This window comes from Mesorhizobium sp. WSM4823 (assembly GCF_055811195.1).
Window position 1 is genome coordinate 676,165 of sequence record NZ_JBVVQL010000001.1, and the last position, 55,761, is coordinate 731,925.

56 protein-coding genes and 1 pseudogene (2 of these 57 cut by a window edge) are annotated in these 55,761 nt (G+C 61.8%); 29 read left to right on the forward strand and 28 right to left on the reverse strand.

From position 1 onward, the window contains the following. On the reverse strand, positions 1-277 hold the 5' portion of the coding sequence (locus AC0L26_RS03220) for an ABC transporter substrate-binding protein (protein ID WP_473631226.1). It extends 1,379 nt beyond the left edge of the window; only the first 277 of its 1,656 coding nucleotides appear in the window; the start codon lies at positions 275-277; its stop codon lies beyond the left edge, outside the window. Between the two features lie 113 nt (positions 278-390). On the opposite strand from AC0L26_RS03220, the gene AC0L26_RS03225 reads away from it, so the two are divergent. Continuing rightward, a complete protein-coding gene (locus AC0L26_RS03225) occupies positions 391-1,287 on the forward strand; it encodes a LysR family transcriptional regulator (protein WP_473631228.1) in 897 nt (298 codons plus the stop codon). A gap of 18 nt (positions 1,288-1,305) precedes the next feature. Here the strand turns inward: AC0L26_RS03225 and AC0L26_RS03230 are convergent, their stop codons facing one another. From AC0L26_RS03230 to AC0L26_RS03265, 8 genes are all read right to left on the reverse strand, one after another. Continuing rightward, on the reverse strand, positions 1,306-3,336 hold the full coding sequence (locus AC0L26_RS03230; RefSeq protein ID WP_473631229.1) for a dipeptide ABC transporter ATP-binding protein: 2,031 nt from the start codon (positions 3,334-3,336) through the stop codon (positions 1,306-1,308). Then, on the reverse strand, positions 3,329-4,213 hold the full coding sequence (locus tag AC0L26_RS03235) for an ABC transporter permease (protein ID WP_473631230.1): 885 nt from the start codon (positions 4,211-4,213) through the stop codon (positions 3,329-3,331). The genes AC0L26_RS03230 and AC0L26_RS03235 overlap by 8 nt, the downstream gene beginning before the upstream one ends. Further along, positions 4,210-5,163, reverse strand: a complete 954-nt coding sequence (locus AC0L26_RS03240) for an ABC transporter permease (RefSeq protein ID WP_473631528.1) — start codon at positions 5,161-5,163, stop codon at positions 4,210-4,212. Before AC0L26_RS03240 ends, AC0L26_RS03235 begins: the two co-directional genes overlap by 4 nt. A gap of 70 nt (positions 5,164-5,233) precedes the next feature. After that, a complete protein-coding gene (locus tag AC0L26_RS03245; RefSeq protein ID WP_473631231.1) occupies positions 5,234-6,898 on the reverse strand; it encodes an ABC transporter substrate-binding protein in 1,665 nt (554 codons plus the stop codon). A gap of 225 nt (positions 6,899-7,123) precedes the next feature. After that, the gene (locus AC0L26_RS03250) at positions 7,124-8,308 is read right to left on the reverse strand and encodes a mandelate racemase/muconate lactonizing enzyme family protein (RefSeq protein WP_473631232.1); all 1,185 of its coding nucleotides are present in this window, start codon (positions 8,306-8,308) and stop codon (positions 7,124-7,126) included. 1 nt (position 8,309) lies between these two features. Continuing rightward, positions 8,310-9,416: a mandelate racemase/muconate lactonizing enzyme family protein gene (locus AC0L26_RS03255; RefSeq protein WP_473631233.1), complete on the reverse strand. Its 1,107-nt coding sequence runs from the start codon at positions 9,414-9,416 to the stop codon at positions 8,310-8,312. Positions 9,417-9,464: 48 nt separating this feature from the next. Then, positions 9,465-10,193 (reverse strand): GntR family transcriptional regulator, encoded by a 729-nt coding sequence (locus tag AC0L26_RS03260; RefSeq protein ID WP_473631234.1) that lies wholly within the window; start codon positions 10,191-10,193, stop codon positions 9,465-9,467. A gap of 104 nt (positions 10,194-10,297) precedes the next feature. Continuing rightward, positions 10,298-11,086 (reverse strand): HalD/BesD family halogenase, encoded by a 789-nt coding sequence (locus AC0L26_RS03265; RefSeq protein ID WP_473631235.1) that lies wholly within the window; start codon positions 11,084-11,086, stop codon positions 10,298-10,300. A gap of 103 nt (positions 11,087-11,189) precedes the next feature. On the opposite strand from AC0L26_RS03265, the gene AC0L26_RS03270 reads away from it, so the two are divergent. Beyond that, positions 11,190-12,128, forward strand: a complete 939-nt coding sequence (locus AC0L26_RS03270) for a LysR substrate-binding domain-containing protein (RefSeq protein ID WP_473631237.1) — start codon at positions 11,190-11,192, stop codon at positions 12,126-12,128. Between the two features lie 10 nt (positions 12,129-12,138). Here AC0L26_RS03270 and AC0L26_RS03275 read toward each other — a convergent pair whose 3' ends face one another. From AC0L26_RS03275 to AC0L26_RS03285, 3 genes are read right to left on the reverse strand one after another with little or no spacing between them, the layout of a single operon-like run. Beyond that, positions 12,139-13,308 carry an efflux RND transporter periplasmic adaptor subunit gene (locus tag AC0L26_RS03275; protein WP_473631238.1) on the reverse strand — a complete coding sequence of 390 codons (1,170 nt, stop codon included), beginning with the start codon at positions 13,306-13,308 and terminating at the stop codon, positions 12,139-12,141. Positions 13,309-13,324: 16 nt separating this feature from the next. Then, positions 13,325-16,501: an efflux RND transporter permease subunit gene (locus tag AC0L26_RS03280; protein ID WP_354488353.1), complete on the reverse strand. Its 3,177-nt coding sequence runs from the start codon at positions 16,499-16,501 to the stop codon at positions 13,325-13,327. Next, positions 16,495-16,848, reverse strand: a complete 354-nt coding sequence (locus AC0L26_RS03285) for a hypothetical protein (protein ID WP_473631239.1) — start codon at positions 16,846-16,848, stop codon at positions 16,495-16,497. Before AC0L26_RS03285 ends, AC0L26_RS03280 begins: the two co-directional genes overlap by 7 nt. Before the next feature lie 165 nt (positions 16,849-17,013). On the opposite strand from AC0L26_RS03285, the gene AC0L26_RS03290 reads away from it, so the two are divergent. The 7 genes and pseudogenes from AC0L26_RS03290 to AC0L26_RS03320 all read left to right on the forward strand — a co-directional run bounded on the left by AC0L26_RS03290 (position 17,014) and on the right by AC0L26_RS03320 (position 20,632). Further along, entirely contained in the window at positions 17,014-17,595 is a 582-nt protein-coding gene (locus AC0L26_RS03290) for a TetR/AcrR family transcriptional regulator (protein WP_352937777.1), read from the forward strand. Between the two features lie 265 nt (positions 17,596-17,860). Further along, positions 17,861-18,184 (forward strand): annotated as a pseudogene (locus AC0L26_RS03295) (DNA adenine methylase); the annotation flags it as partial. Positions 18,185-18,665: 481 nt separating this feature from the next. After that, positions 18,666-18,965, forward strand: coding sequence for a DUF1236 domain-containing protein (locus AC0L26_RS03300; RefSeq protein WP_473631240.1), 300 nt, complete (start codon positions 18,666-18,668; stop codon positions 18,963-18,965). A gap of 107 nt (positions 18,966-19,072) precedes the next feature. After that, complete coding sequence (locus AC0L26_RS03305; RefSeq protein ID WP_352937779.1) at positions 19,073-19,282, forward strand: hypothetical protein; 210 nt, start codon at positions 19,073-19,075, stop codon at positions 19,280-19,282. Positions 19,283-19,352: 70 nt separating this feature from the next. Beyond that, on the forward strand, positions 19,353-19,574 hold the full coding sequence (locus AC0L26_RS03310; RefSeq protein ID WP_473631241.1) for a hypothetical protein: 222 nt from the start codon (positions 19,353-19,355) through the stop codon (positions 19,572-19,574). A gap of 501 nt (positions 19,575-20,075) precedes the next feature. Continuing rightward, positions 20,076-20,294, forward strand: coding sequence for a hypothetical protein (locus tag AC0L26_RS03315; RefSeq protein WP_473631242.1), 219 nt, complete (start codon positions 20,076-20,078; stop codon positions 20,292-20,294). Between the two features lie 95 nt (positions 20,295-20,389). Continuing rightward, positions 20,390-20,632 (forward strand): DUF982 domain-containing protein, encoded by a 243-nt coding sequence (locus tag AC0L26_RS03320; protein ID WP_473631243.1) that lies wholly within the window; start codon positions 20,390-20,392, stop codon positions 20,630-20,632. A 686-nt stretch (positions 20,633-21,318) separates the two neighbouring features. Here the strand turns inward: AC0L26_RS03320 and AC0L26_RS03325 are convergent. From AC0L26_RS03325 to AC0L26_RS03340, 4 genes are all read right to left on the reverse strand, one after another. Further along, a complete protein-coding gene (locus tag AC0L26_RS03325) occupies positions 21,319-22,341 on the reverse strand; it encodes a LacI family DNA-binding transcriptional regulator (RefSeq protein ID WP_473631244.1) in 1,023 nt (340 codons plus the stop codon). Positions 22,342-22,411: 70 nt separating this feature from the next. Then, positions 22,412-23,206 carry an ATP-binding cassette domain-containing protein gene (locus AC0L26_RS03330; RefSeq protein WP_473631245.1) on the reverse strand — a complete coding sequence of 265 codons (795 nt, stop codon included), beginning with the start codon at positions 23,204-23,206 and terminating at the stop codon, positions 22,412-22,414. A 3-nt stretch (positions 23,207-23,209) separates the two neighbouring features. Further along, complete coding sequence (locus AC0L26_RS03335) at positions 23,210-24,196, reverse strand: ABC transporter permease (RefSeq protein ID WP_473631246.1); 987 nt, start codon at positions 24,194-24,196, stop codon at positions 23,210-23,212. 122 nt (positions 24,197-24,318) lie between these two features. Continuing rightward, positions 24,319-25,251, reverse strand: a complete 933-nt coding sequence (locus AC0L26_RS03340; protein WP_354488343.1) for a substrate-binding domain-containing protein — start codon at positions 25,249-25,251, stop codon at positions 24,319-24,321. A 518-nt stretch (positions 25,252-25,769) separates the two neighbouring features. Here AC0L26_RS03340 and AC0L26_RS03345 point away from each other — a divergent pair. Next, positions 25,770-27,572, forward strand: a complete 1,803-nt coding sequence (locus AC0L26_RS03345; RefSeq protein WP_473631247.1) for a vWA domain-containing protein — start codon at positions 25,770-25,772, stop codon at positions 27,570-27,572. A gap of 158 nt (positions 27,573-27,730) precedes the next feature. Here AC0L26_RS03345 and AC0L26_RS03350 read toward each other — a convergent pair whose 3' ends face one another. Both AC0L26_RS03350 and AC0L26_RS03355 read right to left on the reverse strand, forming a co-directional pair. Continuing rightward, a complete protein-coding gene (locus AC0L26_RS03350; RefSeq protein WP_473631248.1) occupies positions 27,731-28,888 on the reverse strand; it encodes a fumarylacetoacetate hydrolase family protein in 1,158 nt (385 codons plus the stop codon). 241 nt (positions 28,889-29,129) lie between these two features. Next, positions 29,130-29,822: a FadR/GntR family transcriptional regulator gene (locus tag AC0L26_RS03355; RefSeq protein ID WP_473631249.1), complete on the reverse strand. Its 693-nt coding sequence runs from the start codon at positions 29,820-29,822 to the stop codon at positions 29,130-29,132. 178 nt (positions 29,823-30,000) lie between these two features. On the opposite strand from AC0L26_RS03355, the gene AC0L26_RS03360 reads away from it, so the two are divergent. The 7 genes from AC0L26_RS03360 to AC0L26_RS03390 are packed head-to-tail and all read left to right on the forward strand — an operon-like array spanning position 30,001 to position 36,615. Further along, positions 30,001-30,996, forward strand: coding sequence for an ABC transporter substrate-binding protein (locus AC0L26_RS03360; RefSeq protein WP_473631250.1), 996 nt, complete (start codon positions 30,001-30,003; stop codon positions 30,994-30,996). Between the two features lie 12 nt (positions 30,997-31,008). After that, positions 31,009-31,836 carry an ABC transporter permease gene (locus AC0L26_RS03365; RefSeq protein ID WP_473631251.1) on the forward strand — a complete coding sequence of 276 codons (828 nt, stop codon included), beginning with the start codon at positions 31,009-31,011 and terminating at the stop codon, positions 31,834-31,836. 1 nt (position 31,837) lies between these two features. Then, entirely contained in the window at positions 31,838-32,641 is an 804-nt protein-coding gene (locus AC0L26_RS03370; RefSeq protein ID WP_352937797.1) for an ABC transporter ATP-binding protein, read from the forward strand. 6 nt (positions 32,642-32,647) lie between these two features. Then, a complete protein-coding gene (locus tag AC0L26_RS03375) occupies positions 32,648-33,403 on the forward strand; it encodes an ABC transporter permease (RefSeq protein WP_473631252.1) in 756 nt (251 codons plus the stop codon). A gap of 2 nt (positions 33,404-33,405) precedes the next feature. Beyond that, complete coding sequence (locus AC0L26_RS03380) at positions 33,406-34,104, forward strand: fumarylacetoacetate hydrolase family protein (protein WP_473631529.1); 699 nt, start codon at positions 33,406-33,408, stop codon at positions 34,102-34,104. Continuing rightward, positions 34,097-35,629, forward strand: coding sequence for an acyl--CoA ligase (locus AC0L26_RS03385; RefSeq protein ID WP_473631253.1), 1,533 nt, complete (start codon positions 34,097-34,099; stop codon positions 35,627-35,629). Before AC0L26_RS03380 ends, AC0L26_RS03385 begins: the two co-directional genes overlap by 8 nt. Positions 35,630-35,631: 2 nt before the next feature. Then, positions 35,632-36,615: a 2-dehydropantoate 2-reductase gene (locus AC0L26_RS03390; protein ID WP_473631254.1), complete on the forward strand. Its 984-nt coding sequence runs from the start codon at positions 35,632-35,634 to the stop codon at positions 36,613-36,615. Positions 36,616-36,626: 11 nt separating this feature from the next. On the opposite strand, the gene AC0L26_RS03395 is transcribed toward AC0L26_RS03390, so the two are convergent. Together AC0L26_RS03395 and AC0L26_RS03400 are read right to left on the reverse strand one after the other, a co-directional pair. Continuing rightward, positions 36,627-37,034 (reverse strand): type II toxin-antitoxin system VapC family toxin, encoded by a 408-nt coding sequence (locus AC0L26_RS03395; RefSeq protein ID WP_473631255.1) that lies wholly within the window; start codon positions 37,032-37,034, stop codon positions 36,627-36,629. Then, on the reverse strand, positions 37,031-37,297 hold the full coding sequence (locus AC0L26_RS03400; RefSeq protein WP_473631256.1) for an AbrB/MazE/SpoVT family DNA-binding domain-containing protein: 267 nt from the start codon (positions 37,295-37,297) through the stop codon (positions 37,031-37,033). Before AC0L26_RS03400 ends, AC0L26_RS03395 begins: the two co-directional genes overlap by 4 nt. A 197-nt stretch (positions 37,298-37,494) precedes the next feature. Between AC0L26_RS03400 and AC0L26_RS03405 the strand changes: the two genes are divergently transcribed. Then, a complete protein-coding gene (locus AC0L26_RS03405; protein ID WP_473631257.1) occupies positions 37,495-38,130 on the forward strand; it encodes a 2'-5' RNA ligase family protein in 636 nt (211 codons plus the stop codon). 12 nt (positions 38,131-38,142) lie between these two features. On the opposite strand, the gene AC0L26_RS03410 is transcribed toward AC0L26_RS03405, so the two are convergent. After that, complete coding sequence (locus AC0L26_RS03410) at positions 38,143-38,622, reverse strand: SRPBCC family protein (protein WP_473631258.1); 480 nt, start codon at positions 38,620-38,622, stop codon at positions 38,143-38,145. Further along, the gene (locus AC0L26_RS03415; RefSeq protein WP_473631259.1) at positions 38,619-38,978 is read right to left on the reverse strand and encodes an ArsR/SmtB family transcription factor; all 360 of its coding nucleotides are present in this window, start codon (positions 38,976-38,978) and stop codon (positions 38,619-38,621) included. Before AC0L26_RS03415 ends, AC0L26_RS03410 begins: the two co-directional genes overlap by 4 nt. 173 nt (positions 38,979-39,151) lie before the next feature. Here AC0L26_RS03415 and AC0L26_RS03420 point away from each other — a divergent pair, with 173 nt between their 5' ends. Next, positions 39,152-39,514 (forward strand): ArsC family reductase, encoded by a 363-nt coding sequence (locus tag AC0L26_RS03420; RefSeq protein WP_473631260.1) that lies wholly within the window; start codon positions 39,152-39,154, stop codon positions 39,512-39,514. Between the two features lie 66 nt (positions 39,515-39,580). Here the strand turns inward: AC0L26_RS03420 and AC0L26_RS03425 are convergent, their stop codons facing one another. Further along, complete coding sequence (locus AC0L26_RS03425; RefSeq protein ID WP_473631261.1) at positions 39,581-41,077, reverse strand: xylulokinase; 1,497 nt, start codon at positions 41,075-41,077, stop codon at positions 39,581-39,583. Positions 41,078-41,132: 55 nt separating this feature from the next. Beyond that, entirely contained in the window at positions 41,133-42,116 is a 984-nt protein-coding gene (locus AC0L26_RS03430; RefSeq protein WP_354494313.1) for a sugar-binding transcriptional regulator, read from the reverse strand. 130 nt (positions 42,117-42,246) lie between these two features. On the opposite strand from AC0L26_RS03430, the gene AC0L26_RS03435 reads away from it, so the two are divergent. Then, on the forward strand, positions 42,247-43,575 hold the full coding sequence (locus tag AC0L26_RS03435; protein ID WP_473631263.1) for a sn-glycerol-1-phosphate dehydrogenase: 1,329 nt from the start codon (positions 42,247-42,249) through the stop codon (positions 43,573-43,575). 4 nt (positions 43,576-43,579) lie between these two features. Continuing rightward, entirely contained in the window at positions 43,580-44,389 is an 810-nt protein-coding gene (locus AC0L26_RS03440; protein ID WP_473631264.1) for an HAD family hydrolase, read from the forward strand. Between the two features lie 174 nt (positions 44,390-44,563). Here the strand turns inward: AC0L26_RS03440 and AC0L26_RS03445 are convergent, their stop codons facing one another. After that, positions 44,564-45,484, reverse strand: a complete 921-nt coding sequence (locus tag AC0L26_RS03445) for a sugar-binding transcriptional regulator (protein ID WP_352937821.1) — start codon at positions 45,482-45,484, stop codon at positions 44,564-44,566. Between the two features lie 155 nt (positions 45,485-45,639). Between AC0L26_RS03445 and AC0L26_RS03450 the strand changes: the two genes are divergently transcribed. From AC0L26_RS03450 to AC0L26_RS03470, 5 genes are all read left to right on the forward strand, one after another. Further along, positions 45,640-46,527: a carbohydrate ABC transporter permease gene (locus AC0L26_RS03450; RefSeq protein ID WP_473631265.1), complete on the forward strand. Its 888-nt coding sequence runs from the start codon at positions 45,640-45,642 to the stop codon at positions 46,525-46,527. A 1-nt stretch (position 46,528) separates the two neighbouring features. Beyond that, positions 46,529-47,401 carry a carbohydrate ABC transporter permease gene (locus tag AC0L26_RS03455; protein ID WP_023799420.1) on the forward strand — a complete coding sequence of 291 codons (873 nt, stop codon included), beginning with the start codon at positions 46,529-46,531 and terminating at the stop codon, positions 47,399-47,401. 59 nt (positions 47,402-47,460) lie between these two features. Continuing rightward, a complete protein-coding gene (locus AC0L26_RS03460) occupies positions 47,461-48,966 on the forward strand; it encodes an ABC transporter substrate-binding protein (protein ID WP_354494318.1) in 1,506 nt (501 codons plus the stop codon). A gap of 68 nt (positions 48,967-49,034) precedes the next feature. After that, positions 49,035-49,760, forward strand: a complete 726-nt coding sequence (locus AC0L26_RS03465; RefSeq protein ID WP_127314342.1) for an SDR family oxidoreductase — start codon at positions 49,035-49,037, stop codon at positions 49,758-49,760. A 35-nt stretch (positions 49,761-49,795) separates the two neighbouring features. Next, positions 49,796-50,863: an ABC transporter ATP-binding protein gene (locus AC0L26_RS03470; protein ID WP_473631266.1), complete on the forward strand. Its 1,068-nt coding sequence runs from the start codon at positions 49,796-49,798 to the stop codon at positions 50,861-50,863. A 48-nt stretch (positions 50,864-50,911) separates the two neighbouring features. Here the strand turns inward: AC0L26_RS03470 and AC0L26_RS03475 are convergent, their stop codons facing one another. The 3 genes from AC0L26_RS03475 to AC0L26_RS03485 form a co-directional block, all read right to left on the reverse strand. Next, positions 50,912-51,268, reverse strand: a complete 357-nt coding sequence (locus AC0L26_RS03475) for a DUF488 domain-containing protein (RefSeq protein WP_473631267.1) — start codon at positions 51,266-51,268, stop codon at positions 50,912-50,914. A gap of 45 nt (positions 51,269-51,313) precedes the next feature. After that, a complete protein-coding gene (locus AC0L26_RS03480) occupies positions 51,314-52,570 on the reverse strand; it encodes an aminopeptidase (RefSeq protein WP_473631268.1) in 1,257 nt (418 codons plus the stop codon). Between the two features lie 85 nt (positions 52,571-52,655). Further along, positions 52,656-53,570: a LysR substrate-binding domain-containing protein gene (locus AC0L26_RS03485; RefSeq protein ID WP_473631269.1), complete on the reverse strand. Its 915-nt coding sequence runs from the start codon at positions 53,568-53,570 to the stop codon at positions 52,656-52,658. Between the two features lie 97 nt (positions 53,571-53,667). On the opposite strand from AC0L26_RS03485, the gene AC0L26_RS03490 reads away from it, so the two are divergent. The 3 genes from AC0L26_RS03490 to sbmA all read left to right on the forward strand — a co-directional run. After that, entirely contained in the window at positions 53,668-53,880 is a 213-nt protein-coding gene (locus AC0L26_RS03490) for a hypothetical protein (protein WP_473631270.1), read from the forward strand. Between the two features lie 485 nt (positions 53,881-54,365). After that, a complete protein-coding gene (locus AC0L26_RS03495; protein ID WP_473631530.1) occupies positions 54,366-55,481 on the forward strand; it encodes a YbfB/YjiJ family MFS transporter in 1,116 nt (371 codons plus the stop codon). A 121-nt stretch (positions 55,482-55,602) separates the two neighbouring features. After that, positions 55,603-55,761 carry the beginning of a peptide antibiotic transporter SbmA gene (gene sbmA, locus AC0L26_RS03500; protein WP_352939508.1) on the forward strand. Its footprint extends 1,101 nt past the window's final position, so only the first 159 of its 1,260 coding nucleotides appear in the window; its start codon is at positions 55,603-55,605; its stop codon lies off the right edge, out of view.

Genomic DNA, 55,761 nt, shown 5'->3' on the forward strand with positions numbered 1-55,761 from the left:
TGTCGTAATAGGTGACCGGATCGATTGCCCCGCCCGGTGTAGCAATGCCGGCGCGGACGGTTCCGCCCGGCGTGCCGGCAGCGCGTGCCTTTTGGGTGCCGAGACCGGCGGCGGCAACGATGCCGCCCAGGAACGGCAGTGACAAGCCGAGCATGCTGCCATGGCGAAGGAAATCACGGCGGTCGATCCTGCCGGCCAGGAGTTCGTCGACAGCGGAATTTTCGATTGAGCTCAGGTTTCTGCGGGCGATATCGATCGTCTTGAAATGCTTCGGCATGGCTGCATTCCTCGCGTCTCGTGGGGCTTTGCCATCTAGTTCATTGTTGACCGCGACCGAAAAGCGATATTTTTTGATAGGGGTCATCGAAATTTTCGATGCAGGAGCCGGCCATGGATACTGAAAACCTGCGCAGTTTTCTCGAGGTTGCCACCCATGGCAGTTTCACCGTCGCGGCCAACCGGCTCAACCTCGCACAATCGACCGTCAGCGCGCGGATTCGGGGTCTCGAGGAGCAATTGGGGCGCCGGCTTTTCGTTCGCGATCGCGACGGCGTCACGCTGACACCGGCCGGCCGGCAGTTCCTGCCACATGCCTCCTCGATTACGCGCACCTGGGAACAGTCGAGGCAAGATATCGCGGTTCCCGATGGCTACGAGACGCTGCTGCGGCTTACCGCTCCCGCCTATCTGTGGGATCTGATCACCTCGCCATGGGTCGAATGGATGCGCGCCAGGCGACCGAACGTTGCGTTGCGGCTCGAAGGCAGCTTTCCTGACCTGGCGATCGATCAATTGGCGGAGGGCCTGCTCGACATCTGCATCCTTTATCTGCCGCGGCCGCATCCCGGCATCGCCTATGAAACGCTGGCGGTCGATCAGGTCGTCCTTGTCCAGCATACGGCGCAGACCAGGCCTTGGACCGAGAACTACATTCTCATGGACTGGGGGCTGGAATTTCGCATCGAGCATGATCGCGCCCTTGCCTCGATGGTGAAGCCGGCAATATCGGCTGGGCTGGTGTTCATCGGGCTGCAGCATGTTCTGTCGCAGCAGGCTGCCGCCTATCTGCCGCTGAGCGCGGTCAGCGGCCACATCGAACGTGGCGAACTCCGGCGCATCGAGGGTGCGCCGGTGTTCCAAAGACCGATTTATCTCGCCTATCCGAGCAATCCAGCCTCGTCCGATGTTCTTGAGGTCGCGCTGTCCGGACTGCGGACGCTGGCAAAGAACTGGTCGGGCGATCAGGGTTTCTCGGAAAATGACCGCGCTTTCAGCATGGCCGATTGAGCAGCGTCCTGGCGGCGATCAGGCTGGTTCCGTTTCGGCGTTCTTCGGCATTTGCAGCATTGCCAGCTCAACGTAGGGAATATGGCAGCGGATCGTGTGGCCGGGCTTAGCCTCAGCCAGCGGCGGCTCCTGCTCCTCGCAGATCGCTCCGATCTTGCGTGGGCAGCGCGTGTGGAACACGCAGCCCGACGGCGGATTGGTGGCGCTGGGGATTTCGCCGTCGAGACGAATGCGCGACGTCTCGCTCTGGTCCAGCTTGGGAACCGCCGACAGCAGCGCTTCCGTGTAGGGGTGATGCGTGCCGGCAAAGACATCTTCGGAGGGACCCAGTTCCATGATCCTTCCAAGATAGAGCACAGCGATCTGGTCGGAGAGATAGCGAACGACCCCCAGATCGTGTGAGATGAAGATATAGCTGACATGCTCCTTCGACTGCAGGTCGGCGAGCAGGTTGAGAATGGCCGCCTGCACCGATACGTCGAGCGCCGAGGTTGGTTCGTCGCAGACGACGATGCGCGGGTCGCCGGCGAAGGCGCGGGCGATGGCGACGCGCTGTTTCAGTCCGCCCGAAAGCTGGCGCGGCTTGACGGCAAGATGCCGGTCGGTAAGTCGAACCGAACGGACGAGTTCGTCCAGGCGTGCCTCCAACGCCTTGCCGCTGAGGCCGGCCAGTCTCTTCAGCGCCCGGCTGATGAGATGACGGATCGAGTGCGAGCGGTTCAGCGCCGAATCCGGATTCTGGAAGACGATCTGCAAGGCTTTGATCTGGTCCGCGCTGCGGCTGTCCAGTCGAGGCGCCAGCTTCTTGCCCTCAAGCTCGATCGTGCCGCCTTGGTCCGGCTGCACGAGGCCGAGCAGCAGCCTGGCGAAGGTCGTCTTGCCGCTGCCGGATTCGCCCACTAGGCCAAGCGTTTCGCCGGGCCTGAGGCTGACCGAGACGTCCTTCACCGCCCGCAGCGCATGGCCGTGGCTGGCATAGGTCTTACTCAATCCCTCGACATTGAGGACGGGCTCGGATGTGGCTTTCGGCCTGTCAGTGGCGACATCGCTTGGGGTGGCGCGCGGCAGCGATTGCGCCTGTTCGTGATAGTGACAGCGCGACAGCCGGCCGCCCAGATCGTAGAGCGGCGGCAATTCGTTGCGGCAGCGGTCGGTGGCGAGCGCGCAGCGATCGGCGAAGGCACAGCCTTTGATCGCCGCGCCGATACCGGGCAGGAATCCCGGAATGGTGTCGAGGCGACCATGATCCTTGCGCTGGCCGCCGCGCGGCAGGCAGCGCAGCAGCGCGACCGTATACGGGTGGCGCGGATCGTTGAACACGACGTCGGTCGGCCCTTCTTCCACCAGCATGCCGGCGTAGAGGACGCCGACCCGGTCGCACATGTTGGAGACGACTGCGAGATTATGACTGATGAACAGGATCGAAGCCGACAGCTCCTGCCGTAGCTGTGCGATCAGGTCGAGCACTTCGGCTTCCACCGTCGCATCGAGACCGGTCGTTGGTTCGTCGAGGATCAGCATGGTCGGGTCGTTGGCAAGCGCCATGGCGATGGCCACACGCTGCTGCATGCCGCCGGAAAGCTGGTGGGGATAACGCTGCATGACGCTGGCCGGATCGGAAATGCGCACCCGGTTCAGCATGGCGATCGCCCGGTCGGTGCCGGCCTGTCCCGAAATGCCGCCGAGCTCGAATATCTCCGTCAACTGGCGGCCGACGCGGATCGATGGGTTCAGCGCCTTGCCGGGATCCTGATAGACCATCGACACGCTTTCCGCGCGAGCGCGGCGCAAGGCCTCGGCGTCGAGCTTCATGATGTCCTGGCCGTCGAGCGAGATCGCCCCACCTGATATCGAGCCGTTTCTCGGCAGATAGCGCACCACAGAAAGCGCCACGGTGGATTTGCCGCAACCGGATTCGCCGACCAGCCCGTAGGCTTCGCCCTGCCTGATGGTGAGGCTGAGGTTGCGCAGCACCGCCCGGTTGCGGCCGCCGACGCGGTAGGCGACGGAGAGGTCGTGCAGTTCAAGCGCGTTGGCGGGCTCAGTCATTGAGAGCCCCCTGCACGCCGTCGGTAACAAGATTGACGCCGATCACCAACGAAGCGATGGCGAGTGCGTCGAACAGCACCGTCCACCAGAAGCCGCCGCCGATCATGCCGTAATTGCTGGAGATCGAGAGCCCCCAGTCGGGCGACGGCGGCTGGATGCCAAAGCCCATAAAGCTCAGCGTCGCAACCGCGAAGATCGCATAACCGAGGCGGACCGTCGTTTCGACCAGGATCGGCGGGATGACGTTCGGCAGGATCTCGACGAACATCGTATGCAGCGCGCTTTCGTGCCGGAGCTGAGCGGCCGCGACATAGTCGAGCTCGCGTTCGGCAAGCACCGCCGAGCGCACCGTACGTGCGATGATCGGCGCAAAGCTGAGGCCGATGACGACGATGACCGTGGCCTTGGAGGTGCCGAGCGCGACGATGGCCAGCAGCGCGACGATGACCACCGGGATCGCCATGAACGCTTCGAGGATGCGGCTGATGACGTCGTCGACGATGCCGCGAAAATAACCGGTGAACAGGCCAAGCGCCGTACCTGCCACGGTCGCCAGCAATGTAGCCAGCGGCGCCACGGTCAGGATGTCGCGTGAGCCGACGATGACGCGCGAGAAGACGTCGCGGCCGATCTGGTCGGTGCCGAACCAGTGCTCGGCCGAAGGCGGCGCCAGCGCGTTGATGATGTCGTCCGCAAGTGGATCGTAGGGTGCGAAATATTCACCGAACAGCGCGCAGATGACCCAGAACAGCACGATGGCGAGACCGGTGAGAAAGGTGCCGGAGCGCAGCAGCGAATAGAACACCTCCGCCATAGGCCCGCGCCGGCCCGTATTGTCAGGCGGCAAGGTGCTGGCGGGACTGTCGGTGGCGCTCATTGGTCTGTCCCTAGCCGGATGCGCGGATTGAGCACGGAATAGAGGAAGTCGGCGGCCAATGTCGCAACCGCATAGACGATGCCGATGGTCAGGATGCCGGCTTCCAGGACCGGGAAATCCTTGCCGCGCGCAGCAGTGAAGATCAGTGATCCGATCCCTTGATAGCGAAACAGGGTTTCGATCACGACGAGGCCGCCGATAAGATAGCCGGTCTGCGTTGCGATGACCGTGATCGTCGGCAGCAGCGCGTTGCGCAGCACGTGCCTCCAGATCACCGTCCGCCACGGCAGGCCCTTGAGGACCGCGGTCCGTGTGTAGTCGGAATCGAGCGCCTCGATCATGCCTGAGCGTGCCATTCTGGCGATATAGCCGAACAGCACCAGGAACAGCGGCAGGGCAGGCAGGATCAGGTAATAAAGCTGCGTGAAGAAGCCGGCGTCGCGCGGCCATGCGGCAGAGATTGGCAACCAGCGAAGCCAGACCCCGAAAATCAGAATGAGGATGATGCCGGTGACGAATTCGGGCAGCACCGTTACCGACAGTCCGCCGAGGCTGATGATGCGGTCGAGCGGCCGGTTGAGATTGAGCGCAGCAATGACACCGCCTAGAATACCGATCGGCACGACCAAAATGAAGGCGACCAGCGCCAGCTTCATCGAATTGCCGAGCGCATCGATGACGAAAGGCGCCACCGGCGAGCGGAAAATATAGGACGTCCCCATGTCGCCCTGCACGAAATTCGAGATCCAGCTCCAATATTGGGTGAGCAGCGGACGATCGACGCCGAGCGTGTGATTGAGCGCATCGACGGCGCGCTGGTCGGCAAACGGACCCAATATGGCGCGCCCGACATTTCCGGGCAGCACCTGGCCGCCCAGAAACACCATGATGCTAAGCAGGAACAGCGTGACGAGCGACAGGAAGACACGCCGGACAAGGAAGGAGAGAATGGCTAATACTCCTTGCGGAGCCAGCTTCAGGCAGGAGCTGGCCGTTAGAGGATCTGGCTTTCCCTCCCGTTCAGGCTTTCGACGCCTTATCGAGGAACAGCTGCGACATGGCGGTCGGCTGCACGCCGGTCACGCCCTTCGCCGTCGCCGTCAGGTAGTCGTAGAAATAGCCGAAGATGACGGGTGTTTCCTCAAGCAGCAGCTTCTGGATCTTGCCAGCGTCCGCCTTTTGCGCTTCGAGATCAAGGGCGGCGATGTAGCTGGTCGCCAGCGTATCGTAGTCCTTGTTCTTGAAGTGCGCCGCGTTCCAGGTGCCTTCGCTCTTCAGCGGCGCAGCGAGATAGACATTAGGCACGCCGCGGTGGCCGTAGTCGGTGATCCCCATCATCGAATCCAGCCAGTTCGATTTGCCGAACACCGCCTCGCCGTAATAGGCGCTCTGGTCGAGGATGTTGAGCTCGAGCTCGATGCCGATCTCCTTGACCGCGTTCTGGATGAGCTGGGCGTATTCGGGGATTTCCAGATAGCGCTCGGTGGTCAGCGTCACCTTGAAGCCCTTGCCGGCGCCGGCCGCCTCCATGAGCTGCTTGGCCTGCGCAATATCCTGCTGGCGTTGCGGCACGGTCGGGTCGGTCGAGGGATAGGCGGCGGCGAACGGACTGTCGTTGCCGGCTACGGCGCGGCCTTTCATCAGGCCGGCAACCAGCTTGTTGCGGTCGAGGCTGAGCGCGATGGCGCGGCGCACACGCGGATCCTTGAACGGATCCGCATCGCACTGCAGATGCAACTGTTGATGCGCGACCGATTTCAGGCTGATGATTTCGATGTTTGGATCGCTTAGCAGGCCGACGCCGGCCAGCACCGGTAGCTGGTTGATGATGTCGACCTGACCTCCTTGCAGCGCCAGGATCTGCGGCTGCATGTCGGCGAAGAAGGTGAACTCGGTGCGCTCCGGCAACGCCTTCGGGCCCCAGTAATCCTCGTTGCGGACGAACGACGCCCCGACCTTCGGCGTGTATTTATCGACCCTGAACGGCCCTGTGCCGTCGAAGCTCTTCTCGTAATCGCCGACATAGCTCGCCGGGATGATGACGGCGTTGTAATTGTCGGACGACACCATGTAGGGAAAGTTGCCGTTCGCCGCGTCGAGGTGGAATTCCACCGTGTAGTCGTCGACCTTCTTGGTCGCGCCCTTTTTCAAGATGCCGTTGAACACCGACAGCGCGTTGGAGGAGTTGGCCGGATCGGCGAGCCGATCGATGCTGGCCACCACGTCTTCCGCCTTCATCTCGCCGCCGCTGTGGAACTTCACCCCCTTGCGCAGCTTGAACGTCCACACAGTGCCGTCGTCGTTCGGTTTCCAGCTTTCCGCCAGCGCCGGCTGCAGCACGAGGTCCGGACCATCGATGCAGAGGAATTCGGCGACTTGCTGCAGCACCACCAAGCCGCCGGCATCGGCGATGCTTACCGGATCGATCGCCGCGGCGGGCACGCTGCTTGCCACGCGGATGGTGGCACCGGGCGCTCCCTGGGCACGAGCGAGCGACGGCATGGCGCCAAAGCCGGCGGCAGCACCGATGCGGCCCAGAAGCGGCAACGACAGGCCGAGCAGGCTGCCGTGGCGAATGAAGTCGCGGCGGCTGACCCTGCCCTCGACAAGCCCGTCGATCAGATGATTTTCGAGCGGCGAGCGACTGCGCCTGAAGAAGTCGAGAATGCGATAGTCTTTGCTCATGGGTTTGACCCTTCCCCTATGTTCTTGTGATGACGGTTCCTGGATGTTCTCCGTATCCCGGCCGTCAATGAGGTTCTGTCGAGACTGTGGTACGCGGTCTTGGCCCATCCTGTCCTTGCGGCGGAGGGGCCGGTTTTTTAAGGCATTGCTTCCACTTGTTCGTTCCCATTCATGGCTGCGGCTTTTCCTGTTGTAGCTGTCTCCTGTCGGTTCGTGTGATCACTCCTAGTTCAACGGCAGACGGCGATAAGTCCCCGGCTTGGCCGGGTCGTGATACTTGTTGCACGGCCCGTTCTCGGCAAAGTCGCGGTGGCAAGCGGCGAGGTTCTCGCGCGATAGCGTGACGCCGAGGCCGTGACCTTCCGGCACCCGCACGACATTGTTTTTGGGCGAAAACGGGCCTTCCACGGTGATATCCATCGGCAGCATGCGAAACAGCGACTGGTTGGGTTCCCTGATCCAGCCGAGTGCGGCGCAAAGATGCAGGTAGGCGGCGCTGCCGATGCCGCTGTCGCCGCTGTAGCACCAGTAGTCGATGCCGGCATGTTCGCAGGCACCGACGAAGCGCAGCAGGCGGCCGATGCCGCCATGCGTGGTCGGATTGCCGACGAACGCATCCGGCACCTTCGTCTCCATGGCCCGCGCAATGTCGATATTGTGCGTCGAGAACGGGATTGAGCAATGGCGGCGCAATTCGCGCATCGCCTCGATGGTCGCCACCGGATCTTCCCAGTTGCGCACGCCGAGCTCCTCCAACGGTCGCGCCAGAAGCCGGGCCGTCGCCAGCGAATACGCCTGGTTGGAGTCGATGCGGATCATCGCATCGTCGCCGAGCTTTGTGCGGATCAGCTCCACCATTCTCAGCGAGACCTTTGTATCCTGCGTCGAGAACTTGCCTTCAAAGTAGGTCGTTCCGTGGGTCTCGTGCAGCTCGACGCAATAGTCGGCGACCGCTTCCGGCGTTCTCTCGCCTTTCACATCAGGACCATCGCCGCGCAGCGAGAAATAGTCGGTGAACGGGATGTCCTTGCGAACGGCGCCGCCGAGCAGCTGGTAGAGCGGCTGCTTCCATGCCTTGCCGCGCAAATCCCACAGCGCCATCTCGATGGCGCCGAAGCCCATGATGCGGGTGCGGTCGTTGATCGACTGGACCCCGGTCCAGTAAGGCAGGCAGACATTTTCAGCGCCCGCGATGTCGAAAGCGTCGCGGCCGACCAGTCGTGCCGCAAGATTGTCACTGATGATTGCCGCTGCGTCCGGCGACGGCGCTTCGCCCAGGCCGATCAGTCCGTCCTCGGTCTGGACCTCGACAATGGTCGGCGAGAACCCGTCGAGCTCGCCGAACACCCAAGCGTAGGGCGCTTCGAGCCGGAGGTTGATTGGCGTTGCGGTGATGCGGCGGATCTTCATCTCAGCTGCCGACCTCGAAGAAGGGTCTGCCAAGCAGCTCTGGAACGACGTCAATACCGAGACCCGGCCCGTCCGGAATGCCCATGCGGCTACCCGAAACCGGCGGCATGTTCGATGCGGTGCGCACCGTCACCCATTCGTGGAAGGCGATCGCGTGCAGCCGGCGCTCCTCCGGCGTCGACAGCGACAGATGTGCCATGGCCGATGTGTCGATCTCAGCGCCGCCGGTATCCTCGACGGTGATCATGAAGCCGAGATCGACGGCAAGATCGCGGATCTGGCGCGTCTTGGTGACGCCGCCCAGCCGCGAGATTTTCAGCGTCAGCCCGTCGGCAGCGCCCTTGCGATGGATGTCGAGCATGTCGTCCAGCGAGGCGACGGATTCGTCGAGCACCATCGGCTTGTCGAGGGAGCGGCGAACCGACATGCATTCGTCGATCGTGGTGCAGGGCTGCTCGAACGTGTAGTCGATGGTGCGCGTCGCGTCAGTGAACTGGCGCGCCTGATAGGGCGTCCAGCCGGCATTGGCGTCGCAGAAGATCACCGTCCCCTTCGGCACCGAAGCGGCGACCGCGGTGACGCGTTCGACGTCGTCATGGACGTTGCCGCCGACCTTGACCTGCAGCCGGTGAAATCCGTCCTTGACGATGCGCTTGGCGAGTGCGGCCATCGCGTCGACCGTGCCGTGGGTGACGACCTTGTAGAGTTCGGCCGTCTCGCTTTCGCGCCCACCGAGCAGCGTCACCACAGGCACGTCGGCGGCACGTGCTGCCAAATCCCAGCACGCCATGTCGAGCGCGGACTTGATGTAGGGATGGCCCTTGAACACCGTATCCATCAGCCTGCCGATACTTGCCAGCGCACGGGGATCTTGCCCGAGCAGGTGCGGTGCGATTTCGATGACGCCGGCGCGCGTGCCGGCCGCGAAGGCGGGGGAGTAGAAATTGCCGAGCGGCGCCATCTCGCCCCAGCCGGTGAGGCCGCTGTCAGAAGTGATGGCGACGATTACCGCGTCGAATGCGTCGGCGACACGCCCTTTCGACATGCGGTAGGGCCCGTCCACGAAGGGCTGCACGACATGGTAGGCTTTGATGGTTTTGATCAGCAATTTCTTTGTCCGTTGTCAGATTCGCTGCTGGCGGCGATGATTGGTGCTTCACGCCTCTCCTAGCCGCTTGCGTGGCAAGCCGGCGCGATCGGCTCCCGCGGCCTTGGATTCGAGGCTGCGCGCATAGGTGAGCAGCTCCTCGAAATCGAGGTCGATATGCTCGCGGGCATGGCGCTGGGCTGCGTGCATGTCGGCGCCCTTCAGCAGCCGCACATAAGTCTCGTGGACGTCAGCGGCAGGCACCGGTTCGTTGCGTGCGCGCTGGTGCAGGGCGAAATACATCTGCAGCCGGCTCGTCAGGCGCTGCCAGGTCTCCAGCAGCACCGAATTGTCGGCCCATTCGTAGATCAGCCCGTGCAGTTGCAGCGCCGTCTCGATCTGGCGGGTGGTGTCGAGATCGCGCGTCGCCTGCTTCACCGCCTCGTGGCGCCGGTCAAGTTCGTCGAAGAAGCGCTGGTCGCGAAGCGGCCAGGTCAGTTCGATGGCGAACTCGTCCAGCACCTTGTTGAGCGAGTAGGCATCGTCGATGTCCTTGGCGGCCACGTCGATGACGAAGGTCCCGGCGTAGGGAATGCTGGTCAGAATGCCTTCCTGCACCAGCTCTCGCATCGCCTCACGCAACGGCGCGCGGCTCACCCGCATCTGCTCGGCAATCCTGAGCTCGTTGAGCTTCTGTCCGGGTTCCAGTTGGCCGGTCAGGATCGCGCGCCGAAGCAGCGCCACGATCTCGGCGCGTCTCGTCGTATCCGCGATCGGACTGAAATCTGCCTGTCCCATTCGGCCACTCCGGTGTGCACGCCCGAAGACAAGCAGATTGTCGACAATCTAGCAAGGGGTCGTTCCCGAATTCCGCCTCGGAGCAGGAGTGGGCGCCCTCGGTCTCAGGCAGCGCGGCCGTAAAAACCGATCCGCTCCTCTTCGCTGAACATCACGCCTGATTTCTCATAGTAGGAAAACACCGCGATCATGCGTTCGCGTTCGCCTTCGACAGTGGTGACGCGATGGGCGGTGTTCTTGCCACGAAAGACATTGAGCGTGCCCGGCTTCATGCGCAGTATCTTTGCCTCGGGGTCGCGCCCTTCGAGCAGCCTGGCAACGCCGTCGTAGTTGGGATTGTCGTCCGAGCGGAGATCGGTGCGGTATTCGAGGTCGCCGCCGCGCTGCGATGCCTGCAATAAAAGCGTCGTGGTGAATTCCGAGCGATCGAAATGCCAGTTCAGCGCCTCGCCGGCGCGATAGGCCATCACATTGGTGCGCGCCAGCGGGTCTTGCATGACATGCAGCCGCGTCTTCCCCAACGCCGCGGCCAGGAAGCGCAGCAGCGGTTCGTATTCGTAGATGGCGAGCACGAGGCTATCAGGAATCTGGTCGGCGCAGACCGTATGGCTGATGGTCTCGACCTTACGCAGGGCGGGGTGGTCGGGAGCGAGTTCCGGGATATCGGCCTTGAAGTAGATATTATGCATCCGCCGGTGCACGTGCGACCGAGCCGCCATGACGGGCTGGATTTCCTGCACCGCCCGTTCGGCCACGCCGGGCCGCAAAAAACCTTCGAGATTGAACATGCCGTCGGCTTCCAGCGCCGCAGCCGAGGTCTCCACGAGGCGCTTCCACTCAGCGCTGCCCTCACGGTCGAGCGGGTACCGCTCCAGATCGAGAATGTCTTTCATCGTTTTGTGCTCCAAGGTTCGAGCGCGAGAAGACGGCAAAAAATCTTTCTCTCAACGATGAAAATTATTAGTCTTGCGCAGGAAAAACTTATGGAAGGCACGCATGGAACGGCTCCCCCCGCTAAACGCGATCAAGACCTTCGAGGTCGCCGCGCGGACTGGTAATTTTACGTTGGCCGCTACCGAACTCGGCGTGTCCTCGGCGGCGGTCAGCCAGCAGATACGCAATCTCGAGACCTGGTTCGGCAAGCAGCTGTTCGTGCGCAGCGGCAACCGCATAGCGCTGACCGACGCCGGCCACGCAATCTATCCCCAAACGGCACGCGCCTTGGGCGACATCGCGGCGATCGGGCGGCGCATGCTGGATGGAAACCTGAGGACGCGTCTCGTCGTCAGCGCGCCGTTTTCGCTGGCAGAATTGTGGCTGGCGCCGAGGCTGGCCGTGCTTCTCGACACGTTCCCGCAAATGGCGATTGACGTTAGGGTCGAAGACGACCCCGTCGACCTGGTGCGCCAGAACATCGATCTTCGCATCAGCTATGGCGATTATCACTATCCCGGTTTACGGAGGATCCGTCTGATCCATGATGATGTCCTGCCGGTCTGCGCGCCGGATTTCTGGCAGAGATATGGCAACGGTGCATCCAGCCTGGCCGATGTGCATGAGAGCCTGTTCGTCCATACCAGCTGGGGTCCGAACTATGCCTCGCATCCGACATGGGCGGACTGGTTTTCGGCGTCAGGCGGCAGCCGCGCGCCTGATCCCTCGCATGGACGCCGTGTCGGTCTGTCCAGCCTGGCGATCACCTCGGCGAGGCTTGGTCTCGGAATTGCCCTTGGCCAGCGGATCATGGCCCGCGCCGATCTGGAAGCCGGCCGCCTGATCGCGCTCTCGTCGGTATCTCTGCGCCTCGGCCATCCCTATTGCGCTTTCATGCCTGCGGCCAAGGCCGATCGCGCCGATGTCGCCGGCCTTGTCGAACTGCTCAGCAAAACGGCGCCCTTGGCGTGGGAGCCGAGGGCGCCGCTGGACCGGACCTGACGGGGGGTTATCAGGTGGCCGGTTTCTGTGGCAGCGGCGAGACAGGCATTCCAGGGCCGATCTTTTGCAGATTGCCTGTTATTATCTGGTCGCCTTCCGATACGCCGCTTGAGATAGCGATGAGATCGCCATTGGTCGGCCCGAGCGAAACGATGCGCTGATCGACCGTATTGTCCTTGCCGACGACGTAGAGGTATTTACCGAGTTGGCTCGATCCCAGAGCCGTCTGCGGCACCATCAATGCATCCGGCTGCTGCTTGATGTGCAGCCTGACGCGAACATACTGGCCCGGCAGCAGCGTGAACTTGGCGTTGCCGATCGTCGCCCGTGCGGTGATGGTGCCAGTCGAACGATCGATCGTGTTGTCGATGAAGGTGAGCTGACCTTTGTGGCGCGGTTCCGTATCGCCGGGAAGCAGGACGTCGACATCGATGGGTCCCGCCGCGCGGGCTTCCTCGATCTGCGCCAGATCCGTTTCACTCGGATTGAAAGTGACATAGATCGGGTCGAGCTGCACCAGTGTGTTGAGCACCGTGCCGGCGACACTGACCAGAGTTCCGATAGAGGCCTGGTTACGGCCGACGCGCCCGGCGAATGGCGCCTTGATTTCCGAATAACTCAGATTGAGCTCGGCTGTGCGCACAGCCGCCTGGTTCACGGCGAGCGAGGCCTGGGCTTCGCGCAAGCTGCTGGTGCGCTGGTCGAACGCATCCTTGGCGATGTATCCGCTCTTGGCGAGTTCGGTGCCGCGGCCTAGATTGGAACGCGCATAGTCGAGCGTTGCTTCGTCACGCTGGACCTGGGCCTTCGCCTGGTCGAGGGCAGCGTGGAAATCCTCTGGAGCGATCTTGTAGAGGAGGTCGCCTTTCCTGACATCGCTGCCGTCGGGCGCGACCTGCTCCTGCAGATAACCCGGCACGCGCGCCTGCAGCGTGATGCTGCGGATCGGCTCGGTGCGCGCCGCATAGTCGAGATAGATCGGGATCGTCTTCTTGACGACGCTCACCACCGGCACCGGCATGACAAACGCTGCGGGCTCGGTCGCCGCGGGTTCAGGCGTTGCTGCTCCTGCCGTACCGGCGTTGAGGCCGAAATTGCCCATGTCGAGCAAATGAACGCTGGCCATCGAGATCGCCCCCAGGGCGACGGCCGCTCCCAACGCAATTTTCCATTTACGCATGATCAATTCTCCAATCCTATTCGGCCGCTTCGGCCAATCGCTCGAAAGCGGGTTCGGCAGTTGGTTCAGTCGGTTCGGCAACAGGTTCGCTCTTGCTGCCGCGCTCGCGCAGCTGCTCGATCACCGCATAGAAGACCGGCACGAACACCAGCGACAGGATCGTCGCCGCGACCATGCCGCCAAAGACGGTGGTGCCGATAGACTGGCGGCTCGCTGCACCAGCGCCTGTTGAGTACATCAGCGGCAGCACGCCCAGGATGAAGGCAAAGGCGGTCATCAGGATGGGTCGCAGCCGCAGGCGCGCCGCTTCCATCGCGGCGTCGACGATGCTGAGACCTTCCTCGCGCCGGCGCCGGGCAAACTCCACGATCAGAATGGCATTCTTCGCCGCCAATCCGATCAGCATGACGAAGCCGATCTGCGAATAGACGTCGATCTGCATGCCACGCATCAACAAGGCGACAAAGGCACCGAACAGGGCAAGCGGCACCGCCAGCAGAACCATGAAAGGCATGGCCCAGCTCTCATATTGGGCGGCGAGGATCAGGAAGACGAAGACCATGGCGAGACCGAAGACAATCGAGGCGATCGACCCGGCCTTGAGCTCCTGATAGGTGATGCCAGTCCATTCGTAGCCGAAATCCTTCGGCAGTGCCGTGGCAGCGGCACGTTCCATCGCGGCGACCGCCTGACCTGAGGAGTAGCCGGGTGCAGCACCGCCGTTGATCAGGGCCGACGCATTGTTGTTGTAATGCGGGACGGTTTCCGGGCCGACGATAGGCACCAGCTTGCCGAGTGTGCTCAACGGCACCATGCCGCCAGAGGCATTGCGCACATAGAGCCGTGAAATGTCGGCAGCACCCGCACGCGCATCCTTGTCGGCCTGGATCGTCACCCGGAAGGTGCGGCCGAACAGGTTGAAGTCGTTCACATAGAGCGAGCCGAGATAGATCTGCAGCGTGTTGAACACGTCAGGCAGGCTGAGGCCGAGCAGCTTCGCCTTGTTACGGTCGAGGTCGTAGTTGAACTGCGGCGTCGAGGTCGAGAACGATGAGAACAATTGCTGCGGGTTGAGCTCGGGCTGCTTGCGCGCCTCGGCGAGCACGGCTTGCGTCGCATCGTTGAGCGCAGCGCTGCCGCGACCGGTCAGATCCTGCACCTGGAATTCGAAGCCGCCGGTCGTGCCGATGCCCGGGATCGAAGGCGGATCGAAGCTCAGCGCGAACGCTTCCGGAAGCTCCATGAGCTTCGAGCGCACGTCGGCGACGAGCTTCGAGGCGCTTTGGTCAGGGCCGCGTTCGTCCCATGGCTTCAGGATAGCGAATTCCACCGCCGAGTTCGACTGGGCTGCGTTGGTGAGGAAGTTCAAGCCGCTGATCGAGCCGACGATATCGACGCCGGGGGTGTTCTGCAGGATGGCGCGTGCCTTGCGGGCCACGGCGTCGGTGCGCTCCAGCGATGCCCCATCCGGCAACTGGATGACGACGAAGAAATAACCCTGGTCCTCGACCGGGAGGAAGGTCGAGGGCAGGCGCTGCCAGACGAAATAGGTCGCGACAAGCCCGGCCGCGAACAGCCCGAGCATGATCCAGCGCAGGCGGATGAGGAAGCGCACACCATGGGCATAGGCATGCGACAGCCGCTCGAAGCCCGTGTTGAACCAGCGGAACAGCACGAACTGGGTTGCCGGGCGGTGACGCAGGAAGGCGGCGCTGAGCGCCGGGGTGAGCGTCAGCGAAACGAAGGCGGAGATGCCGAAGGAGATCGCCACCGTCAGCGCAAACTGGTTGTAGAGCCGGCCGGAAACGCCGGGTATGAAGGCGACCGGCACGAACACGGCCATCAGCACGGCGGTCGTGGCGATGATCGGCCCGGTGACCTCGGCCATCGCCGCGCGCGTGGCAGCCAGCGGTTTGAGGCCGGCTTCCAGCTGGCGCTCGACATTCTCGACAACGACGATCGCATCGTCAACGACGAGGCCGATCGCCAGCACCATGCCGAGCAGGCTGAGCATGTTCAGCGAGAAGCCGAACATATACATGACGACGAGCGTGGCGATCAGCGACACGGGAATCGCGATCGTCGGGATGATCGTGGTGCGCCAGCTCTGCAGGAAGATGAACACCACCGCGACGACCAGGACCAGCGCCTCGCCGAGCGTGACCAGCACGTCGTGCATCGACGCCGAAACGAAACGTGTCGTATCGTAGTGCATCGCGTAGCTGACGCCCTTCGGGAAGCGGGCTGACAGTTCCTGCATCTTGTCCTTGACGCGCTGCTGCAGATCGAGCGCGTTCGAGCCGGGCATCTGGTAGACCGCGAGCACCACGGTCGGGTCCTCGGCAAAGAAGGCCGACGACGAATATTGCAGGGCGCCGAGTTCGATGCGCGCAACGTCGCGCAACCGCACCAGCGAACCGTTGGCGGCATCGGCGCGCACGACGATATCGCCGAATTCCTTTGGATCGCTCAGTCGGCCGACCGCGTTGACCTGCATTTCGAAAGCGGTGCCGGCCGGCGCCGGCGACTGTCCGATCTTGCCGGCCGCGACTTGGACATTTTGCTCGGCAATGGCGTTTTGGACATCGACAGCGGTGATGCCGAGATTGGCCAGCTTGTCGGGATCGAGCCACACGCGCATCGAATAGCGCCGCTCGCCGAAGATCTGCACGTCGCCGACGCCGGGCAAGCGCTTCAGCGGGTCGACCACTTGCAGGTAGGCGAGGTTGCTGAGCGCGACCGGATCGACGGAGCCGTCGGGCGAGGTGAGATTGACGATCAGGACGAAATTCGGATTCTGCTTCTTGATCGTCACGCCGCCCTGGTTGACGATGGCCGGCAGCGAGGACGCCGCCTGCGACACGCGGTTCTGGACGTCGACGGCGGCGGTGCTGAGCGAATAGCCGACGTCGAAGGTGATGGTGATCGTCGACGAGCCGTCATTGGAGCTCGACGACGACATATAGGTCATCCCCTGAACGCCGTTGATCTGCTGTTCGAGCGGCGTCGTGACCGTGTCGGCCACGACTTGCGCACTGGCGCCCGGATAGTTGGCGCTGACCACGACCTGAGGCGGTGTTATGTCGGGAAACTGCGAGACAGGCAGCAGGAAATAGCAGATCGCCCCGGCGAGCACCATGATGATGGCGATCGACGATGCGAAGATCGGTCGGTGGATGAAGAAGTTTACCATGACACATACGCCTCGCCCGATGCTCTCGCCTCACCAAAGGCCTTGGCCACTCTGGACAGCCGCTGGATTCGCCTGTGACCCGAATCTTCCAAAAAGCGATGCGGCGCCTTGCGGCCGTACCCTTGCGCATCCGCCAGGGTACGCAGCATCGTCTCGAAAGAGCGCGGGTCGACACGGTCGGCCTTCATCAGCATCCGGATCATCGGATCCTTCACAACTTCGTCGATGGTCAAATCCTTGCGCTGCGACATCGTAGCGGCTCCTGGCTTGCGATCCGCGGCGGCGTACGCCGCAGATCGTGTGGTCTTCTTATTCGCGGCCAAAAGTCGCCTGGGGCGCAGTTTCATGCCTGGGCCTTTCGGCGGAGGCTATTCACAGGCGCCTGCGAGATTTGACACGAGGCAATTGAGGTGTTACCAGTAAGTAACATCTAGAAGTTACAGACCGGTAACACCCTAGTCAAGAGGTGCACCGAGGGATTTTTCGGAAAACCCGAAACCAAGGAGGTTTTGATGGAAGACGGTACTGCGGAGCGCATCCGCCCCCGGGATCGGATCCTGGAGACGGCACGGGATATGTTCCACAAGCATGGCATCAAGGGCGTCGGCGTCGACGCAATCACTGAGGCCGCCGGCACCAACAAGATGACGCTCTACCGACATTTCGAGTCCAAGGACGATCTGGTCATCGAGTGCTTGCGGGCGACAGCATGCAGCGCCAACGCGATGTGGCAGAAGTTCGAGGCCGAGCATCCGGGCGACAAACTTGCGCAATTGCATGCCTGGGTTCGCATGGCTGCCGATTGCCTGTTGACGGACGGCCGCGGCTGCGACATGGCGAACGCCGCCATCGAACTGAGCGAAACCGACCATCCCGCCCGTCGGGTGATCAAGGAACTCAAGCAGGCCCAGCGCGACCGTCTGGTTAGCCTGTGCCGGGACGCTGGCGTCGGACAGGCCGAGCTTCTTGCGGACACGCTGTCGCTGCTGCTTGAAGGCGCCCGCGTCAGCATGCAAAGCGTCGGCGCCGAAGGCCCGAGCGCTCAATTCGTCCGCATGGCGGAAGGCTTGATCACCTCTTTCAGGGCCAGATAGTCTCGCAACCGGCAAAACGATCGGTAGCGTGTTCATTGCGAGCCACGCCGCCGACTGCTCTTTTGCCCTTTCGACTGTACTGCCATCGCGCTTCTCCTTTGCCGGTCTGTCGCCGCACTAACGGCGCGACCTCTTGCCTGTTGGTGAGGATAGGACCGATAGCGAATTGGCGAGAGTGACAAGTGTGACGGGATTCCGGCCGCGCAACTTCAGCTGGCACCAAAACGGCCGGCCGACGGAGTAGGCGCAAAATCGAATGGCATTGTTCGAGCGGCTGAAGGCGAGCGACCCGGCCACTTTGACCGATCTGAAGCGCGCCGGCCGGTTCCTCTATCTCCAGCGCCTAGCATTCGGCGGCAAAGTCGCCGGGCGCAACTTCGGCGTCGACCCGCGATCGTCGGCCGGCTTCAAGCTGACGACCCTGGAGCCGCTCCTGACGGACGTCCACGATCGTCTTGCCGGCGTCGTCGTCGAGCAGCTCGACTGGTCGGCCTTCATCGACCGCTACGATCGTCCGGAAACGCTGTTCTACCTAGACCCACCCTACTTCGGCAGCGAGGGCTACTACCGCAAGGTGCTGTTCGGCCAGCGGCGCCGAAAGCAACTCTAACCGGACGGTCGAAACGCTGATCCTACACGCGTCCTCCTCCATGACGAGGGCCACCCGCCAAATCGAGGAATGGCGGGTGGTCCTTTATCAGCGCAGGAAGGGACTTAGCTGCGCAGATCTCTATCGTCGTTCGGTCCGGTCGGGTCCCTAGCTAGCAACCATTCCAATTGCCGTAAACGTGATGGAGACAGCGAAGACCGTACCGAGCAACCAGCGGGCCTGGTGGACACTCTTTTCCATGGCCTCCTCCCGTGAACTCACAGCGAGGCAACGACTACGAGAAGCCGCCGTTCCGGGTGGCGCGATGTCCGGGCTATCGCGCGAAATAAGAGAGACTTTGGTCCCACAATCGGATCAGACCTAAGCCCAGCGGAGGAACGTTCGCGGGTGCCTGAGGTTTGGGTGGACCGGGCGGAAGAGAATGCCGTCCAGCGCAAGAGATCTCACGAAGGAGATAGCTATGAGAACGCGTCTTTCCATTGCAGCTGCGGGATTTCTGCTGCTGGCAGGCATCGGCGCCGCTGCCGCTCAGGACGTAGTCATCGAGCCTGAGCAGGAGACCGTCATCAAGGAATATGTGAAGAAGCAGCCGCTCGCATCGGTGAAGGTGCCAGGGGTGGAGCTCAATATAGGCTCAACGCTGCCCGAGACGGTCGAGCTTCATGAAGTTCCCGACACCAGATACAGCTACGTGGTGGTCGAGGACCGGACTGTTGTCGTTGATCCAGGCACACGCAAAATCATCAAAGTCATCGAATAGCCTACGCGACTGGGAGGACAGCCCGCCGCGCCGAAAGGTGCGGCGGGCTTTTTTGCTTTGCGTAAAACTGCTGAGTCGAATTACAGTTCGTTTAGCATGGAGGTCGAATGCCGATTTATCGGAAAGCTCAGGAGGCTGGCGTCTTCGATTCATCTGAAGTCGCTTTGCTGGGCCGCGTTTTCGACCGGCTCAAAATCGAAGGGCAATCCGAGCAGCGGCGTGAAGCGCTCGCATCCCGGATCCTGGCAAACTACTCGGCCGGTCTTACCGATGAGGACGAGCTTGTTTCGGCGTCCAAATTGCCACTGGGGCGGTAGGCCTCAATTCACTGGTAGCAGCGGTTGATGCTTTGACTTCGCGTGACGAAGCACCTGGCCAAGATCGCGCATGTCGAACCCTGTCCGCAAATGGGCAGTGCTGGACATGCTGCGCCTCGGGTTTGATCGGCTGATCGTGATCTTTGCCCTTGAAGCTCGTGCCTGCGTTGTTGGTCCGATATTTCACTTCCGCTCCGCGATTCCAAAGTTCCCCGACCCTCATGGAACCCCTGAAGGCACCAAAGAGTTGCATTTGAAACAAGGTAACCGTCATGGCAGCGCGAGAGAATGACACCTTTCGAGTTTTGATCAGATCGGAAGACTATCGTCGGAAGATACGCAGATTGCTAAGGTTTGTCGGCGATCAACCTTTGACGCCGAAGCTTATCGCGCTGGCGGCGGAGCTTCAGGAGGAACTTGATCGGCGAGAGCGAAAATCGGCCGACGAGAAAGACCCTGATTAGGAGATGCTACATGGGTGATGACATCCTCCCACCCGGGGCACGATCTTGATCGTACCAATTAGCGAGATCGAGCTAGCGCGGGTTCTGCGCGTAATCATCGGGCACCAATGATCGATCGCCCAACTCCGAATGGAGGTCAGAGACGCCGCTGCCAGCCGCGCTCATAAAAGAGTGGCTGGCTCACCTCCAGTCTAGTCGCATCCCAGATCATTGTCCGTCGCTCTCCTGTTCGGCGGGTTTTTTGTTTTCCGCATGGAACACTTGGTTGCCGGCAAAGTTTGGTGCCTGCGGTATTTCCTGCGAGAAGTGCTGCGAGGCGGGGAAGGTGGATGAGCGTCGTAAAAAGGGTCGGTCCAGTTCTAAATCAGGCAATCGCTGCGATCCTCAACAGGGCAGACCATGGGGACACTGTTTCGATCAAAGCGACTTTAGACCATATTCGGCAGGCTGCGCCTGATTTGATCGCATCCAACGATGAACTGATCGAGGCTATTGTAGAGATAGCTGCTGCCCTAGACCTGTCGGTGGCTTCCGATGCGGGCGAGTAGTAGCCGTTCAATCGACGCGAGCCGCTTTCGACCTCCACGAAACAATCCTACGCAGTGCCGCTGACGGAAGCCCCCGGCTGCCCTAAATTTCCCTCATGGCTCTTCATTGGTTTCACCCTCCGGTCAACATCGAGACCGATCGACCTGGCCTTACCTACGGCTGCAACAATGTCGAGGGTGCCGCCGCGGAGCTCATGAAGTGGACCAAGCGAGGACCTAAGTGGAAGAAGGCGGCCGAGGCTTGCACGGCCGTTCTCGAGGGCGAAGGCACAGCCGACGACGTAAGAAAAGCCTTCGGGGCTGCCGCAGGGGAGGAGGGGTTGCTACGCTCCTCTTGATTTGGGCCCAGTATCTGCCTGCTGTTCGATCTTGACCTCACGGGAAAACCAAGCGGCCGCGCGGCGAACACAGCCACATGCATCACGCATCTCTGCCGGTTTCAGCTGCGCCGGCCAGCTAGGGAAGGAGCCCGCGCCCTCCTCGGAGCGCGGGCCAACCGGGTTGCAGCCCGATCTGCAGTGGGCGAAAGCGGGGGGTGCCCACTGATCCCAAACAACTGTTAGTAATCACTTATGTTCCAAGAAACGGCGTAGGGTCATCGGACACGCGTCGAGCCGATGATCGTCATCGATATCGGGACGTCGCTTAGACAGGCTGGCTTCGCGGTGGCCTTAGAGCCAAATTGCACGCGTGCAAAACAGATTTGGCTCTCGGTGAGCCGGACGTCCTGTTGCGGGACTGCGTCAGCTCTTCGGTTGCTGAAGAACTCGTGGCCCAGAGCCGGAATAAAAAAGCCCGCTGCCGGGAGGAGGTGGCAGCGGGCTTGATTTCGAATACGGCACGGGAGGAGGTGTACCGCACTCAGCGCCGGCATCGCATCTGGGAGGAGTAGATGGCCGACACCTGCGAAACTACCCATTGCCCAATGATTCGGCAACAACGAAAGATGCATGGCAGATGTGCAGATTTGCGGTATCAACCGAATTTTAACCATCGGGCAGAGTGACCGTTGCCTTGCGCGGCGTCACTGGACCGGGACGTTTTCCCTAAAGATCAGGCGCGGCTCGATGAATTTCCTGGTCAGATAGGGCGCCGATGACGCGATCGAGCCGAGCAGGCGAATGACCGACTGCTCGGCGATCAGCCGCGCGTTCTGGTCGATGACGACGTCGAGCAGATCATCGACGAGATAGCCGCGTGTTGCCCGTGTAAGGTCGTGGCAGATGAACACCGGCCTCCTTTGCGGCTTGGCTTCCAGCAGCGCTTTCGCCACCCCGGAACGTCCGGCACCGACGCAGTAGATGCCGAGCAGCTCCGGCTCGTTGTGCAGCGCCTTCATCGTCGCGGTGTAGCTGATATCAGGCTCGTCGTTGATCTCGACGGCGCTGGTGACGGTCAGATTGGGGAATTCCTCGCTGAGCACGGATCGAAAGCCCATTTCGCGTTCCTCATGCCCGCGATAGGAGCGTGAGCCGACGACCATTGCCAGATGGCCCGGGCGCCCGCCCAGGAAACGTCCCATCAACAGCGCGGCGGTGCGCCCGGCGACACGGTTGTCAATGCCGACATAGGCGGATCGAGGCGCGCCCGGCACGTCGGAGACCAGCGTGACCAGGCGAATGCCGGCCTCGACGATCTCGCGCAGGATGTTGCGCGTTCTCGGATGATCGATCGCGATGACGCCAACGCCGTTTGCCCTAAGCGAGAGGTTTTCGACGGCCGTTTGCAACGCGCTCGGCGAGATGCCGGCGAGCTTGTGGATCCGGCAGGAGGCGACGAGCGGCAGTCGCGCCGCATAATCCTCGATATGACCTGCCAGATCCATCATGAAGGCATTGGAGCCGATCGGCAGGAAGAACTCGAGATGCGCCGGCCGCGAGGGCAGCACGACCTGATCCACGACAGGCAAATAGCCGAGCTGCTTGGCCGCCTCCATCACCCGCTGCCGGTTGGCAGCACTTGCGCCCGGCCGGTTGTTCAGCACTCGGTCGACCGTGGCGGTCGACAGCCCGCAACTTCTGGCGATATCCGCAACGGTGGCCTTCATGGTCGCAGTCATAGGAGCTGATGTGATCCCGTGCCAGAGAAACGGCGAGCCCGGCTTCCAACTGACCCGCTCAGCCCTGCGATTGCTTCCCCTGGACGATGGCTTCGTGGATCTGCTCGTCGGACATGCCGGTGATGATCCGTTCGACTTCCACGACGTTGGTGTTCTTCGGATCGATATTGTCGGCGACGACCTTGCCGCGGCGCATGACGACGATGCGGTCGACCACCTGGAAGACGTGATGGATATTATGGGCGATGAAGATGCAGGAATGGCCCGAATCGCGGGCGCTGCGCACGAAGCTCAGCACGCCTTGCGTCTCGGCGACGCCTAGATTGTTGGTCGGCTCGTCGAGGATGATGAGGTCGCTGTCGAAATGCATGGCGCGGGCGATCGCCACGGCCTGCCGCTCGCCGCCGGAGAGCGAGCCGATCGGCGTGGTCGGCGGAATGTTCTTCGAGATCCCGACCTGCTTGAGCAGGTCGCGGGCGACAACGTTCATTGCCTCCTGGTCCATGCGGTTGAGGAAACGCGGCGGTTTGATCGGCTCGCGCCCAAGGAACAAGTTGCGCGCGATCGACAATTGCGTGACCAGCGCCGAGTCCTGGTAGATCGTCTCGATGCCATGGGCGATGGCGTCGCTGGTGCTGCGCAAGTCCACCTTCTTGCCGCGGATGAAGATGTCGCCGCCGGTCAGCGGAACTGCACCCGACAGGACCTTGATCAGCGTCGATTTGCCGGCGCCATTGTCGCCGAGCAGACCGACGATCTCCCTTTCGTTGACATGGAAATTGGCGTCTACGAGCGCTTGCACGCGGCCGTAGGACTTGCGGATGTTTTCCATGCGGACAAGCGGCTCAGCCATGGTTCAAGTCCCCGCCTGATGCCGGCGTTCCAGCCATGAGTGAAGCGCCATCATGCCGAGGATGATTGCGCCGATGAAGATGTTGTAGGCAAGGCCGGGCACGCCGATCAGCACGATACCGTTGCGCATGACGCGCAGGATCAGGATGCCGAGCACGGTCCCGATGATGGTACCGCGTCCGCCGGTCAGCGCGGTACCGCCGATCACCACCATGGCGATCACTTCGAGCTCGTAGCCGGTGCCGCTGTTGGGATTGGCCGCCGAGGTGCGCAGTGAGCTGATCACGCCGGCAAGCGAAGCCATGACCGACGACAGGATGAACAGGCCGATCTTGACGCCGCTGACATTGACGCCGCGCGCCCTTGCTGCCTGGGGGTTGCCGCCGGCCGCCTGGATCCAGTTGCCGGTCCGGCTCTGCGTCAGCACGTAACCGAGTGCGATTGCGGCGGCGATGAACCAGAACAGCGACATGTAGATGCGAAACGGTCCAATGAAGAAATCGCCGACCAGCGCCTCGGCGAGCCAGCTGCCCTCGGCGCTCCAGGTCCGCTGCGGAAATCCGTTGGTGACGAACAGGGCGGTGCCGCGCACCACCAGCAGCATGCCGAGCGTCACCAGGAAGGACGGGATCTTGAGCTGCGTCACGAACCAGCCATTGACCAGCCCGATGAAGGCGGCAACCAGCAACGCCACGACGAAGCCGGCTTCCAGCGAGGTGACGCCGCTGTTGAAGAGCGTCCACATCAAGACGGGAGAGAAACCGAACAGCGATCCGACCGAGAGGTCGAATTCGCCCGATGTCATCAGCAGCGTCATCGCCAGCGCGATCAGGCCAAGTTCGACGGTGAAGGCCAGTATATTGCTGATGTTCTGCGGTGACAGGAAGTCGTGGTTGAACCCCCAGAATACGGCGAGCTCGACGACAAGCAGTACGAAGGGCCCGAATTCCGGCCTGGCGATCGAGCGTTGGATGATGGAGCTATTTTCCACGTTGGACCCGCGACATGGTTGGAACTGGCCAAGCCCGGCACCGCAGGACGCGCTTTCGGGGCTCGGCGGAATGAAGGGGATGATCGCGGCGGAAGCCCTCCGCAATCATCCCGATCGCGGTGTTATTTGCCGGACAGGATGTCGTCGTAGACCTGCGCGGTGTCCTTTTCGTAGAGCGCGCCGGTGATCACGTCGAAGCCGGGGGGAATGCCGCTGGCCGCCATGTTGGCCAGCGAAAGCGCCACATAGCTGGTCGCCTGCGGATCCTGCCACTGCCCGGCATTGACGTAGCCGGTCAGCACCTCCTGGGTGGTGTCGAGCGAGTTACCCCAGCCGACGACAGGGATTTCGCCCGGCTTGATGCCAGCCTGGTCGAACACCCTCTTGATCGAGCCGGTCACCAGATCGCCGAGGCCGATGATCGCCTTGACCTTGGCCCTGTTGGCGGTGAGGTAGTCGACCATGCGGTTGATCGCTTCGGCCTGATCGAGCGTGGCTTCGGTGATCTCGTAAGTGATGCCGAGCGGCTCGAACACGCTCTTAATGCCCTCTTCTTCCTGGACGCCATAGGTGGCGCCTGGGATTTCGACCGGCATCCAGACAAAATCGCCCTTTTTCACCAGGCCCTTGTCGACCAGATACTGCGCCCAGTTCTTGCCGAAGGTGACGTTGTCGCCGCCGACATAGGCGTTGAAGTCCGCCTTCGGATCGGGCGTGTTGAAGTTGATGATCGGGATGTTCGCCGCCCGTGCTTCCTTAGCGAGCTCGATAAGGCTGCCAGGGTCGGGGCTGGTGGTGGTGATGCCGTCGGCCTTGGCGGCGATAGCCGCGCGAACCGCCTCCTGCTGGGACGCCACGTCGCCATTGTGGAACGAGGTGTTGACGGTGTTGCCGGTGTCCGTCGCCCACTGCTTGGCGCCGGCGAGGAAGTAGGTCCAGACCGGGTCGGCCGGCCCGCCATGCGAAATCCAGTAGAAGGTCTTGGCCTGCGCCGCCGCCGGAATGGCCAGCGCCACGATCAAGCCGAATACAAATAGTCGTAGCTTTGTCAGCATTTGATTTCCTCCCATTTTGAAAACTGCCTCCACCTCCGACTACGATCAGGCAAATCCTGATCGCATTCTTGCCAGCGCCGATCTGAATGCATCAGAGCATCCGCTTTTTCGACATATGGCAAGCCTCCATTTGCCAGTGGTAGTTGGCGCAACCCCAAGCGCCATCAGCAGCCCCATCAGATTGCATCAGTTTGGCTGATATTTGGCAGGCAAGTTTCCCCTCTTGCGGAAGTTCGGTCGCGCCGAACTCACGCGCATGACCCAAAGTCGCCCTTCATCAGCCTATTTCGCTGCCCGATAGTCGACCTTCATCGCAACCAGCGGTTCTGACCCGTAGCGGTTGTCCAAGGATGTCGCTCTTTAGAAAGGCTGCCCATGGCCGTTACGTATGCCGGATGTTCGAAGAACTATTCCAGTAGCAACACGAGGAATCCCATCGGTAACTTATGCTTGCAAAATGTTCAGCTTTGCTGCACCAAATTATTCCTTGTAGTCATTTTACAGTTGGAGGATCGATTATGCGTCTTCTGAAAGCACTTTGCAGCGCGATCCTGATAATGTTCGTGGGATCCAGTATGGCCGCTGCTGCGTCTGGTTCGAACTCCAGTGCGACGGTTGCACTAAAGTATCCAGTACTCACGTTTCATGTTCACGTGGACGACCCCATCCTACTCAACGGTCAGGAGACCAGGGTGGTCGTGGAAGTCGAGGGCGACACAAAAACCCAAACCGTGAACGTCCCTTCCGGAGTCGTTTTTGTTCTGGACTACTCGGGAAGCATGGCTGGAAATCTCGGCACGCTGAAGTCTGCCGCTGGAGGGTTGATCGATTTACTCGACGGCACGCAAGACGAAGTTGCAGCGATCCGGTTCTCCGACGGGGCATCGGTCATTGCGCCCTTGAGCAACGACTTCTCCAAAACGAAGAACGCGATAAACGCGGGAATAGCTCAGGGGCGAACAAACATGGCTGACGGGGTGAGGGCAGGGTTGGCCATTCTTCGTCAAGTTAGCGAACCTCGGCGCTTTGCGATACTCTTCACAGATGGGCGCCCATTTCCTGACGAATCCGGTCAAGACCGAGCCATCCGACAAATGGTCCGGCAGGCCGCACGCGATCACTTGACCATTCACACGGTAGGGCTCGGAGACGACTTGCTAGGCGGCCTCCTCCAGACAGTCGCGGATGCAACGGGCGGTCAGTTTATTGAGGCCAAGGCAGCGAGCGATCTCCCCCCCATTTTTGAAAAGCTGTTCAAGGATGGTGTCAAGGAGCTATCGACTAAGTCAATTTCGGTTCACGAGTACCTGAACCCCGAATTCTCCGCGGTAGATCAAAGCTTTGTGACGACGATCCTCCCGACTGGGCACGATCAGGACTTTGAAGATGAGCTCAGCACCGCTGTGTCGTTGTTGTACACGAATGGACGGCTTGATATTCCGACGATAGGTGAAATCCCCGAGTCTAGGTACTTCGGGTATTTTTTCCGGATTACCGCTCCCAACTGCGCTGACGTGGACAGGGTCGTGCCCTTGCACGCGGCCGGTTCGATGGTGGAGTATTTCAACGGCGAGCCAAAGGCAAAAAATATCCCGTTTGTTAGCACCGACATCACTATACTTCGCTGCGGCGTATACCTGAAAAAAGAATGGGATGAACCGGAGCGCACCCTAACGCTGCACGTCATCAATACACTGGCTCAGCCTATTTATGACATCTCGATCGTGGACGACCTAAGCGGCGGCTTTGACGTAGACAAATCGCGGCTATCGGAGTTCGTCCCTGCGCCGACCGCCATCTCTCCGAAACCTTCAGTGCTCTATCTCGAGGAACGGCTTTCTGGGAACTCAGAATGGAAGGGAAAGTACGTTGTTAAGGAAAACACATTTGCAGCCGATGGGGTGAATGATATCGAGGATGATGATTTCTTGACGAGGTGGTCATACCTAGCCCCGCTCTTTAAGGTCGCGGATTCTGAACCGGGCTTTGATGACTTCGTGGCGGACATCGCGGCAGGTAGCCTCACGCCTCCTTCCGAGACAATACTCGCAACGAAGCTTAGATCTTCAGGCATCAATTCTACCAAGGTTTCTCCTGCACCCCCCGCCATGGCCGGAGATGCCTATAAAGGAGTAATCGACGTCGGACAAAATGCCATGGCGACTTGGGTGCCACCGACCAGCCCAGCCCTAGTAAGGGAGTTCACCGGAATTCTTGCGCTCAAGTCGAGCAAGGAAGAGATCGAGTTCTTTGGTGTGGTCAGGGAACAGCAGATCTTCCCGCATTTGAAGACTACGACCAGTTTCGTTGCGTCTCCTTAGGACCGGAGTCAGCAGCCTGTATGACTGACCAAGACCCCACCATTTTTCCAGAAGGTCAGCTATTGGCGCTCGTTGCTCGTTGCGGTCGACGAGACGACCGGCAGGGAACCACTCCGAGCAGTCTTTCACATCGGATACCAAGCGTCAGATTTTCACCGCTAGATGAGGTCGGCCTTGGCGAGGTCGCGCATCAGATGGCTGGCGCCGTAGGTCCAATGCGGACAGTCGGGCGACAGCCGCACGCGGTTGACCAGCGCGCCGAATTTCTCCGATGAGATGGTGACGATGTCGCCGATTTTATGCGTAAAACCCTTGCCCTTTTCGCCACGGTCCTTCGACGGCACGAACATGGTGCCGAGATAAAGCGCCAGTCCGTCGGGATATTGGTGATGCGGCCCCATCGCGGCAGCGACCAGTTCCTCCGGCGAACGGCTGATCTCGGCCATCGAGCTGGCGCCCTCCAGCGAAAATCCGTCTTCGCCCTCGACCTTCAGGCGCACGATGGCCTGCTTTACGTCGTCGATGGAAAATGTCGTGTCGAACAGCCGGATGAAAGGTCCAAGCGAGGCTGAGGCATTATTGTCCTTGGCCTTGCCGAGCAGCAGCGCCGAGCGCCCTTCGACATCGCGCAGATTGACGTCGTTGCCGATTGTTGCGCCGACGATCTTGCCGCTGCTGGCCGCGATCATCGCGATCTCGGGTTCGGGATTGTTCCATGTCGACACCGGATGCAGGCCGACATCGGCGCCGAAGCCGACCGAGGCCATCGGCTGGCATTTGGTGAAGATCTCGGCGTCGGGGCCGATGCCCACTTCCAGATATTGCGACCAGGCGCCGCGCTGGATCAGCTTGGCCTTGATCTCCATCGCTTCGGGCGAGCCGGGCTTGAGCTTCGACAGATCATGGCCGATCAGCCCGGCAATATCGGCGCGAATGGCGTCCGCCTTCTCGGCCGAGCCGCGCGCCTGCTCCTCGATGACCCGTTCGAGCAGGCTGACGACAAAGGTAACGCCCGATGCCTTGATAGCCTGCAGGTCGACCGGAGAAAGCAGGTATGGTTTTTCCGGATCGCGCGCGGCCTGGAAACTGTTGGCGGCGATTGCGTCAAGCGACCCGATCGGTTCGCCCCTGGCAGCGTGGACGTAGCCTGCCGGATCCGGCATCTCGAAGACGTCGCGCACAGTTGGTGCCATGCTCGATGTGATGTCGAAGATGGTGCCGTCGCGAACAGTGACCACCAGCGGGTACGATGCATCGCTGGCCCTGGCGCGGCCGATGAAAAGGCCCTCGGCGGGCAGGTGCGTCGGGTTGGTCATGGTTCAAACTCCTCTATGTCTCGTCCTGCCGCGACGGTCTTTCCCGGCCGTGCGGCTCGATCGCGCCGGCCTGGTCGGCATCGGCGCGGCACTTTCAACAAATTCCGTCGAAAGGTCTATCCCGTCCTAGAGCCGGGCGCCGCTATCCGGCGCTGTCTGTGCCCCTGGACCCCAATCGAGTGCGATGTGCCCCAATGGAGAGGCGGAGATGTCCGTTCAAAACCATTGAGGCGCGGCTCGGCTATTCGGCGGCTTCGCGTACGGGGATCAAGCGCCGCTCGACCTGCTGGAGATGCAGGCGCATCGCCGTCGCAGCGCCGCCGAGGTCGCGCTCGGCGATCGCTTCGACGATCCGTTCATGGTCGGCAAAGCTGTGATGGTCTGCCGGGGGGCGGACGCCTTCTGAACGAAGACGTCCCCAGACCACGGTTCGGCGCACGGCGTTCAGGACGTCGAACAGGCCGAGCAGCACATTGTTGCGGCTCGCCTGCGCAATCTGCCGGTGGAGCAGATTGTCGAAATTCTCGTATTGCCGCCATGTGACGGCTTCCCGCGTCTGCACCAGCGATTGCCGCATCGAGGCGATATCCGAAAGCGTTGCGTGCAGCGCCGCTTCGCGCGCAATCTCGGGCTCGATGATGAGGCGCGCGCGCATCACGTCGGCCGGATTGGTGCGCCCGGCGATTTCCGAAATCCCGATCGTCTCCTCGACTGGTCCGCTGCCGACGAAAGTGCCCCTGCCAACATGACGCCAGATGCGGCCGTCCTTCTCGAGCACCGCCAGCGCCTTGCGCAGATCGCCGCGCGATACGCCGAGGCTCTCGGAAAGTTCGCGCTCGGCAGGCAGCCGCGTCTCACCGGCATGGTCCATCTGGGCAAGATAGGCCTGAAGCTGAACCAGGGCGGCGTGACCGCCATTTCCGGCATCGTCCATCAATTTAACCAATTCGCCTAAGATTTCCCTTCGCCGGTGTTAAAACGATTAGCGTAAACCGTCAACTGCCGAGTTTTCTGGGCCCGCGTATCCGAGATGGTGCAGTTTCTCCTTGACCAATTCGCTCCATAGCCTTAACCAATCAAGGCAATGGTTACAAAAAACGGGAGGAATGACAATGGCCAGCATGACCAGACGTACCATCCTTGCCACCGCTTTCGCCGCGGCCCTGGCATGTGCAATGCCCCTGTCGGCCGCAAACGCAGGTGACATGCGCATCGCATTCGGCGACCTTCCGGGTATAGAATCCATCCAGACACTCGCCGCGATAGAGCGCGCCAAGGAACGCGGCGTGAATGTCGAGCTCATTGTTCTCAATGATGAGGATCTGGCAGCCCAGGCCATTGTCGGCGGCCAGGCCGATGTTGGCATCGGCGCGCCCTATACTCTTATCCAGAAGGTGGGCGTGCCGATCCGCATCTTTGCGCAGATATCGACGCTGCGCTTCTTTCCTGTCGTCAACAGCGAATTCTACAAGGAATGGAAGGATCTCGACGGGCAGGAAGTCGCCGTTCAGGCGCGCGGTTCCGGCACCGAGGCGGTCATGCTGCTGATGGCGAAGAACCACGGCATCAAGCTCGGCAACATCAGCTATGTCCCGGGTTCCGAGGTTCGCCGCAATGCGCTGCTCCAGGGAACGCTGAAGGCGTCGATCGTCGATGCCGCCAACAGGCGCGCGCTCGAGGCTGAAGCTCCCGGCAAGTTCATCGTCTTGCCGGTCGAGGACCTCGGCGCCTCGGACGAAGCGCTTTTCGCGACCGCAGACTATCTGAAGAACAACGCCGCCGATGTCGATATCCTGGTCGAGGAACTGATGAAGACCGCGCGCGAAATCACCGCGAACCCGGCGGTGGCGGTCGAGCTTCGCAACAAGTACAAATTGCTGCCGGATCTCGGCGCGGAGGCGGATAGCGAAATCACCGAATACTACAAGGAAACCGCGGAAGCCGGCAGCCTTGCGCTGAATGGCGGCGGAGCGGATGCGGCCGCCGACGACTTCGCCTTCTTCAGCCTTGCCGGCCAGATCGAAGGCGATCCCGCAGGCCTCAAGGTCGAGGACTTCTGGGATGTCTCGGCACTCGACCGTGCTGTCGCCAAGCTCGGCAAGAAATAGGCGGCCTGCCGGATGGCCGTAAGCATCAGAACCGACGGCGAGGCTGCCAGCCTCGCTCCTCTTTCCAATCGCAGTGCAACGGGCGCGTCGTGGGACCAGCCGATCCTGCTCAGGCTCGTGTCGATCGCCCTGTTCGCAGGGGTTTGGGAGGTGGCCGGCCGCATTCCCGTCAGCTTCGCCTTCCCGACTTTTTCCGACACTGTCGTCGCGTTTTTCGGACTGCTCGCCGACGGCAGCTTGGCAACCGCCTACCTCTCTACACTGCAGCCGCTGGTGCTCGGCGTCGTCCTGTCGGCGTTCCTGGGTGTCGGTCTCGGCACGATCTGCGGCTTGTGGCGCACCGGCGAATGGCTGGTGATTCCCGTGTTCATCGTGCTTCAGGCTGCACCCGTCGCCGCCTTCATTCCGATGGTCACCTTCGTCTACGGCATCGGCATGACCGCCAAAACGCTCGCCGTCATGATCCTGGCGCTGCCGGTCATCGTTCTCAACACCTACAAGGCCGTTCGCAACGTTAACGAGTCGCTGCTCGTCATGTGCCGATCGTTCATGGGCACAGGTTGGCAGACCATCGCCAAGATCATTCTTCCTGACGCCAGTCCGGTGATTTTTGCCGGCTTGCGCCTCGGCGTCGCTGCCGGCTTCGTCGGCGTAGTGCTCGCCGAACTGCTGATCACCCCGACCGGCATCGGCGACCTCATCACCTTCCACCGCTCGCGCGCAGACTACGCCGAGATGTACGCAACAATTGCCTCGATCATCGCGCTTTCCACCCTGACGCTCGTCTTTCTGCAGTGGGTGGAAGTCCGTGTTTTCAGGCCCGAGAGTAGAGGTGCATAAGATGGTCGCGACCGCATTGCGAAATGGACCGTCGCCGGTTCCCGCACCGATCGATTCAATCGTGGAAGTGAGAGGAATTTCCAAGACCTACGGCAATGTCGAAGCCTTGCGCGGCATCGATCTCGACTTTCCCAGAGGCAAGCTGACCAGCCTTCTCGGACCCAGCGGTTGCGGAAAGACGACGCTGTTGAAGATCATAGCGGGGCTGATACGGGCCGATGGCGGCACCGTCGCGATCAACGGCAAGCGCGTCAGCGCACCTGGCCCCGAACGCGCTTTCGTGTTCCAGGATTTTGCGCTGATGCCTTGGGCGACGGTGACGCGCAACGTGGCCTTCGGCCTGGAATTGCGCGGCACCAACAAGGCCGAGCGCGAGGAGACCGCCCGCCGCTACATCGCCGAGGTGGGTCTTGCCGGCTTCGAGGACAAATATCCGCACGAACTATCGGGCGGCATGCGCCAGCGCGTCGGCCTGGCGCGGGCCTTGTCGGTCGATGCCGATGTCCTGCTGCTCGATGAACCGTTTTCGGCGGTCGACGAGCAGAACCGGCGCAAGTTCCAGGAAGACCTGATCAGGCTGCGCACCAACCAGAACAAGACTTTCATCTTCGTGACGCATTCGATCGAGGAGGCGGTCTACATCTCCGACCGCATCGTGTTGCTGTCGCCGAGACCCGGCCGGGTTTCGCAGATCATCGAACCGGCAATCGACCGCTCCGGCGACCCGGAGCGCATTCATCGCGACAGGCACTATCTCGATACGGTTGATGAGATCTGGCAGGGGCTGAAGCAATATGTGGAATGACCGGCCATGACCTTGTTTGGCTATCGTGTACCAATGATGGCGTCCCTGCTCGTCTGGTGCGTCGTATGGGAAGTCGTCGGCCGGCTGGACCTTATCTTTCTGCTGCCGCCGTTTAGCGACGTGCTGGCTGCAGCGTTCAACCTCGTGCAGACCTCGTCCTGGCAGAGCGCGACGGTCACGACCCTTCGCGCCTTCGCCATGGGCATGGCCCTGTCGATCGTCATCGGCGTGCCTCTGGGCATCCTGATGGGACGCCTCAAGATTGCCGACGATCTGCTCGGCATGTGGGTCAACATCTTTTCAAGCGCACCGCTCTCGGCCATCGTCCCGGTGCTGATGATCCTGTTCGGCTTCGGCGAGAAGACGATCGTTGCGGCGGTGTTCCTGTTTGCGATCTGGATCATCGTTCTCGACACCCGCGCCGGGGTCCGCCATATCTCGCCGTCGCTGATCGAAATGGCGCGTTCCTATGGCGCCTCACGCCCGGCGCTCTATACCAAGATCATCCTGTGGGCGGCACTTCCGGAAATCCTTGCCGGCATCCGCCTCGGCCTCATCCGCGGCGTCAAGGGCGTCGTCATCGGCCAGTTGCTCGTTGCCATCGTCGGTTACGGCGCGCTGTTCGAGACCTTCTCGCGAAATTTCCGCATGGCCGAATTCTGGGCCTTGACCATCATCCTTTTTGCCTTCGCCCTGCTGATCGCCGAACTGATCGAGAGGGCCGAAGCCAAAGTCGAATACTATGCAGGAGCAAGACAGTGAACATGCACGGCACCACCTCAAGTTACGTCATCGAACCGACCGCAATCCCGGGCATTCCGGTGGCGGGAACCGACAAGGTGTTTCCGGTGCACCGGGTCTATTGCGTCGGGCGGAACTATGCCGCGCATGCCGTCGAGATGGGACACGACCCCAACAAGGAGCCGCCGTTCTTCTTCCAGAAGAACCCCGACAACCTCAATGTCAGCGGAGAATTTCCATATCCCCCGGCCTCCAACGATGTCCATCACGAGATCGAAATGGTCGTGGCGCTGAAAAGCGGCGGTACGGATATAGCGGTCGAAAAGGCTCTGGACTGCGTGTTCGGCTATGGCGTAGGTCTCGACATGACGCGGCGCGACCTGCAAGGTAAGGCGAAGGACATGGGGCGTCCATGGGAGGTCGGCAAGGCCTTCGAGGCGTCGGCGCCATGCACGCCGTTGGTTCCGGCAAGCTCGATCGGTCATCCTGACCAGGGCGCGATTTGGTTGGACGTCAATGGCGAGCGCAAACAGACCGGCGATCTCAACCAGATGATATGGAAAGTTCCCGAAATGATCAGCTATCTCTCAGGTCTTTTCACGTTGATGCCGGGAGACATCATTCTTTCCGGCACGCCGGCGGGCGTCGGCGCGGTCATTCGCGGTGATGTTCTTCGCGGTCATATCGACGGCGTCGGCGACCTAGAGGTTCGCGTTGTCTGAGGCGTCGATCATTGAACGGCTTGCCCCCGGAGCGGACGGTGCGCCGGCGATCTCGGCGCCGGACAGAACCACGCTCACCCATGGCGGACTGCGCCGGCTGATCTCCGAAACGGCTGCGCGGCTCAATGCGCTCGGCCTAGGCCGTGGCGACCGGGTGGCGATCGTGCTGCCAAACGGCCCGGAGATGGCGACGGCCTTTGTCGCCGTGGCGGCCGCCGCCTCGACTGCGCCGCTCAATCCGGCCTACCGGGCCGACGAGCTCGATTTTTATCTCTCCGACATCGGCGCCAACGCAATCCTGGTCGCCGAGGACGAAAGCGGCCCGGCGGTCGCCGTCGCCGAGCGTCTGGGCATAGCTGTGCTCAGGCTGATCGCGCGAGGTGACGCGCCAGCCGGCAGCTTTGAGATCGAGGGAAAACCGGTCGGTCCGTCTGTTTTTTCCGGCCTGGCTGAGGATGGCGACATCGCGCTGTTGCTGCACACCTCAGGCACCACATCACGCCCCAAGCTGGTGCCGCTCAGCCACGCCAATCTTGCCGCCTCGGCTGCCCATATCGGCGCCACGCTCGGCCTGACATCAGGCGATCGCTGCCTCAACATCATGCCGCTGTTCCATATCCATGGGCTGATCGCGGCAGTGCTGTCCTCGCTTGCATCGGGTGGCAGCGTCTTCTGCACGCCGGGCTTCAACGCGCTGCGCTTCTTCCATTGGCTGGGCGAGGCGCGGCCGAGCTGGTACACGGCGGTGCCAACCATGCATCAGGCGATTCTGCCGCGCGCGGCGCGCAATGCCGATCAACTGGCGGTGGCGCCGCTGCGCTTCATTCGCTCGTCCTCGGCATCGTTGCCGGCGCAGGTGATGGCCGAGCTCGAAGCGACTTTTGGCTGCCCAGTGATCGAATCCTACGGCATGACCGAGGCCGCGCATCAGATGGCCTCGAACCGGTTGCCGCCGGGCCTGCGCAAGCCGGGCAGCGTCGGCGCCGCCGCCGGACCGGAGGTCGCGGTGATGGCGCCGGACGGGCAATTGCTGAAGCCTGGTGAAGCCGGTGAGATCGTCATTCGCGGGCCCAATGTCACCGCGGGCTACGAGAAGAACCCGGACGCCAATGCCACCGCCTTCGCCCATGGCTGGTTTCACACCGGCGACCAGGGCGTGCTCGACGAAGACGGCTATCTGCGCGTCACCGGCCGGCTCAAGGAGATCATCAACCGCGGCGGTGAGAAGATCTCGCCGCTTGAGGTCGACGACGTGCTGATGGACCATCCGGCGGTGGCGCAGGTCGTCACCTTCGCCACCCCACACGACAAGCTCGGCGAGGAGGTCGCGGCGGCGATCGTGCTGCGCGAGGGGATGGCCGCGACAGAAAGCGACATCCGCAGCTTTGCCGCGATGCGGCTTGCCGATTTCAAGGTGCCGCGCATTGTCTTGATCCTGGACGAAATCCCGAAGGGCGCGACGGGCAAGCTGCAGCGCATCGGCCTCGCGACCAAACTCGGTCTTGCCAAATCCGGTCTGGGATAATGATGCGGATCACTATTTTTGGCGCCGGCGCGATCGGCGGCTATCTCGCGGCCAAACTTGCCATGGCCGGCCGGGTCGAACTGTCGATCGTGGCGCGCGGCGCGCATCTCGACGCGATCAAGGCGAACGGGCTTCGCCTGATCGAAGACGGGCACGAATCCGTCGCCCCTGTCAGGGCCGCCGCACAGGCCGGGGAATTAGGCGTCCAGGACTATGTCGTTCTGGCGCTCAAGGCCCATTCTCTCGCACCGGCGCTCGACCAGATCGCGCCGCTGCTGGGCGAGGGGACGGCCGTCGTCACCATGCAGAATGGCGTGCCGTGGTGGTATTTCCATAGGATCGGCGGGTCGCTCGAAGGCACGCGGTTGCAAGCGGTGGATCCCGGTGGGGTGATCTGGGACCGGCTTGGGCCGGATCGCGTCATCGGCTCGGTCGTCTATCCCGCTGCCGAAGTGGATGCGCCCGGCCTGGTCCGCCATATCGAGGGAAAACGCTTCTCGCTTGGCGAGCCCTCGGGCGAGAGGAGCGAGCGTGTCACGCGGCTTGCCGAGGAAATGGTTGCAGCGGGGCTACAGGTGCCGGTTCGCGACGACATCCGCGGCGAAATCTGGGTGAAGCTCTGGGGCAATCTCTCCTTCAACCCGATTTCCGCGCTGACCGGCAGCACGCTTGCCGCAATCGCTGCCGACGAGGCAACCCGCACGCTTGCCCGCACCATGATGCTGGAGGCGCAGGCGATCGGCGAAAGCCTCGGCATGCGTTTTCCGATAAATGTCGACCGCCGCATCAAGGGCGCCGGCGACGTCGGCGAGCACAAGACCTCGATGCTGCAGGATCTGGAACGCGGCCGGCCGATGGAGATCGACGCGCTGGTGACGGCGGTCCAGGAGCTTGGCCGGCTGACCGGCCAGCCGACGCCCACCATCGACAACGTGCTGGCGCTGGTGCGTCGCCTCGCCATCGAGCGCGGCTGCTATCTGACGTAAGACACGGGTCATCAGACGCTCGCCTTTAGGAGACGGGCCGAATGCCCTTGTGAAGAAAGAAGCTTTACGGCTTTTCTGTCAAAGGAAACGAAGACTTCCCCGCCTAGCCAGCTACCATCATAGGCAATCACACCATCAGCAAAATCACCACCAGCATCAAGGACCGATAGACCAGCTTCTACTGCGGGCCGATTGACCACGACATTTTCCGTATTCAGCAAGGCACGGATCGCGGCTGAAATGTCTTCACAAGCAGTCTTATATTGGCGGGCCAAGACCCACGTGAATTCACAGAGGGATTGTAGGCTTACAGCCACGATTTCAGCGGTTGCCAGCAACTCGACAGCGGCACTCGCTTGCTTGGCATCGTCAGCCACATAGGCGCGGAGCAGAACATTCGTATCAGCCGTGATCTTCATTCCTTGCCGGCCCCGGCGGCCGCACCAGCCTCGGCAATTGCCTCATTGATTTCCTCAATAGTGAGAACCTGGCCATTCGTCTTCCCTTTCAGGAAACCATGAAGGTCCCGAAACGATCCCCTCGGCCGCGATGCTTTTAGCTCTGCCCGACCATCCGGTAGCAAATCCAATTCAATTTTTTCTCCCGGCTTGATGCCCAGGTGTTGGAGCACATCTTTCCGAAAAGTGACCTGCCCCCGTGCCGTTACGGTCAGTGTCGTCATCGCAGAATCTCCCGATTGGCTAGCCTGAACGTAATGCAAAAGTGCATTACGTTCAAGCGTCGGCTTTCCCTGCCATTCGCGCGTGGGCCGGCCGGCCATCGAACCAATTTGCAGACGTCTCCGCATTTTTCCATTTAATTTGTTCGCCTTTTGTTCTAAAAATCTTGGTCGGACACAACTTGCCGGACGAGATAGCCATGAACGAACTGCCTTCATTCGGAATCGGCAGGAACGGCCAGACTTTCTTCCGTTGGGACGAGCCGGACCAGCGGCGCAACGATCGGCTGTTCTTCGCCATTCTTTTGGAAAGCACGATCGCTACACCGCTGGCGCTGAAGGCGGCTGGCTGGCAACGTGAGTTGGGCCTGCGCGGCAAGCTCATTGCGGCAGAGCAGTTGCATATCTCGCTGTTTGGGCTCGGCGATCATGACGGATTGCCAATGTCGCTTGTGGAAGCCGCCTGCCGCGCCGGCGGCCTCGTTCAGGCGGCATCGTTCGACGTCTCCTTCGATCGCCTGTCGGTCTTCGGCGGCGGCGCCTTGGTGCTGCGTGGCAGCGACGGCATCCCAGCCTTGCAAACCTTTTGGCGCAGCCTCGGCGCTACGCTCTCCGACAGTCCGCTGAAGCCCTTCGTGGCGAATTCCTTCGAACCTCATGTCACCTTGCTGCGCGACAGGGCGCGTGTCGCGAAGCCAGGCGAACGGGTCATCGAACCGATCGGCTGGACGGTGCGGGACTTTGTGCTCATCCACAGTTTCCTGGGGCAGGGCCGGTATCAACTCTATGGCCGCTGGCAATTGAGCGACCAGGACGACGCCTTGGCCGCCATGTGAGAAGACGCCGTGTCAGATCGTCTTGACGTATTGCGCAAGCTGGTCGGCCACGGTGCCCCAGCCATAGAAAAAGCCCATCTCCTCGTGGTTATTCCGCGTGGCCTCATCCCGATGGATGGCGGTCGCGGTATAGCGCGTCGCCTTGCCTTCCGGCTGCAATGATATGACCGCTGTGATGAATGGGTCTCCCGACGGCCGATAGCCAGGCAGCAGCGCATCGGTCCATACCAGCCGCTCGTTCGGCACGATGTCGAGATAGCAGCAATGGCGGTCGTTAACCTCCTTGCCGTCAGGGGACTGCATGCGGGTCCTGAACAGGCCGCCGGGCCGAAGATCGATCTCGCAATCCGTGATGATCCACGGCTTCGGTGTGAACCATTGGCGGACATGCTCAGGCTTGGTGTAGGCGGTCCAGAGCAGTTCTCGTGGCGCGTCGACGACGCGTTCGAGAACGAGGTCCAGTCTGGGGTCCGGTTTGAACACTATGCTCATATATCTTTCTCCTTGAGTGTCATGACGTAGGCGTCGAACTGGTCCAGGCGGCGGTCCCACAGCGCACGCTGCTCTGCCAGCCAATTTTCCGCGAGCTTCAGCGGCTCAGGCGCGAGTTGGTAGGTCCTGACGCGGCCGGCCTTTTGCGAGCGCACCAGCCCGCAGCCTTCCAGCACCTTGAGATGCTCGACGAAGGAGGGCAGGGCCATGTCGAAGGGCTGGGCAAGCTCGCTGACTGAGGCGGGGCTTCTGTTCAGCCGCTCGACGACACGGCGGCGGGTTGGATCGGCGAGCGCTCGGAAAATGCCGTCGATCGGTGGGATGCTTGCGGTCTGTGGGCTTGTTGAAACGGTCACGTCGTTCTTGCGCCTCTGATCATGGCCAAAGCTGGTTCGGAAGATACTTAGGAAAATTCCTTAGTATTTGCAAGCGCGAAATTCGAAGATGCTGGCGGTGCCGCTGGCAAAGTGGAACGTGCGGTTTTAGGGTGCGGTCGGAATCGACAAGCGATCAGCCCGAAGGCAAAATTTTGACCATCACCATGTACGGCATCACCAATTGCGATACGATCAAGAAGGCGCGTGTCTGGCTGGAAAGCCACGGTGTCGCCTATCGCTTTCACGATTACAGGGTCGAAGGGTTGGACGCTGACCGGCTGGACGAATGGTCCGGCAAGGTCGGCTGGGAAATCCTGCTCAACAAAGCGAGCACGACGTTTCGCGAACTGTCCGACAAGGACAAGCTGAGCCTCGACGAGAAGAAAGCCAAGGCGCTGATGCTGACCAAGTCGACGATGATCAAGCGGCCGGTGCTGGAGATCGGCGACCGCATACTGGTTGGCTTCAAGCCTGATGTCTACCAGCAGGCTTTAGGCGGGTTAAAGAAGGCGTAGCCGGGATGGCGACGCTTTCGCAAGCTCGCTATTTTCATGACGACTAGTGCATTGTCCGCGCCGGTCTCAATTCCGCCAGGCGAATTGGGTCGCGGGGAAGACCTTGGCCTGCCTGGCCGACAGTGCGTCCCACGCTTCGCGGTCGCTGGGGTCCGGTTCGATCGTCTCGGCGATGCTCGTCATGGCGTCCGCGGCCTCGGCAAAACTCTCGAACCATCCAATGCCGACCGCAGCGCTGATGGCTGCGCCGAGGGAGGAGGCTTCGGCATTGTGACCCTTGTGGATCGAGATGCCGGTTGCGTCCGCGATCATCTTTGTCCAAAGCTTGCTGTTGGCGCCACCGCCGATCGCCACCATTTGCGTGGGCGAAAGACCATGGCTGCGCATCTCTTCGAGGGCTCGGGCGGTTTGCAGCGTCATCGCCTCGAGCCCCGCGCGATAAAAGTGGCCGAGCGTGTGCGACGGGTGCATGCCGATGAAGCTCGCGCGTGCGCTCGGATCCCAATGCGGATCCATGCAACCGACCAGCGTGGATCCGGCGAGAAGTCCGTCCGAGCCGATCGGGACGGCAGCCGCTTCCCTTTCCAGACGGTCGAAGATCGCCGGATCGGAGCGTCCGCCGGCAAACGTGTCGACGAACCAGTTGACGAAATAGACACCGGCCCGCTGCACTGCCTCGAGGAAATAGCCATCGCCTGTCGGCGAGGTCATGGTCCGCCAGAAGGCGCCGACCACCGGTTCCCGCGACCAGATTCCCGCGATGATCGCAGTTCCGAGATTGAGATAGACGACGCCGTCGCGCATGGCGTTGACGCCGAGCCCGGCGCATTGCCCATCGCCGCCGGCGGCGATCACCGGCGTTCCTTCGGCGAGACCGGTTGCAGCGGCCGCCGCGGCATGAACGGCCCCGATCCGGGTGCCGGACCGCACCGCATTGGGAAGTTGCGACGGCTTGATGCCGAGGTGATCGAGGAGCGGCTGCGACCATGCCTTGCGCGAAATGTCGAAAAGACCGAACGGATCGGCGCTCGTCCAGCTCGCACTCGGCGTTCCCGTCAGTTTCAGCGTCAGATAGCCGTGCACGTCGAGGATTTTCCTCGCCTGGTCCAACCGTTCCGGCTCGTTCTCGCGCAGCCATTTCAGGCGGTAGACGACCGGCGTCACGTCGATCGGCTTGCCGGTGATCGCGTGCAGTCGCTCACGGCCGATCTCCGCCGCGAAACGGTCGACCAGCCCGGCGGCACGTTCGTCGAGCCAGAGGCTCGCAGGTCCGATCGGCTCGCCGGCGCCGTCGATGAGGGCAACGGTCTCGCGCTGGTTGGAGATCGCGACAGCGGCGATGCGTTTCGCATCGACCGTGCCGACAAGCTGTCGCAGCGCCGCCGTCGCGGCCCGCCACCAGTCGGCGACCTCCTGCTCGACATAGTCGGGCCGTGGCTTCATTAGATCGAGCGGCGCGCGGCCTTCCGCCACGGCTCGCCCGTCCCGGGTCCACGCAATCGCCTTGCAGGATTGCGTCGAACTGTCGAGGCCGACGACAAGAGGTCCGTCGCTGCTGCCCATATTTGTCCTCCCGAGACGATGAATTCCGCCGAGTGCCGGTTATTCCGAGTGCTGGTTATTCCAAGAGAAAATTCGCGGTGGCCATGTCGGTGACAAAATGTGTCGCGTATCCGCCGTCGAGCCCAGCCCTGATCGCCCCCATCTTGCGGACGCCACCGGCAGCGCAGATGCGGATCGGAACTTCCTTCAATTCGTCGAGCGTGATGCCGACGGTGCGTCCGTCGAGCGGCGTTGCGAAAGGGGCTCCCTGAGCATCGATGAACCGGCCGATGATGACCCCGAGCGCTCCCCGCTCGATCATGCCGGCAAGTGCCGCGGCGTCCGATATCCCGGCTCGGGCATAGGTGCTCTCCGGCCCGATATCGCCGATCCCGAAGATGACCTTGCCGGCGGCACGTATCATACGGAACTGGTTGACGAGCATCGGCTCCTGCATGAGCTCGTCGTGCAGTTCCTCGGTGGAGACGATCGCCGGGGCAAGCAGGTTGATGCAGCGGGCTCCGAGCCGATTGGCCATCAGAGAGGTGCAGAATTCCGGCGAAAAATCGCTGGTGCCGATCGAGCTTCCCGAGAGCTGGACGACGGTGAGGTTTCGATCGTGGCGTAGTCGCGGGATCGAGCGGGCGGCAGAGAGCACCGTCTTTCCCCAGGCAACGCCGATCGTGTCGCCCGGATCGACCATAGAGGCGAGCAACCGTCCCGCCGCTTCGCCGATGCGGCGGTCGGCATCGTTGGGATCGAGGTCGGGAATAACCGCCGCGCCGCGAAGCCCGAATTTTTCCATGAGCCGCCGCGAAGTCAAGGTGCGGGCAAAAGCGTCGTGGTCGACCTGGACGGCGACAAGTCCGCTTTCGCGAGCCTCCTGCAGATAGTTTACCACGCTCGCCCTGGAGACGTTCATGACCTTCGCCACATCGCTCTGGTTGAGCTGGTCGACATAGTAGAGCCAAGCCGCCCACGCCACCGCGCTGTCGAATTCGGACGGCAGTGCCGAGAGCCCGGATGGTCGGACCGCGTCGATGTCGGCGTTGGCATTCATGCGCCTTTTTCCGCAGGTTTGCAGAACGAAGTCAAGCGTTGCGGGCAGATGCTTGACAAAAGACAGTGCTAAGTGACTATTGTTCGATGACGCAATGTTCCTGCGCATCGATGCCCCAGAAGAGGACGCCATGACGAATCCGGCAGCCGGATCCTGGACGACATTAATCGACGACATTTTGGACGGGCGCTGGACCAACCCGGAGACCGGGCAAAAGGCGGTGGTGCCGTATGACCGGATTGTCATCGAAGAAAGCCTCGAAGGACGGGCAGCCGATCTCGTTTCTGAGCTCGAGCTGGGTGAGCGGTTCACGGTCGTTGCGGATGCCGCGACCTATGATGCACTTGGCGAACGCGTTGCGCGCGAGCTGAAGACGCTCGGTCCTGTCGATGTCGTGATATTGGATCACCCACATGCCGACATGGCCAACGTCGAAAGCCTGGCCGTCAAACTCGCCGATGCGGAAGCCGTGGTCGCGGTCGGTTCCGGCACGATCAACGATCTCTGCAAGTTCGTCACCGGAAGGAACGAACGGCGCTATTGCGTGTTCGGGACAGCCGGTTCGATGAACGGCTACACATCGACGACGGCGTCCATCACACTGGAAAGCGGCCTGAAAGTATCGCTGCCTTCCCACGCGCCATCAGGTTTTTTTGTCGATCTTGGCGTCTCCGCTGCCGCCCCGACCTATCTGTCGGCGGCGGGGTTCGGTGACTGCCTTTGCCGCTCGGTCGCCCAGATCGACTGGTGGATGTCGCACCGCCTGCTTGGCACTGCCTATCATCAGGTGCCGTTCCTCATTCAGGAAAAGGATGAGGCGGCGCTCAACGAGCGTGCGGCAAAGCTTGCCGAACACGACATCGAGGCCAATGGCTATCTCTACCGCGTGCTGACGCTCTGCGGCCTCGGCATTTCCTTCACCGGCGTCTCCAATCACGGCTCCATGGGCGAGCATCAGATATCGCACTACATCGACTGCTTCGCCGGCGAGCGTCACCCCGGTACGCTCCACGGCACCCAGGTCGGTGTCGCTTCACTGACCATGGCGCGGCTGCAGCAAGCAATGCTTGCAAGCGATAAGCCGCCGGTGGTGAAGGCGACGAAGATAGATCCTGACGACATGGTCCGCCGCATGGGGCCGGCTGTCGCCGCACAATGTCTCGACGAACTGAAGAAAAAGGCGTTCGACGAGAATGCCGCCGCCGCATTCAACGAGCGCCTGCAGGAGCTCTGGCCGGCGCTCAGGCAGGAGCTCGAGCAATTCATGGTGCCAGTCGACGAAATGCTGGGCCTGCTGAAATCCACCGGCGGGCCGATTTCAGCGGCCGAACTGGGCACGCCGGCCGATTTCTATCGCGAGGCCGTCGTTCACTGCCGGGAGATGCGCAATCGATTTTCGTTCCTCGACGTTGCTGCGGATGCAGGGATGTTGGAGGATTTTGCTCGCGGGGAAGCCTGACCGGATGCGCGACCTCGCCGAATTCGGACCCGAAACTGCCTCGCGCATTCGCGGCGTCTTCTGCGATATCGACGACACCTTGACGACCGACGGTCGTCTTCCGGCCGATGCCTACCGTGCGCTCGAACGCCTGCATGAGGCGGGCCTTGTCGTTGCTCCCATTACCGGGAGACCGGCAGGCTGGTGCGACATGATTGCCCGGTTCTGGCCGGTGACCGGCGTGGTTGGCGAAAATGGCGCTTTCTACTTCGCTTATGATCACGCAACGCGAAAGATGATCCGGGTTTTCGCCGCGAGCGCTGAGGAACGCCGGGAAAACAGGCGCCGGCTCATCGAACTGGAAAAGCGCATCGTCCAGGAAGTGCCAGGCTCGGCCGTATCCGCTGACCAGCAATATCGCGAAGCCGATCTGGCCATCGACTTTTGCGAAGATGTTCCGGCGCTGCCGCTGTCCGATGCCAGGCGCATCAAGCAGATCTTCGAGCAGGCCGGCGCCGTCGCCAAGATTTCGTCGATCCATGTAAACGGCTGGTTTGGCCGCTACGACAAGCTGTCGATGACGCGCCGCTTTGCGAGCGAGAGGCTGGGAACCGACCTCGATGCTGAAAGGCAGGCCTATGCATTCGTCGGAGACAGCCCGAACGACGCCCCGATGTTCGGGTTCTTTCCGAACGCGTTCGGGGTCGCGAATGTGATGGATTTCCAGGGACAGATCGATGCCGAACCCGCTTTCGTCACGAGGTCGCGGGGTGGTCGCGGCTTCGTCGAGATTGCCGACGTGATCCTGGCAAACCGGAGGTCGGGGGAGGTCTGACCGGCCGGCGCGAAGCGTGCGGCCGCAAAGACGCAAAAGGATGTTCTGCAGGCGATGGAACCGAACCAGGGACGGCTTAGGAAAGATCTGCCGACAGTCTGCTTTCGGATGAAAGCAGGCGCGATGCAACAGGCAGCATCGCACAGCACCTACCGCAATTCCGGTCGGCGGATATCAAAGCGAGCTGCCCGTCTCCTGGTCGGTGATGAGGCCGGTGAAGAACCCCTTTTCCAGGAGCTTGGCCATGATGCCGACCTTGTTCTTTCCGCCGGAAACAAGGACGCGTTTGGGAATGTTCAGCGTGTCGAGAGGATAAACCCCGACGATGCGTTCATTCACGGGATGGTCGATGAGCTCGGCGTTCCGGTCGAAGAAATAACCGAGAAAGTTCCCGATCGGCTTCATCCTGAGGACGTCGTCGAATTCCTCGTCGGTCATATAACCGACGCTGCGAAGCGTCGAACTGGTTGTGCCGCCGACGCTCATCAGCGCAAGGTCGGCGTTCAGCGCCTTCTGGATAACCTCGCGCGCGCTCGGTTGCTGCAGGATCGTCTCGCGGCTTTCGCGGCTGTCGCAGATGATGGGTCCGGGCAGGTAATAGGATTCGGCCTGAGTGCGCTGGGCAAAGACGGCGGCGGCGTCGTATTTGTCGATCGACGACCGGCGCGAGAGAGAGCCGAGGAGCGGCACGACAGTAACGTTCCTGAGCGCCACCGGTTCGATGTTGGAAGCGAGCCATCTCATGGTTCGGCCCCACGCCATGGCGACCGTCATGTCGTCCCTGAGCAGGGTCTCGACGGTCTGCGCGGCATAGATGCCGATCACTTCGGAGAGCCCGAGCTCCGACCCGGTGTCATTAGGCGTAACGCTGCATATGTCGAGCCGGTACTTCCGCCTGAGCTGTTCTTCCATTTCGAGCGCCTGCGACGTCCCGGCGTTGATGCGGATCGAGACGATGCCGCGCTCCTTGGCCTCGGCCAGCAGCCTGTGGATCTTGGTGCGATTGATCTGCAGCCGCTCGGCGATGGCCTGCTGTGTTTCACCCAGCACGAAATATTGGTGGGCTACCCGTGCCAGGAGGCCGATCGACGTCATGGGGGTCCTCCGATGCTGGTGGCGCACCCGTCCGAACGCCGCTGTCGCCGGCCAACAAGTGCTTGCCACGGACATGGTGACGATATAGCATTTGAACAAATGCACAAGATATGAACATTTGTGCATCGCAAAACGAAGCGGTTCGGGAGGAACGCGTGCGGGTTGCCCAAGCCAGACGTTTCGTCATTTCGGACCATCCGCTGCCATGGTTGCTGCCGCTGGTGGCAATCCTGCTTGTCTTCACCGTCTATCCGCTGCTCTACAACATCTGGCTGAGCTTCCACGAGTTCGTCCCGCGCAGGCGGGCGCTCGAATTCGTCGGAACGGAAAACTGGGTGCAGCTCTGGAACGACACACGGTTCTGGCAATCGCTCGTCATCACCTTCACCTATTTCGCCATCGCGCTGGTCTTTGAGCTTGTGCTCGGCATGGCGATCGCGCTGCTCCTGGACAGCGACGGCTTCGGTTTCGGTTTTCTGCGCGGCGTGCTGACGATGACGCTCGTCATTCCGCCGGCCATTGTCGGCATGATGTATCTGCTGATGGAGGATCCGCAGTTCGGGGTGATCAGCTACCTCCTGCAGTCGATTGGTCTGCTCAATCCCAACAACCCCATCCTCGCCACGGCGTCGACAGCGCTTGCCGGCGTTCTCGTCGCCGAAATCTGGCAGTGGACGCCGTTCATGGTTCTCATCTTCCTTGCCGGCCTTAGGGCGCTGCCGCCGGAGCCTTACGAGGCTGCGATGATCGACGGCGCGTCGTCGTTCCAGATTTTCCGGCGCATCACCCTGCCGATGATGTCTAAGGTGATCGCGATCGCTGTCCTGGTCCGCGGCATCGATCTATTCCGCGTCTTCGACTACGTCTTCGTCATGACATCAGGCGGGCCGGGAGCGTCGACCTATTCGCTTTCCCTCTATGCATGGCAGCAGACGTTCAGCTTCGTAAAGTGGGGCTATGGAGCCACGCTCAGCCTCGTCACCCTCGTGATCATCCTCGTCATTGCCAACCTCTTCATCCGTATCGCGAAGGTGAAATGGTAGAATGAACGGCTCCTTCTCCACCCGCATGCTTCGCACCATCGCCGCCTGGGTTGTGGTCGCAATCTTCTTCTTTCCGATCTACTACTGGACGTCGGTGGCGTTCAAACACGGCAACGACATCTTCAACCGGCCGCCGAAACTGTTCGCCTTCACGCCGACCTTCGACAATTTCCAGAAGGTGTTCGGGATCTCGCTGGGCAGCGGCGGCATCACCGTGACGCCGGGCGGCGGCAATTTCTACATGGCGCCGCGCGTCTGGGATTCGATCGTCATCGCGACGCTGTCGACCGTGCTCGCCGTCGCCATCGCCACGCTCGCCGCCTATGCCCTGTCGCGCATGAATTTCCGCGGCCGGCACAGTTTCGTCGGATGGGTGTTGTCCACGCGCATGATGCCGCCCGTCGCGGTCGCGGTTCCGATGTTCTTCATCTACAAGAATTTCGGGCTCATCGACACCTATACCGGCATGGTGCTGATTCACGCGCTGATGAACCTGCCGCTCGCCGTCCTCCTGATGAAGAGCTTCTTCGACGACATCCCCTCAGAAATCGACGAGAGCGCGATCGTCGACGGCGCCAGCCGCTTCATGATCTTCCGGCGGATCGTGCTGCCGATGGCCAAGGGCGGCATCGCCGCCACGGCGGTCCTCTGCTTCATCTTCAGCTGGACCGAATTCCTCTTTGCGCTGACCCTGACCACCACGTCGCTCAAGACCGTGCCTGTCGTCTCATCGACCTTCGTCACCTCGATCGGCACCGCCTGGGGCAACATGGCCGCGCTTGGCGCCGCATCCATCATTCCTGCTTTCATCTTCATTCTGTTGGTTCAAAAGCACCTCGTGCGCGGTCTCACGATGGGATCATTGAAACAATAGATGGGAGGCTCGAATTCGCAGCCTTGTGAAAATCGCGAATTAAACCGGAGGAGTAGACAATGAAAGACAGCATCAGAAAGGCGCATCTTGCCTCTGTCACCGACCGCTTCGTTCGCGGACAGATGGACCGGCGCTCGTTTCTTCGCGCAGCAAGCATTCTCGGCCTCGGCGCCGGCGCGCTCGGCATGGGATTGGGACGACGCCCGTTCTACGGCATCAGCCAGGCATCGGCTCAGGAACAGGAACTGAAGCCCAGTGCTGAAATCACCAAATGGCTCTCGGATGTCGGCAAGCCCTTTGCCGGAACGACCCTTCGCCTCGCTACGGAATCGACGCCGCCATCGAATGCCATCGCCACGCAGCTCAAGCAGTATTTCGAGGAGGCTACCGGCATCAAGGTCGAGATCGAAGTGCTGCCGCTCGAGCAGGTGCTGCAGAAGCTGACGCTCGACGTGGCGTCGAGCCTCGGCACTTACGACCTCTATTACATCGACCAGAGCTGGGCGGCGAGCTTCAGCCAGGACGTCTTCGATCCGCGCGAGCAGCTCAAGAACACCGAACTGGCAATGCCGAACTACAATATCGACGATTTCCTGAAGCCGCTCGTCGACGGTATCGCCATGTACAAGGACAGTATGGTCGGCGTGCCCTACGACATTCCGATCTTTATCACGCAGTACCGAAAGGACGTATGGGACGAGCTCAAGTTGCCGCCCCCCGCCACGCTGGAGGATTTGCTGCAGGCGTCTGCGGCGATCACCGACGCCAAGGGCCCGAACATGTACGGCACCAGCGGCCAGATGAAGTCAGGCCATTACAGCCTCGAATGCGATTGGACTGCCTGGCTTTGGGGCCATGGCGGTTCGATTTTCGGCGCCGACGGCAAATTCACCGGCAATGACGAAGCTGGCTTGGCGGCCATGGCCTATTGGGACAAGCTCAAGGCGACGATGCCTCCCGGCGTCGACGGCTGGACATGGGATGGCGAGGGCCAGTCGGTCGGCCAGGGCGTCGCCGCCTCGATGCTGTCATGGGGCGAATTCTTCCCGTTCTTCGACGATCCCAACGCGTCCAAGGTCTCCGGTCTGATGGAAGCGATGGTTCCGCCGAAACCTGCCGCCACGCTGCGCACGGTCGAGCAGACCGGATTCGGCGAAATTCCGGGGGTTGGTCACCAGGGCGGCTCTTCGCTCGCGGTGTCGAAATACTCGAAGAACCCGGACGCTGCCTGGATCTTCATGCAGTGGGCGACCTCAGCCGACACCCAGGCCCTGATAACCGTTCTGGGCGGCGGTACGGGGCCAACGCGCACCAGCGTCTATGACGATCCGCGCGTGCTGGCCAACGCGCGTGTCGGCGCCGGCACGACCCGCCATTTGCCGGTCGTGCGCGACACCATCGCCAACTACATGGGATCCGAGCCCGACCTGCCGGCATGGGCAGAACTCTCGAGCGACATGATCCCGGTTGCGCTGGGCAAATACTTCGCCGGCCAGTCGGGCTCGGCCAAGGAGTCGCTCGACGCTCTGAAGACCCAGGTCGACGATCTGGTCGCCAAGGGCTGAGTATTCCCTGGGGTGGCGGCCTTAGGTCCGTCACCCCGGCTATCGACAATTCCCAAAGAGGAAAAACAATGGCTGGAAAACAGCTCGTAGCGGTGACGGGAGCGAGTTCTGGTATCGGCGAGGCAGTCGCCAAGGTGTTTTCGCGTGCCGGCCACCCTGTTCTGATGATGGCCCGCCGTCTGGAGCGCATGGAGGCACTGAACCTGCCCGACAGCATGGCCCGGCAGGTCGACGTGCGAGACCGCGCCGCGATCGCAGCCGCCGTGAAGGAGGCGGAAGCCGAATACGGACCGGTCGACATGCTCTTTGCCAATGCCGGTATAGCGCGTCTTGCCGACATTGGCCGCCAGCCGCCCGAGGAATGGGACGAGATGATCGACATCAACACGAAAGGCGTCCTGAATTCGGTCCACGCCGTGATGTCGGGCATGATGGAGCGCCGTCACGGCACGCTGTTCATGATGAGTTCAATCGCTGGCCGGAAGGTCTATCCCGATCATACCGTTTACTGCGGGACAAAATTCTTCGTTCACGCCGTATCGGAATCGCTGCGCGACTATCTTTCCGACTATGATGTTCGCGTGGTCGTGCTTTCGCCCGGGGTGATCGAAACCGAAGTTCTGAGCGGTGTTCTCGATCCGCAGACGTTAGCCAACTACAAGGCCAACAAGCTCAAGATCGGCGGCGGGATCGGGCCGGAGCACGTCGCCGACCTCATGCTGCACACCTATCAGATGCCACAAAACGCTCTCGTGCAGGAAATCGTCATCACGCCGACCAGGCAGAAATACTGACGACCCGAATCCGGTCGTCCGAAGAGAGATTGAGAATGGCCACCGTTGAATACAGGAACATCGCCAAGAATTTCGGGCATGTCGAGGTGATGAAGGACATCTCGTTCGGCATTGCCGATCGCGAGTTTGTCGTGCTCCTCGGACCGTCGGGCTGCGGAAAGACCACGCTCCTGCGCATGACAGCCGGGCTCGAGAGTGTGACCAACGGCGATCTGCTGATCGGCGACAGGCGGGTCAACAACGTTCACCCGCGCGACCGCGACATTGCCATGGTGTTCCAGAACTATGCGCTCTATCCGACAATGAGCGTGTTCGATAATATCGGCTTCAGTCTCGAAGTGGCGAAAATGCCAAAAGCGGAGATCAGGAAGAAGGTAGAATGGGCGGCGGAAATCCTGAATCTCACGCCCTTCCTCGGGCGCTACCCCAGGGAATTGTCGGGTGGCCAGCGCCAGCGTGTCGCCATGGGTCGCGCCATGGTGCGGGACGCCGCCGTGTTCCTTTTCGACGAGCCGCTCTCCAACTTAGACGCAAAGCTGCGCACGCATATGCGCGTGGAAATCCGTCAACTCCACAATCGTCTCGGCACGACCACGATCTACGTCACCCATGACCAGATCGAGGCGATGACGATGGCCGACAAGATCGTGCTGATGCATGCCGGCAGGATCATGCAGATCGGCACGCCCGACGAGGTCTACGAGCGACCGAACTCGAAATATGTCGCTGATTTCATCGGCTCGCCTTCGATGAACTTCATCGCCGGCACCGTCGAGACCGCGGGCGGCAGTCCTCGCTTCGTCGCCGAAGGCGTGTCGATCGGCCTCTCACCGGAAATCAAGGCAAAGCCAGGCCAAAAGGTCATTATGGGCGTTCGGCCAAACGATCTCGGCATTTCGGATGCGGGCGAGATCAAGGGCGAGGTCGTGCTGTCCGAAACGACCGGCGCGGATGTTCAGATTCACTTGCGCGTGGCAGGATACGACGCCGTCGCCGTGGTGCCGCGTGACGCGCGCCGCAACGCCGGCACCGCGATCAACCTTTCGGTGCTGCCGGGCAAGGTGCACCTGTTCGATGCGGCCACGGAACTGCGCGTCGCCTGAGCGATTCGCGAAAAGGCATGGGTGTGGCCCGGCAGCGTGCGTGCTGCCTCAACCCTTTAGGCTGAGATAGTCAGCCAAAGCCACTGCGTTGTTATGCGTTTCGTCTTGCGCGCCGTAGAGCAGCGTCACCCGATCTTTGTCGAGCAGGGCGCGCAACTGGCCGACCGCCTCGCCGTTCCTGTCGAGCTCGTCGCGATATCGCTGCTGGAATTCCATCCAGCGCGAGGGCTCGTGGCCGAACCATTTGCGCAATTCATCGCTAGGCGCGATGGTCTTCAGCCATAGCGTCAGCGCGGCGTCTTCCTTCCGGACGCCGCGCGGCCATACGCGGTCTATGAGCACCCGTTGGCCGTCGCTGGGCGAGGGTGGCTCGTAGATGCGCTTGACCCTGATATCGAGTTTCATTGTCAACTCCGGGGGTTGACCGCCATGGCAGCTGTTGGCGGCTGCTTACGCCCACTCGCCCTTGCGCATCACCGGCACGCGGCTGCCCTCCTTGCCGACGCCGTCGATGTCGATCTTGTCCGAACCGATCATCCAGTCGATATGGATGAAGCTCTTGTTGCCGCCGCGCGCCGCGATCTCCTCCTGGCTGAGCGAGGCGCCGTCGACGAAGCATTTCGAATAGCACTGTCCCAATGCGATATGGCAGGCGGCGTTCTCGTCGAACAGCGTGTTGAAGAACAGCAGCCCGCTCGCCGAGATCGGCGAGGAATGCGGCACCAGCGCGACCTCGCCAAGCCGGCGCGAGCCCTCATCGGTATCTAGCACTTTCTTCAGCACATCCTCGCCGCGGCTGGCCTTGGCCTCGACGATGCGGCCCTCTTCGAAACGCACAGCGATGCCGTCGATCAGCGTGCCCTGGTAGGACAGCGGCTTGGTGCTCGACACATGGCCCTCGACGCGCCTTGCGTGCGGCGTGGTGAAGACCTCCTCGGTCGGGATATTGGGATTGCAGGTGATGCCGTTCCTGGCGGTCGAGGCGCCGCCCATCCATTCATGGCCGTCGGCCAGACCGACGGTCAGATCGGTGCCAGGTCCGGTGAAGTGCAGGGCATGGAAATTATGGCCGTTCAGCCATTCGGTGCGGCTGCGCAGTGCGGCATTATGCGCTGTCCAGTTGCCGATCGGGTCTTCTACATCGACCCGCGAAGCGGCGAAGATGGCGTCGGCGAGCTTTGCCACGGCGACGTCGTCGGCATCGCCGGGGAATACCTGTTTCGCCCAGGCGAGGTCGGGATAGGCGACGATGTTCCAGTTGATGTCGAAGCCGGTGATCTTTTCCAGCGTCGGCTGATAGGCCATCGAATTCGCCTTGTTGGCGCGCGCCACTTTCGCCGGATCCTGCGCCGACAGCAGCGAAGGATCCTCGCCGCGCACGGCAAGCCTGGCGGCATTGTTGGCGAAGGCCTTCGCCATCCCCTCATAGAGCCAGCCGGCGGCGTGGTCGAAGCCGGCGTCCGCCCCATAGCGGAAGCGCGCCAGCGTGATTTCGTCGTCGTTGAAGATCGGCGTCACCAGGCCGGCGCCTGCCTTGTAGGCGTGCTCGACGATCCGCCGTGTCAAGGGCAGCGCTGCGATCGACGATGTCAGCACCAGATCCTGCCCCGGCTGCAGCTGCAGCCCGACCTTGATGGCGACTTCGGCCAGCCTGTCGAGTTTCACCGGGTCGATCGTTGCGGAAACGCCGCGCGAATGTGTAGTCATGATCCTGCCTGTCGCGATGTGGGAGTCTGGTTCCCTACATAGACCTGCACTGCTCTCCTTTCCACCTGGATTGCACGGGGCAGGTTCAACTCGCGCTGGTGAGCGACCCGAATTGCACCATCGTCGCCGCTATTTCTTCGCGGATCCAGACTTTGAAATCCCTGACCTTACGGCTTTCGGTCTTGGCGGCGGAGGTCACCAGCCAATAACCGAGCCCGCTCTGGGCGCGGACGCCGAAGGGCGCGACGAGGCGGCCATCAGCCAGTGCGTCGGCGGCCAGCAGTTGCCAGCCGAGCATGACGCCGTGGCCGGCGATCGCCGATTCCAGGCACAGCATCGGGTCGGTGAAGCGCGCGCCTTTGAGGAAGGTGACCGGCTTCACCCCGGCGGCCTCGAACCAGCTTTCCCAAGTGATCATCGCCCTTTCGTCGGTGATCGCGCAGGTCAGGGCGAGGTCTTCGATCGACTTCAATTTGTCGGCGATCACCGGGGCGCAGACCGGGAAGACCTCCTGCGCCAGCAGCAGTTCAGCGCGCCCGCCCGGCCATGTCCCGTCGCCAAGCCGGATGGCGATGTCGATGTCCGAGCGGTCGAGATCGGCAATCCGCACCGACGCGTCGATGCGCAAAAGCACATTCGGATGCCGGACGAAGTGACGCGACAGCCTCGGGAGCAGCCACTTCGACGCGAAAGCTGGCGCCACCGAAACTACCAGCGTGCATTCGGAAGCCTCGTCGGCAAGCGCCACGGCTTGGGCGAGTTCGCGAAAGCCTGCCCCGAGTCGCGCGGTGAAGACGGTGCCGAATTCGGTCAGCACGAGACCGCCCGCCGTTCGTTCGAACAGCGCCTGTCCGAGCTGCTCTTCCGTTCGCTTGACCTGCTGGCTGACGGCGCTGGCGGACACGTTGAGTTCGCTCGCCGCAGCTGAAAGCGACCCCAGGCGGGCGACGGTTTCCACGGCGCGCAGGCCGTTGAGATGGACGCGGTTCAGTATTGCCATGTAGTTTTTCTAAACTCGCACGGTCGAAATCTCAATTGAAATACCGGGCGGAATGGCAGAATCTGGACGGAAAGCAGACCTTTGGAGGAAAAATCCTATGAAGATTTTATCATTTCTCAGGGTCTTTTCTGCTGCTGACACGCGGCAAGGCCGGTCGCGTGAAAGCGAGACCACAAGATGGGTGATCGATCCGATGTCACACCCAGTGCTCGATACCATGTCGGAGCGCGAGCTCGGCGACGTGCCGTTCAGGCTGACGGCCAGGCGCACTGCGTACGAGACCGGCACGGCCCAAACCGGCTGCGGCTGAAGATGCGAGCAGAGGAGGGAGCAGGCTCAGTTCCTTTCAGGGACAAATCGCAAACCCTGGAGATTGGCTGAACCATCCCTCCCTTCGTCATCCCAGGGCGGAGCAGGAGCGAAGCGACGTCGCGGAGACCCTGGGATCCATGCCGTTGCCTGGCGGCAGTGCTCCGACGGATCAGAAACGGGTGCTTCTTCGCAGCGGACACGAGCGCCATTCCAAACCGCCGCATTTTACGCCGGATGTCACGGCATGGATCCCAGGGTCTGCGCCGCGTCGCTTCGCTCCTTGCTCCGCCCAGGGATGACGAAGCCATGGTGGTCTGCGGCCAATCGCAAATGTCGGAGATTGGCGGCTGGAAGCTGCCTGTCTGCGGCTGCGGCAACCCGTTCTGGCCCAACGCAAGCGGATTGTTTGACAGGCTCGTGCACCTATTGTGCACTGCAATGAATGCCGCTTCGCCGTCCCCTTTGCGTCTCGCCTTCGCCGGCATGATTGCCCTGGCCGTTGCCATGGGCATCGGCCGCTTCGTCTACACGCCGATCCTGCCCGGCATGATGGAGGAACTTGCGCTGTCGCCGGCGGATGCCGGCTGGATCGCATCCGCAAACTATCTCGGCTATCTCATCGGCGCGCTTGCGGCCGCCGGTGGCTGGGCCCACGGCCGCGAGCGCATGCTCATGTTTTCCGGCCTCGCCGCCAGCACCATCCTCGCCGGGCTGATGGGACTGACCGACACGATGGCGGCCTTTCTCGTCATCCGCTTTCTCGCCGGTCTGGCCAGTGCCTTTGTCATGGTCTTCATGTCCAGCATCGTCTTTGGCCATCTGCTTGCGGCCAACCGCAACGGCCTGCAGGCGCTGCATTTCGGCGGCGTCGGCCTCGGCATAGCGGTATCCGCGGCGCTGATGGCTGTTCTCGTCACCGGACATGCCGGCTGGGCGGCGGGCTGGCTGTGGTCGGCGGCGATTTGTGGCTGCGGCCTCGCTGTCGTGGCCCTGCTGGTGGGGCCTGCCTCGACCACCAACGGCGTTGCGCGCCGGGAGCCGGCGCTGCCGAAGGACCGGTCGTTGTTGAAAATGATTGTCGCCTACGGCCTGTTCGGCTTCGGCTATGTGGTGACGGCGACGTTTCTCGTTGCCATCGTCCGCCAGGGCGGCGGCGGCCGCGTCTTCGAGGCGGTCGTCTGGATGGTCACCGGCCTTGCCGGAATTCCCTCGGTCTGGCTGTGGCAGAAGATCGCGGAAAGGATCGGCCTCTACGCGACCTGTCTTGCAGGTTGCCTCATCGAGGCGGTCGGCGTGACCGCCAGCGTGGCCATGGGCGGACGCGCCGGGCCGCTGCTCGGCGGGTTTCTGCTTGGCGCCACATTCATGGCCATGACCGCACTCGGCCTCCAGGCCGTAAGGCAGCTTGCACCGCAGGCGCCGCGCCGGACTTTCGCGGTCATGACGGCTTCCTTCGGCCTCGGCCAGATCATCGGCCCGCTCGTCGCCGGACTGCTGGCGCAAGCATCGGGTGGTTTCTTCCTGGCTTCGATCGTGGCTGCCGCCGTCTTGGTAGCCTCCGGCGTCGTCGCTTGGTCGGCCGCTCCAAAATCGCCATGATTGTGGGTTTGCTCGGGGATGGGCATCGGGCACGGGCATTTTCATTCCGACCGATGTGTGACCTTATGCCCGCTGAACAGCAACGCCGCTGATTTGCGCATCGACCGAGGATTTCGCCACAGTGTTCGTATCCTTCTTCCCGCAGCCGAAGTTGTTCTTCACTTCGGTCGCCGTCTGGAGCCTTGCCGGAATCCTGTTCTGGTTTTTCGGGGGCGAGCAGTTGGGCGCTGTTTTCGGGCTGCCGCCGGCGGCGGCTGGCGTGCCGCCAGTCCTTGGAATG

What these genes read in the sequence shown, in the direction of transcription:
- AC0L26_RS03225 (WP_473631228.1), top strand. Translation starts at nt 391, where the DNA reads ATGGATACTGAAAACCTGCGCAGTTTTCTCGAGGTTGCCACCCATGGC.
- AC0L26_RS03230 (WP_473631229.1), bottom strand. Translation starts at nt 3,336, where the DNA reads ATGACTGAGCCCGCCAACGCGCTTGAACTGCACGACCTCTCCGTCGCC.
- AC0L26_RS03235 (WP_473631230.1), bottom strand. Translation starts at nt 4,213, where the DNA reads ATGAGCGCCACCGACAGTCCCGCCAGCACCTTGCCGCCTGACAATACG.
- AC0L26_RS03245 (WP_473631231.1), bottom strand. Translation starts at nt 6,898, where the DNA reads ATGAGCAAAGACTATCGCATTCTCGACTTCTTCAGGCGCAGTCGCTCG.
- AC0L26_RS03250 (WP_473631232.1), bottom strand. Translation starts at nt 8,308, where the DNA reads ATGAAGATCCGCCGCATCACCGCAACGCCAATCAACCTCCGGCTCGAA.
- AC0L26_RS03260 (WP_473631234.1), bottom strand. Translation starts at nt 10,193, where the DNA reads ATGGGACAGGCAGATTTCAGTCCGATCGCGGATACGACGAGACGCGCC.
- AC0L26_RS03265 (WP_473631235.1), bottom strand. Translation starts at nt 11,086, where the DNA reads ATGAAAGACATTCTCGATCTGGAGCGGTACCCGCTCGACCGTGAGGGC.
- AC0L26_RS03270 (WP_473631237.1), top strand. Translation starts at nt 11,190, where the DNA reads ATGGAACGGCTCCCCCCGCTAAACGCGATCAAGACCTTCGAGGTCGCC.
- AC0L26_RS03275 (WP_473631238.1), bottom strand. Translation starts at nt 13,308, where the DNA reads ATGCGTAAATGGAAAATTGCGTTGGGAGCGGCCGTCGCCCTGGGGGCG.
- AC0L26_RS03280 (WP_354488353.1), bottom strand. Translation starts at nt 16,501, where the DNA reads ATGGTAAACTTCTTCATCCACCGACCGATCTTCGCATCGTCGATCGCC.
- AC0L26_RS03285 (WP_473631239.1), bottom strand. Translation starts at nt 16,848, where the DNA reads ATGAAACTGCGCCCCAGGCGACTTTTGGCCGCGAATAAGAAGACCACA.
- AC0L26_RS03290 (WP_352937777.1), top strand. Translation starts at nt 17,014, where the DNA reads ATGGAAGACGGTACTGCGGAGCGCATCCGCCCCCGGGATCGGATCCTG.
- AC0L26_RS03300 (WP_473631240.1), top strand. Translation starts at nt 18,666, where the DNA reads ATGAGAACGCGTCTTTCCATTGCAGCTGCGGGATTTCTGCTGCTGGCA.
- AC0L26_RS03305 (WP_352937779.1), top strand. Translation starts at nt 19,073, where the DNA reads ATGCCGATTTATCGGAAAGCTCAGGAGGCTGGCGTCTTCGATTCATCT.
- AC0L26_RS03310 (WP_473631241.1), top strand. Translation starts at nt 19,353, where the DNA reads ATGTCGAACCCTGTCCGCAAATGGGCAGTGCTGGACATGCTGCGCCTC.
- AC0L26_RS03315 (WP_473631242.1), top strand. Translation starts at nt 20,076, where the DNA reads ATGAGCGTCGTAAAAAGGGTCGGTCCAGTTCTAAATCAGGCAATCGCT.
- AC0L26_RS03320 (WP_473631243.1), top strand. Translation starts at nt 20,390, where the DNA reads ATGGCTCTTCATTGGTTTCACCCTCCGGTCAACATCGAGACCGATCGA.
- AC0L26_RS03325 (WP_473631244.1), bottom strand. Translation starts at nt 22,341, where the DNA reads ATGAAGGCCACCGTTGCGGATATCGCCAGAAGTTGCGGGCTGTCGACC.
- AC0L26_RS03330 (WP_473631245.1), bottom strand. Translation starts at nt 23,206, where the DNA reads ATGGCTGAGCCGCTTGTCCGCATGGAAAACATCCGCAAGTCCTACGGC.
- AC0L26_RS03340 (WP_354488343.1), bottom strand. Translation starts at nt 25,251, where the DNA reads ATGCTGACAAAGCTACGACTATTTGTATTCGGCTTGATCGTGGCGCTG.
- AC0L26_RS03345 (WP_473631247.1), top strand. Translation starts at nt 25,770, where the DNA reads ATGCGTCTTCTGAAAGCACTTTGCAGCGCGATCCTGATAATGTTCGTG.
- AC0L26_RS03350 (WP_473631248.1), bottom strand. Translation starts at nt 28,888, where the DNA reads ATGACCAACCCGACGCACCTGCCCGCCGAGGGCCTTTTCATCGGCCGC.
- AC0L26_RS03355 (WP_473631249.1), bottom strand. Translation starts at nt 29,822, where the DNA reads ATGGACGATGCCGGAAATGGCGGTCACGCCGCCCTGGTTCAGCTTCAG.
- AC0L26_RS03360 (WP_473631250.1), top strand. Translation starts at nt 30,001, where the DNA reads ATGGCCAGCATGACCAGACGTACCATCCTTGCCACCGCTTTCGCCGCG.
- AC0L26_RS03365 (WP_473631251.1), top strand. Translation starts at nt 31,009, where the DNA reads ATGGCCGTAAGCATCAGAACCGACGGCGAGGCTGCCAGCCTCGCTCCT.
- AC0L26_RS03370 (WP_352937797.1), top strand. Translation starts at nt 31,838, where the DNA reads ATGGTCGCGACCGCATTGCGAAATGGACCGTCGCCGGTTCCCGCACCG.
- AC0L26_RS03375 (WP_473631252.1), top strand. Translation starts at nt 32,648, where the DNA reads ATGACCTTGTTTGGCTATCGTGTACCAATGATGGCGTCCCTGCTCGTC.
- AC0L26_RS03380 (WP_473631529.1), top strand. Translation starts at nt 33,406, where the DNA reads ATGCACGGCACCACCTCAAGTTACGTCATCGAACCGACCGCAATCCCG.
- AC0L26_RS03390 (WP_473631254.1), top strand. Translation starts at nt 35,632, where the DNA reads ATGCGGATCACTATTTTTGGCGCCGGCGCGATCGGCGGCTATCTCGCG.
- AC0L26_RS03395 (WP_473631255.1), bottom strand. Translation starts at nt 37,034, where the DNA reads ATGAAGATCACGGCTGATACGAATGTTCTGCTCCGCGCCTATGTGGCT.
- AC0L26_RS03400 (WP_473631256.1), bottom strand. Translation starts at nt 37,297, where the DNA reads ATGACGACACTGACCGTAACGGCACGGGGGCAGGTCACTTTTCGGAAA.
- AC0L26_RS03405 (WP_473631257.1), top strand. Translation starts at nt 37,495, where the DNA reads ATGAACGAACTGCCTTCATTCGGAATCGGCAGGAACGGCCAGACTTTC.
- AC0L26_RS03410 (WP_473631258.1), bottom strand. Translation starts at nt 38,622, where the DNA reads ATGAGCATAGTGTTCAAACCGGACCCCAGACTGGACCTCGTTCTCGAA.
- AC0L26_RS03425 (WP_473631261.1), bottom strand. Translation starts at nt 41,077, where the DNA reads ATGGGCAGCAGCGACGGACCTCTTGTCGTCGGCCTCGACAGTTCGACG.
- AC0L26_RS03430 (WP_354494313.1), bottom strand. Translation starts at nt 42,116, where the DNA reads ATGAATGCCAACGCCGACATCGACGCGGTCCGACCATCCGGGCTCTCG.
- AC0L26_RS03435 (WP_473631263.1), top strand. Translation starts at nt 42,247, where the DNA reads ATGACGAATCCGGCAGCCGGATCCTGGACGACATTAATCGACGACATT.
- AC0L26_RS03440 (WP_473631264.1), top strand. Translation starts at nt 43,580, where the DNA reads ATGCGCGACCTCGCCGAATTCGGACCCGAAACTGCCTCGCGCATTCGC.
- AC0L26_RS03445 (WP_352937821.1), bottom strand. Translation starts at nt 45,484, where the DNA reads ATGACGTCGATCGGCCTCCTGGCACGGGTAGCCCACCAATATTTCGTG.
- AC0L26_RS03455 (WP_023799420.1), top strand. Translation starts at nt 46,529, where the DNA reads ATGAACGGCTCCTTCTCCACCCGCATGCTTCGCACCATCGCCGCCTGG.
- AC0L26_RS03460 (WP_354494318.1), top strand. Translation starts at nt 47,461, where the DNA reads ATGAAAGACAGCATCAGAAAGGCGCATCTTGCCTCTGTCACCGACCGC.
- AC0L26_RS03465 (WP_127314342.1), top strand. Translation starts at nt 49,035, where the DNA reads ATGGCTGGAAAACAGCTCGTAGCGGTGACGGGAGCGAGTTCTGGTATC.
- AC0L26_RS03470 (WP_473631266.1), top strand. Translation starts at nt 49,796, where the DNA reads ATGGCCACCGTTGAATACAGGAACATCGCCAAGAATTTCGGGCATGTC.
- AC0L26_RS03475 (WP_473631267.1), bottom strand. Translation starts at nt 51,268, where the DNA reads ATGAAACTCGATATCAGGGTCAAGCGCATCTACGAGCCACCCTCGCCC.
- AC0L26_RS03480 (WP_473631268.1), bottom strand. Translation starts at nt 52,570, where the DNA reads ATGACTACACATTCGCGCGGCGTTTCCGCAACGATCGACCCGGTGAAA.
- AC0L26_RS03485 (WP_473631269.1), bottom strand. Translation starts at nt 53,570, where the DNA reads ATGGCAATACTGAACCGCGTCCATCTCAACGGCCTGCGCGCCGTGGAA.
- AC0L26_RS03490 (WP_473631270.1), top strand. Translation starts at nt 53,668, where the DNA reads ATGAAGATTTTATCATTTCTCAGGGTCTTTTCTGCTGCTGACACGCGG.
- AC0L26_RS03495 (WP_473631530.1), top strand. Translation starts at nt 54,366, where the DNA reads ATGATTGCCCTGGCCGTTGCCATGGGCATCGGCCGCTTCGTCTACACG.